Annotated in this window: 42 protein-coding genes (2 of these 42 running past the window's edge); 23 read left to right on the top strand and 19 right to left on the bottom strand. The window is 64.1% G+C overall.

Annotated elements, in window-relative coordinates; all coding sequences use genetic code 11:
• Positions 1 to 1,016, bottom strand: partial view of a TRAP transporter substrate-binding protein gene (locus tag AB7G19_RS37990; RefSeq protein ID WP_063985767.1) — the 5' portion only. It extends 76 nt beyond the left edge of the window; 1,016 of the gene's 1,092 nt are visible here — the first part of the coding sequence; its start codon is at positions 1,014 to 1,016; its stop codon lies off the left edge, out of view.
• A gap of 330 nt (positions 1,017 to 1,346) precedes the next feature.
• Entirely contained in the window at positions 1,347 to 2,438 is a 1,092-nt protein-coding gene (locus tag AB7G19_RS37985; protein WP_063986726.1) for a TRAP transporter substrate-binding protein, read from the bottom strand.
• 292 nt (positions 2,439 to 2,730) lie between these two features.
• On the opposite strand from AB7G19_RS37985, the gene AB7G19_RS37980 reads away from it, so the two are divergent.
• Positions 2,731 to 3,816 (top strand): SDR family oxidoreductase, encoded by a 1,086-nt coding sequence (locus AB7G19_RS37980; protein WP_135214783.1) that lies wholly within the window; start codon positions 2,731 to 2,733, stop codon positions 3,814 to 3,816.
• A 203-nt stretch (positions 3,817 to 4,019) separates the two neighbouring features.
• On the opposite strand, the gene AB7G19_RS37975 is transcribed toward AB7G19_RS37980, so the two are convergent.
• The 7 genes from AB7G19_RS37975 to AB7G19_RS37945 form a co-directional block, all read right to left on the bottom strand.
• On the bottom strand, positions 4,020 to 4,397 hold the full coding sequence (locus AB7G19_RS37975) for a hypothetical protein (RefSeq protein ID WP_085401950.1): 378 nt from the start codon (positions 4,395 to 4,397) through the stop codon (positions 4,020 to 4,022).
• A 75-nt stretch (positions 4,398 to 4,472) separates the two neighbouring features.
• A complete protein-coding gene (locus AB7G19_RS37970) occupies positions 4,473 to 4,748 on the bottom strand; it encodes a hypothetical protein (protein WP_071909357.1) in 276 nt (91 codons plus the stop codon).
• 355 nt (positions 4,749 to 5,103) lie between these two features.
• On the bottom strand, positions 5,104 to 6,411 hold the full coding sequence (locus AB7G19_RS37965; RefSeq protein WP_085401951.1) for an NAD(P)H-dependent oxidoreductase: 1,308 nt from the start codon (positions 6,409 to 6,411) through the stop codon (positions 5,104 to 5,106).
• A 142-nt stretch (positions 6,412 to 6,553) separates the two neighbouring features.
• On the bottom strand, positions 6,554 to 7,354 hold the full coding sequence (locus AB7G19_RS37960; protein ID WP_085401952.1) for a phytanoyl-CoA dioxygenase family protein: 801 nt from the start codon (positions 7,352 to 7,354) through the stop codon (positions 6,554 to 6,556).
• A 143-nt stretch (positions 7,355 to 7,497) separates the two neighbouring features.
• Positions 7,498 to 8,175: a GntR family transcriptional regulator gene (locus AB7G19_RS37955; RefSeq protein ID WP_085401953.1), complete on the bottom strand. Its 678-nt coding sequence runs from the start codon at positions 8,173 to 8,175 to the stop codon at positions 7,498 to 7,500.
• A 183-nt stretch (positions 8,176 to 8,358) separates the two neighbouring features.
• Entirely contained in the window at positions 8,359 to 9,615 is a 1,257-nt protein-coding gene (locus AB7G19_RS37950) for a M20/M25/M40 family metallo-hydrolase (RefSeq protein ID WP_085401954.1), read from the bottom strand.
• An 89-nt stretch (positions 9,616 to 9,704) separates the two neighbouring features.
• Positions 9,705 to 10,574, bottom strand: a complete 870-nt coding sequence (locus tag AB7G19_RS37945) for a sigma-70 family RNA polymerase sigma factor (RefSeq protein ID WP_085401955.1) — start codon at positions 10,572 to 10,574, stop codon at positions 9,705 to 9,707.
• A gap of 99 nt (positions 10,575 to 10,673) precedes the next feature.
• Between AB7G19_RS37945 and AB7G19_RS37940 the strand changes: the two genes are divergently transcribed.
• Entirely contained in the window at positions 10,674 to 11,129 is a 456-nt protein-coding gene (locus tag AB7G19_RS37940) for a carboxymuconolactone decarboxylase family protein (RefSeq protein WP_085401961.1), read from the top strand.
• A gap of 42 nt (positions 11,130 to 11,171) precedes the next feature.
• Here the strand turns inward: AB7G19_RS37940 and AB7G19_RS37935 are convergent, their stop codons facing one another.
• Entirely contained in the window at positions 11,172 to 11,984 is an 813-nt protein-coding gene (locus AB7G19_RS37935; protein WP_135214785.1) for an alpha/beta fold hydrolase, read from the bottom strand.
• 2 nt (positions 11,985 to 11,986) lie between these two features.
• Positions 11,987 to 12,805: an alpha/beta fold hydrolase gene (locus tag AB7G19_RS37930; RefSeq protein WP_085401957.1), complete on the bottom strand. Its 819-nt coding sequence runs from the start codon at positions 12,803 to 12,805 to the stop codon at positions 11,987 to 11,989.
• A 138-nt stretch (positions 12,806 to 12,943) separates the two neighbouring features.
• Between AB7G19_RS37930 and AB7G19_RS37925 the strand changes: the two genes are divergently transcribed.
• On the top strand, positions 12,944 to 13,486 hold the full coding sequence (locus tag AB7G19_RS37925; RefSeq protein WP_063985757.1) for a methylated-DNA--[protein]-cysteine S-methyltransferase: 543 nt from the start codon (positions 12,944 to 12,946) through the stop codon (positions 13,484 to 13,486).
• 173 nt (positions 13,487 to 13,659) lie between these two features.
• On the opposite strand, the gene AB7G19_RS37920 is transcribed toward AB7G19_RS37925, so the two are convergent.
• Together AB7G19_RS37920 and AB7G19_RS37915 are read right to left on the bottom strand one after the other, a co-directional pair.
• The gene (locus tag AB7G19_RS37920; protein WP_085398963.1) at positions 13,660 to 15,204 is read right to left on the bottom strand and encodes an acyl-CoA synthetase; all 1,545 of its coding nucleotides are present in this window, start codon (positions 15,202 to 15,204) and stop codon (positions 13,660 to 13,662) included.
• A 177-nt stretch (positions 15,205 to 15,381) separates the two neighbouring features.
• Complete coding sequence (locus AB7G19_RS37915; RefSeq protein WP_085398964.1) at positions 15,382 to 16,554, bottom strand: acetyl-CoA C-acetyltransferase; 1,173 nt, start codon at positions 16,552 to 16,554, stop codon at positions 15,382 to 15,384.
• Positions 16,555 to 16,767: 213 nt separating this feature from the next.
• Between AB7G19_RS37915 and AB7G19_RS37910 the strand changes: the two genes are divergently transcribed.
• From AB7G19_RS37910 to AB7G19_RS37875, 8 genes are all read left to right on the top strand, one after another.
• Entirely contained in the window at positions 16,768 to 17,370 is a 603-nt protein-coding gene (locus tag AB7G19_RS37910) for a TetR family transcriptional regulator (protein WP_085398965.1), read from the top strand.
• Between the two features lie 55 nt (positions 17,371 to 17,425).
• Entirely contained in the window at positions 17,426 to 18,184 is a 759-nt protein-coding gene (locus AB7G19_RS37905) for an SDR family NAD(P)-dependent oxidoreductase (protein ID WP_085398966.1), read from the top strand.
• Between the two features lie 235 nt (positions 18,185 to 18,419).
• A complete protein-coding gene (locus AB7G19_RS37900; protein ID WP_085398967.1) occupies positions 18,420 to 19,226 on the top strand; it encodes an enoyl-CoA hydratase/isomerase family protein in 807 nt (268 codons plus the stop codon).
• Between the two features lie 44 nt (positions 19,227 to 19,270).
• Positions 19,271 to 21,142, top strand: coding sequence for an AMP-binding protein (locus tag AB7G19_RS37895; RefSeq protein WP_085398968.1), 1,872 nt, complete (start codon positions 19,271 to 19,273; stop codon positions 21,140 to 21,142).
• 158 nt (positions 21,143 to 21,300) lie between these two features.
• The gene (locus tag AB7G19_RS37890) at positions 21,301 to 22,428 is read left to right on the top strand and encodes an acyl-CoA dehydrogenase family protein (RefSeq protein WP_135214786.1); all 1,128 of its coding nucleotides are present in this window, start codon (positions 21,301 to 21,303) and stop codon (positions 22,426 to 22,428) included.
• Positions 22,429 to 22,547: 119 nt separating this feature from the next.
• Entirely contained in the window at positions 22,548 to 23,792 is a 1,245-nt protein-coding gene (locus AB7G19_RS37885) for an acyl-CoA dehydrogenase (RefSeq protein ID WP_085398970.1), read from the top strand.
• A gap of 123 nt (positions 23,793 to 23,915) precedes the next feature.
• Positions 23,916 to 25,160 carry an acyl-CoA dehydrogenase gene (locus AB7G19_RS37880; RefSeq protein ID WP_085398971.1) on the top strand — a complete coding sequence of 415 codons (1,245 nt, stop codon included), beginning with the start codon at positions 23,916 to 23,918 and terminating at the stop codon, positions 25,158 to 25,160.
• 136 nt (positions 25,161 to 25,296) lie between these two features.
• Positions 25,297 to 25,998 carry a nitroreductase gene (locus tag AB7G19_RS37875; protein WP_085398972.1) on the top strand — a complete coding sequence of 234 codons (702 nt, stop codon included), beginning with the start codon at positions 25,297 to 25,299 and terminating at the stop codon, positions 25,996 to 25,998.
• A gap of 97 nt (positions 25,999 to 26,095) precedes the next feature.
• On the opposite strand, the gene AB7G19_RS37870 is transcribed toward AB7G19_RS37875, so the two are convergent.
• Both AB7G19_RS37870 and AB7G19_RS37865 read right to left on the bottom strand, forming a co-directional pair.
• Positions 26,096 to 26,644 carry a sigma-70 family RNA polymerase sigma factor gene (locus tag AB7G19_RS37870; RefSeq protein WP_014491704.1) on the bottom strand — a complete coding sequence of 183 codons (549 nt, stop codon included), beginning with the start codon at positions 26,642 to 26,644 and terminating at the stop codon, positions 26,096 to 26,098.
• A complete protein-coding gene (locus AB7G19_RS37865) occupies positions 26,644 to 26,874 on the bottom strand; it encodes a NepR family anti-sigma factor (protein WP_063986724.1) in 231 nt (76 codons plus the stop codon). The genes AB7G19_RS37870 and AB7G19_RS37865 overlap by 1 nt, the downstream gene beginning before the upstream one ends.
• Before the next feature lie 221 nt (positions 26,875 to 27,095).
• On the opposite strand from AB7G19_RS37865, the gene AB7G19_RS37860 reads away from it, so the two are divergent.
• A complete protein-coding gene (locus AB7G19_RS37860; RefSeq protein ID WP_014491706.1) occupies positions 27,096 to 27,902 on the top strand; it encodes a response regulator in 807 nt (268 codons plus the stop codon).
• 82 nt (positions 27,903 to 27,984) lie between these two features.
• On the opposite strand, the gene AB7G19_RS37855 is transcribed toward AB7G19_RS37860, so the two are convergent.
• Positions 27,985 to 28,854: an energy transducer TonB family protein gene (locus AB7G19_RS37855; RefSeq protein ID WP_135214787.1), complete on the bottom strand. Its 870-nt coding sequence runs from the start codon at positions 28,852 to 28,854 to the stop codon at positions 27,985 to 27,987.
• A 179-nt stretch (positions 28,855 to 29,033) separates the two neighbouring features.
• On the opposite strand from AB7G19_RS37855, the gene AB7G19_RS37850 reads away from it, so the two are divergent.
• From AB7G19_RS37850 to AB7G19_RS37830, 5 genes are all read left to right on the top strand, one after another.
• Positions 29,034 to 29,648, top strand: a complete 615-nt coding sequence (locus AB7G19_RS37850; RefSeq protein WP_085398973.1) for a nuclear transport factor 2 family protein — start codon at positions 29,034 to 29,036, stop codon at positions 29,646 to 29,648.
• A gap of 264 nt (positions 29,649 to 29,912) precedes the next feature.
• On the top strand, positions 29,913 to 30,338 hold the full coding sequence (locus AB7G19_RS37845; protein WP_441268777.1) for a hypothetical protein: 426 nt from the start codon (positions 29,913 to 29,915) through the stop codon (positions 30,336 to 30,338).
• A gap of 136 nt (positions 30,339 to 30,474) precedes the next feature.
• Complete coding sequence (gene htpG, locus AB7G19_RS37840; RefSeq protein ID WP_063985743.1) at positions 30,475 to 32,352, top strand: molecular chaperone HtpG; 1,878 nt, start codon at positions 30,475 to 30,477, stop codon at positions 32,350 to 32,352.
• A gap of 127 nt (positions 32,353 to 32,479) precedes the next feature.
• Positions 32,480 to 32,758: a DUF3551 domain-containing protein gene (locus AB7G19_RS37835; RefSeq protein WP_085398974.1), complete on the top strand. Its 279-nt coding sequence runs from the start codon at positions 32,480 to 32,482 to the stop codon at positions 32,756 to 32,758.
• Positions 32,759 to 32,791: 33 nt separating this feature from the next.
• Positions 32,792 to 33,061 carry a DUF3551 domain-containing protein gene (locus tag AB7G19_RS37830; RefSeq protein ID WP_085398975.1) on the top strand — a complete coding sequence of 90 codons (270 nt, stop codon included), beginning with the start codon at positions 32,792 to 32,794 and terminating at the stop codon, positions 33,059 to 33,061.
• A gap of 44 nt (positions 33,062 to 33,105) precedes the next feature.
• On the opposite strand, the gene AB7G19_RS37825 is transcribed toward AB7G19_RS37830, so the two are convergent.
• Positions 33,106 to 33,810 (bottom strand): SGNH/GDSL hydrolase family protein, encoded by a 705-nt coding sequence (locus tag AB7G19_RS37825; protein WP_085398976.1) that lies wholly within the window; start codon positions 33,808 to 33,810, stop codon positions 33,106 to 33,108.
• A 285-nt stretch (positions 33,811 to 34,095) separates the two neighbouring features.
• On the opposite strand from AB7G19_RS37825, the gene AB7G19_RS37820 reads away from it, so the two are divergent.
• From AB7G19_RS37820 to AB7G19_RS37800, 5 genes are all read left to right on the top strand, one after another.
• Positions 34,096 to 35,910 (top strand): long-chain-acyl-CoA synthetase, encoded by a 1,815-nt coding sequence (locus AB7G19_RS37820; RefSeq protein ID WP_085398977.1) that lies wholly within the window; start codon positions 34,096 to 34,098, stop codon positions 35,908 to 35,910.
• Positions 35,911 to 36,273: 363 nt separating this feature from the next.
• A complete protein-coding gene (locus AB7G19_RS37815; protein WP_014491754.1) occupies positions 36,274 to 36,519 on the top strand; it encodes an acyl carrier protein in 246 nt (81 codons plus the stop codon).
• The gene (locus AB7G19_RS37810) at positions 36,506 to 37,888 is read left to right on the top strand and encodes a class I adenylate-forming enzyme family protein (protein ID WP_085398978.1); all 1,383 of its coding nucleotides are present in this window, start codon (positions 36,506 to 36,508) and stop codon (positions 37,886 to 37,888) included. Before AB7G19_RS37815 ends, AB7G19_RS37810 begins: the two co-directional genes overlap by 14 nt.
• A complete protein-coding gene (locus AB7G19_RS37805; protein WP_071909394.1) occupies positions 37,881 to 38,603 on the top strand; it encodes an SDR family NAD(P)-dependent oxidoreductase in 723 nt (240 codons plus the stop codon). Before AB7G19_RS37810 ends, AB7G19_RS37805 begins: the two co-directional genes overlap by 8 nt.
• 125 nt (positions 38,604 to 38,728) lie before the next feature.
• Complete coding sequence (locus tag AB7G19_RS37800) at positions 38,729 to 38,938, top strand: hypothetical protein (protein ID WP_094183850.1); 210 nt, start codon at positions 38,729 to 38,731, stop codon at positions 38,936 to 38,938.
• Between the two features lie 4 nt (positions 38,939 to 38,942).
• On the opposite strand, the gene AB7G19_RS37795 is transcribed toward AB7G19_RS37800, so the two are convergent.
• Positions 38,943 to 39,320: a hypothetical protein gene (locus AB7G19_RS37795; RefSeq protein WP_085398979.1), complete on the bottom strand. Its 378-nt coding sequence runs from the start codon at positions 39,318 to 39,320 to the stop codon at positions 38,943 to 38,945.
• A 223-nt stretch (positions 39,321 to 39,543) separates the two neighbouring features.
• On the opposite strand from AB7G19_RS37795, the gene AB7G19_RS37790 reads away from it, so the two are divergent.
• Positions 39,544 to 40,698, top strand: coding sequence for a DUF3095 domain-containing protein (locus AB7G19_RS37790; protein ID WP_085398980.1), 1,155 nt, complete (start codon positions 39,544 to 39,546; stop codon positions 40,696 to 40,698).
• Here the strand turns inward: AB7G19_RS37790 and AB7G19_RS37785 are convergent.
• Positions 40,695 to 40,896 carry the 3' portion of a DUF2147 domain-containing protein gene (locus AB7G19_RS37785; RefSeq protein ID WP_085398981.1) on the bottom strand. Its footprint extends 233 nt past the window's final position, so 202 of the gene's 435 nt are visible here — the last part of the coding sequence; its start codon lies beyond the right edge, outside the window; it ends in the stop codon at positions 40,695 to 40,697. The genes AB7G19_RS37790 and AB7G19_RS37785 overlap by 4 nt on opposite strands.

Here is a 40,896-nt window from a genome sequence, read left to right as displayed (position 1 = left end):
TTCCTGAACGCCGACAGGCTCGTGTACATCTTGTTGAAGTGCGGATTGGTCTTGCTGAGATCGGCGTAGATCTCGTTGGCGGCGTTGTAGCAGGCCTCCAGGACTTCCTGCGGGAACGGCTTCAGGACCGCACCGGCCACCAGCAGGCGCTTCAACGCAGACGGGTTGACGTAGTCGTATTTGCCGGTGACCCAGGTGAAGGTATCGCGTGACGCCATCTCGACCACGGCCTGATAGTGCTTCGGCAGCGCGTTCCACTTGTCGCGATTTATGACGTTGTGGCCCTGGCCGGTGCCTTCCCACCAGCCCGGATAATAATAGTATTTCGCGACCTTCACGAAGCCGAGCTTCTCGTCGTCATAGGGCCCGACCCATTCGGCGGCGTCGATCGTGCCCTTCTCCAGCGCCGGATAGATGTCGCCGCCCGCGATCTGCTGCGGCACGCCGCCGACCTTGGCGATGATCGTGCCGGCGAAGCCGCCGACGCGGAATTTCAGTCCCCTGAAATCCTCCATCGACTTGATCTCCTTCCGGAACCAGCCGCCCATCTGGGCGCCGGTCGAGCCGGTGGGAATGCCGACCGTGTTGTATTCCTTCAGCAGGTCGTTGAGCATTTCCGTGCCGCCGCCGAACAGCAGCCAGGAGATATGCGCCCGCGTGTTCAGTCCGAACGGCAGCGAGGTGCCGAACGTGAAGGCGGGGTTCTTGCCCCAGTAATAATACAGCGCCGTGTTGCCCATCTCGACCGTGCCGTTCGAGACGGCATCGAGCACCTGCAGGCCCGGCACGATCTCGCCGGACGCGAACGGCTGGATCTGGAATTTGTTGTCGGTGGCCTCGGCCACGCGCTTGCAGAAATATTCGCAGCCGCCGTAGAGCGTATCGAGCGCCTTGGGCCAGCTCGCGGCGAGCCGCCATCTCACTTCCGGCGAAGATTGCGCGATGGCCGGCGCAGCAACCGCTGTGCTTGCCGCCAGGCCAGCGCCTGTCACTTTCAGAAATTCACGACGTTTCATGCGTATCCCTCCGTTGTGCCGATTGCTCGACTAAGGGAACGATCTTCGTGTCGTCTTTTGCTTCGCCGAGAACCGAACTTGTCTTTGGTGATGGTGTGAGCGTGTCCGACGGCCCTTCAGGGCTCTTTGTGGATCCCGTACGTTGCGGTTCCCGCCATCAGGATGACTGGTCGCTTCGCGATAATCAAGCGGCGTCGGGACGCTCGCAGTTGCGAAGCCGATTGGGACAACCAGGTTTGGTCCGAAACCAGAACCAAAGCACGTAAAACCCCGGAGATGGCAGCATCTCCGGGGCTTCTCCGTCTTTAGTCGTGTGAGCCGCTCAGCGCCTCACGTCTTGGTCCGCATCCGCGCCATGAAGCTGTCGTAGCTCAGCTCGGCCACCTGCGTCCAAGGTAACGAGTCATTTTTGAACGCGGTCATGCTCGCATGCATCTTGCCGAAATGCGGATTGGTCTTGGACAGGTCCGCATAGATCTCGTTGGCGGTGTTGTAGCAGGCCTCGAGCACCTCCTGCGGGAAGCCCCTGAGGATCGCACCGTTCACGATCAGCCGCTTCAGCGCCGGAGCATTCACCGCATCGTACTTGCCGGTGATCCAGGTGAAGGTGTCGCGTGACGCCGCGTCGATCGCCGCCTGGTAGTGCTTGGGCAGCGCGTTCCACTTCTCGATGTTCATGATGTTGTGGCCCTGGCTCGTGCCTTCCCACCAGCCGGGATAGTAGTAGTACTTCGCGACCTTGGCGAAGCCGAGCTTCTCGTCGTCATAGGGACCGACCCATTCGGCCGCGTCGATGGTGCCCTTCTCCAGCGCCGGATAGATGTCGCCGCCGGCGAGCTGCTGCGGCACGCAGCCGAGCTTGGCGAGGATCGTGCCGGCAAAGCCGCCGATACGCATCTTCAGGCCCTTGAGGTCGTCGACCGTCTTGATCTCCTTCCTGAACCAGCCGCCCATCTGCGCGCCGGTCGATCCGGTCGGGATGCCGTAGACGTTGTGCTCCTTCAGGAGGTCGTTGACGAGATCCTGTCCGCCGCCCCACAGCAACCAGGAAATCTGCTGGCGCGTGTTCAATCCGAACGGAAGGGCGGTTGCGAACGTGAATGCGGGGTTCTTGCCCCAATAGTAATAAAGCGCGGTATTGCCGATCTCGACCGTGCCGTTCGACACGGCGTCGAGCACCTGCAGGCCCGGGACGATCTCGCCCGCCGCAAAAGGCTGGATCTGGAATTTGTTGTCGGTAATGTCGGCGACCTGCTTGCAGAAATATTCGCAGCCGCCATAGAGCGTATCGAGGGCTTTCGGCCAGCTCGTGGCGTAGCGCCACCTGACCTCGGGCGACGACTGCGCGATCGCGGGCGCAGCCACTGCTGTGCTCGCGGCCAGGCCGACGCCTGTCACCTTCAGAAAATCACGACGTTTCATGCGCATCCCTTCCATTGCGTCGATGCATCGACCAGGGAACGATCTTGCTGTCGTCTTGTCTTCGTCGAGGATCGACGTTCTCTTGTTAAGATTTGTTTGAGCGTTTCCGAATGGCCCTGATGGGCTCTTGTTGCTGGAAGCCGAGCGTTGCGGTTCCGTCAGCAAGGATGACCGGACGCCCTGCGATAATCAAGCCTGATGCCTTCCTCGCAAGTGCGAACGCGGGCCAGACGCAAGTCGGAACCATCAGCGATCTGCTACGCGATTAGGCAACAACAAGGGAGGCTCGCGCATGACGGGCAAAAAGGTCGTGGTCGCTGGGGCAACCGGTCTCGTCGGCAACGCCGCGTTGCGACACTTCGGCACATCCGAGCCTTCAGAAGTTGTGGCGCTGTCGCGACGCAAGCCGCGCCACCTCTACGGCGCCCGCCACGTCCCGATCGACCTTACTAGCGAAGCCGATTGCCGCCGTGCCGCGGCCGAGCTTCAGGGCGCCACCCATCTGATCTACGCCGCGCTCTACGAGGCGCCACAGCTCGTCGATGGTTGGCGCGATCCGCAGCAGATCAAGACCAATGATCTGATGCTGCGCAATTTGATGGCCGCGCTCGAGCCGGTCGCGCCGGACCTCAAGCATGTCGCTCTGTTGCAGGGCACCAAGGCTTACGGGGTTCACGTTCGCCCCCTGACGGTGCCGGCGCGCGAAGGCCGCTCCGAGATGTACGAGCAGCCCAATTTTTATTGGGCGCAGGAAAATTTCCTGCGCGAGCTCCAGGCCGGGAAAGCCTGGCACTGGAGCATCTTGCGCCCCGTTCTCATCGTCGGCCTCGCCATGGGGGGCGCCATGGATCTGATCCCGCCGCTCGGCGTCTATGCCGCGATGCTGCGCGAGCAGGGCAGGCCGCTCGACTTTCCCGGCGGCGCCGCGCGGGTGGCGCAGGCCGTCGACGTCGATCTCCTCGCGCGCGCGATCGCCTGGTCGGGCGAGGCCAACGCGGCACAGAACGAAGCCTTCAACGTCACCAATGGCGATGTCTTCACCTGGGAAAACATCTGGCCCGCGGTGGCCGACGCGCTGGAGATGAAGCCCGGCAAGCCGATCCCGCTATCGCTCGCCAAGGAGTTTCCCAATTGGGTCTCTTCTTGGGACGCGTTGCGACGCAAGCACGGCCTCGTGTCGCCGGACCTCGCCGACTTCGTCGGCCTGTCGTTCCAATACGCCGATTACAGCATGCGCTACGGCCAGACCGAGTCCGGTCCGCCCTCGATCGTCTCGACCGTGAAGATCAACCGCGCCGGCTTCACCGAGATGATGGACACCGAGGACATGTTCCGGAAGTGGTTCAAGCAAGCCAAAGATAGCCGGCTGCTTCCATAGAGATCGTTACCACGAAGGCCCGCCGCCCGCTCGAAGCACTGGTGACGGTACGCGACCTCGATCCGGAGATCGGGGTCGTTCGTACACCCAGTAGTGCACCCACCGCGCGATCTGGATGCTGATTTCGGCGAGAGCCACAAGCCAGCACAAAACAGGCGGCCCCTTTGGGGCCGCCTGAGCTGTTTAACGTCAGAGCAGATGACCTACTGGCAGAGATGCTGGAGGCCGTCGCTACCCTTGAAATAGGTGCCGGGCCGGCAGACGATGCCGTTGCGGGCAGCATACGTACTCCAGCTGCCGTTCCAGCCCATCTCGCCGTACGACATGCCGGGCGACATGGCGTAGGAATTGCCCCAGCTGCCGACAGTCGCGTCCGCCGCTGCCGGCTGGCGATATGCCGTTCGCCGAGTTGATGGCCGAACCCGATAGTCGGGGGTGGTCCCCGTTCCAAGACCCGTGCAGCTGGCGAATTCAGCTTGGCATGCGTCCGGATTGGAGTTGTACCACTGCGCCTGTACAGCAGAGCTGGACAGGGCAGATGCCACAACAACGACCGCACCAAGAATTTTCAGATTTATCATGGATTGCTCCTTACGGTTGGACCGTGGTGCAAGATGCCACGTGTGTCAGTACCCGTTTTTTTTGCGCGCAAAACATCAAATCGACGTGACACGTTGGGCGAGCACGAACAGAACGAGCATCCCGGTGTCATCCTTCGCGACCATCCTGACACTGCTCGGCCCGGCCATTGGCTTCTCGGGGCTATCAATCGCTGTGACCAGCGCAAGAATTTCGAGGAGGCCGAAGCCAAGGCCATCGTGGTCGAATAGGACGCAACCTGCTGCGATCATGAGTCCGCATACGGTTGGACATGGCGCGGGCTGCGGCCGATGCCGGCTTTTGATCGAGAAGCCGAACTCATGGTTCAACATTCACCGCTTTGGCATAGCTACACTTCATCTATAATTCTCTCCCGTGGATCAGTTACAGGAGGCAAGAATGAAGCGATCAATTGCCTTGTCAGCGTCGCTAATTATTGGCTTCTCAGTTGGAAGCAATGCAGGCGCGAGTGCTGCAACTTACTGCCGACACGTTGGCTATCCCGCCAATTGTGTCGTTCGGACCGGCGTCATAGTCGCGCCAACCCGTGATATTCGCGGAATGCCACCATCAATTGATGCCGGCCCGAGCGGCGTTATAAGGCAGGACTTGTTCGCAAGGAATAATCCGAACAATTTGCGATCGGATTGGCCCAGTCCACCCGCTCAACCGGGGCAGTTCTAGCCGCTATTTCGCGAATGCCGTCTCCATTACCTTTCGCGTCTTGATCGTCTCGTTGTTGGCGTCGAACTCGACGTCGCTCCAGCGCACGATCTCGCCATGGGCGACGTCGTGCTTCAGCTTGAGGCGATGCGCGAGCCCGATCGGCAGCGCGCCGGCCTGCAGGCTCGCGGCCGCCGGCACCAGCTTGCCCCACACGGTGTAGCCGCCTTCGCCGTCCAGCATCTCGCCGGCGCGCAGATTGCGCTTGGCCACGGCGGCAACGTCGCCGCGGAAGCCATAGGGCTGGCCGGTCGGCTCGCCCCGCAGCGCCGCCGACAGGATCGAGATGTTCAGCTCGAGCCCGATCAGATGGTACGGCTTGTACATCGCCGCGAAGCGTCCGCTGCCGTCGGTCTTCAGGCCGTATTGCCTGAAGCAATCGGCGGCATAATCGTTCGGCGCCTCCAGCACGACATAGACGCCCCAGCGCAGATCGCGAAACACCGGCCGGCCGTCGCGTTCGAGCGAGGAGACGACTTCCACCACGCCCGACCGCTCCAGCACGCCGCCCTTGTCGCTGGGACGCATGACGTGTGGCAAATCGTCGACGCCGCAGGGTGGAAACAGCAAACCGTTCGCGGGTACGTCGAGCGCACAGGCATTGGCGATCGCGGCCATCTCGATCGCGGATTTGGTGCCGTCGAGGAAGGAGTTGAACATCTGCGGATTCATGCCGGCCGACTGTGCCTCGCCCGCGGTGAGACCATAGTGCTGCCAGACGCCGTCAGGTGTCACGTCGTGATAGGCCGGCAGATATTTTGTCCCTTTGCCGGCTGCGACCACGCGAAAACCGGTGGCGCGCGCCCAGTCGACCATCTCGGCGGTCAGCGCCGGCTGGTCGCCATAAGCGAGCGAATAGACCACGCCCGCCTTCCGTGCTTCCTCGGCGAGCAGCGGGCCCGCCAGCACGTCGGCCTCGACATTGACCATCACGATATGCTTGCCCGCCGCGATCGCAGCGCGCGCGTGCTTGATGCCGACGGCCGGATTGCCGGTCGCTTCAACGACAACATCCATCGCGCCGCCCGCAATGGCGCGTGCGCCGTCGTCGGTAAACACAGTGGCCGCGATGCGCTCCGCATCCCAGCCCACGGTGCGGCAGGCTTCGCGCGCACGGTCGCGATCGATATCGACGATGATGGGCACCTCCAACCCCGGCGTGTGCGGCACCTGCGCCAGAAACATCGAGCCGAACTTGCCGGCACCGATCAGCGCGACACGGACAGGCTTGCCGGCGGACGCGCGGGCCTGGAGGAGGCGGAAGAGGTTCATGGGGGATGTCCTGAGCGCAACAATCAAAGCTCGTCATTCCGGGGCGACGCGCAGCGTCGAGCCCGGAATCCATAACCACGATCGGGAGTATGGATTCCGGGCTCGCGCCCAAGAAGGCGCGCCCCGGAATGACAGTGAGAACTTACTCCGCCGCCTGTCGCGGCGCACGTGCGAGCCGCACCAGCGCATCGTCGTCCACCGTCTTGATCGGCGCAAAATCGCGATGCGCGATGTACTCAGGCCGCGTCGGGGTACGGATGTAGTTCGAGACCGCGTTCAGCGTCAGGTACACGATCTTGCGCGGGTAGGGCGTGATGTTGCCGGCCGAGCCATGCACGAGATTGCCGTGGAACATCAGCATGCCGCCCGGCTTGCCTGTGGGCGCGACGATGCCGCCCTGCTTGACGAGGCGCGTCACGGTCTCTTCGTCCAGCGTCCACAGCGGATAGGAGGTCGTCGCAAGGTCATGCGAGGCCTGGAGATCGCCGGCATTCTGGCTCTGCGGCACCAGCATCAGGGGGCCGTTGATCGGCATGACTTCGTCGAGGAAGATCGCGATGTTCATCGCGCGCGGCTCCGGCATGCCGTCGTCGCGCTTCCAGGTGCCGTAATCCTGGTGCCATTGCCAGACGTCGCCGGTGAAGGCCGATTTCGCGTTGATCTTGAACTGGTGCATGTAGACCGGCTCGCCGAACAATTGCTCGACCGGGTCGATCATGCGCGGATGCGCGCCCAGGATGCCGAAGGCCTCGTTGTAGAGATGCGCGGCAAAGGCCGTGCGCGGCGCGCCGCTCTTCTCGCGCCAGACCTCGGGCCGATCGGCGTCATAGATGCCGACAGCCTCGCGCGCGAGGAAGTCGACCTCCTCCTGGCTGAACAATTCGGGGAGGAACAGCCAGCCCTCGCGATGGAAGAACTCCAATTGCTCCTGAGACAGTTTCATGGGTCGCTTCCTCCTTGGTTGTTTCATTGTTTTCTCTCGTCATGGCCGGGCTTGACCCGGCCATCCACGTCTTTGCTCCACGTTCGCGAGAAGAACGTGGATGCCCGGGACAAGCCCGGGCATGACGGCGGGCGCGCAAATGGCTACGCCGCCGCCTCGTCCGTCGCCTTCAATCTCTCCTCGGTCATCCGTCCCGCCGTCTGCGCATGCGCCAGCGCGGCGCGCTCGGCGGCTTTCGCATCGCCTGCGAGAATGTGTCCGGCAATCGTCGCGTGCTCGGCCCACGCGCTGCCGCGATAATCGAGCTCGGAGAGCACCGTCGCCATCGAGCGGCGCATATGCGGCCATTGCGGCGCGATCGTCTCCTCGATCACGGGATTGCCCGCGAGCTGATAGATCGCGCGGTGAAAATCGACGTCGAGCACGATCAGCTCGGCGAGCGAAGTCTTGCGGTCGATGCGGCGTCCGGCGGCGAGGGCCGCGTCCAGCCGCGCGCGTCCCGCCGCGTCGCTTGCGGCGCGCTGAGCGGCGAGCCGGGCGGCCAGCGCATCGATGGCGCCGCGCACCTCGTAGAGCTGGCGGATGCGCGAGGGGTCGAGCTGGGTGACTTCAAAGCCGCGACGGCCGCTCTCGGCGACGAGACCCTGCCGGTGCAACAAATGCAGCGCATGCGACACCGGCTGGCGCGACACGCCGAGCTTGTCGGCGAGTTCGTTCTGCCGGATGCGCTGGCCGGGCTGAAGCGTGCGGTCGGAGATCGCCTCCAGGATCCGCGCATAGACCTGGTCGATCAGGTTCGGGAGCGGGTCGAGAGGGATCACGCCGGCAGCTCCGAGACATAAAAGGGAATACGGAATTCCGTATTCGAAGGTATCGCAGGAGGGGGAGGGCGTCAAGGCGGACCTCAAGCCGCCGTTTTGGCCTCGCTAAGCCATTGATATCGCTAGGGCCGTCTACTGTGCATGGGGTTGTTTTCGCCGAAATGGCTTGGCCGGCCCCGGCGCCTACTTCTTCTTGCCCTGCTCGATCAGTATCCGGCTCATCAGATAGAGCCGCGGCACGATCGAGTTGGTGTCGATGAACTCGTCCCGGGCGTGATAGCCGAAGCCGGCGAGGCCAAAGCTCTCGACCACGACCGCCTTGCCGCTGCGGTTGGCATAGCCGGCGTCGGTGGCGCCGCCGGTCATCTCGGCGATGTCGAGCTTGCGGTCGATCTCGGCATAGATCGCCTGCCCCTCCTGCGCGAGCGCGCGGCCGCGATCGCTGGCGACGAAGGGCGGGCGGCCCGCAATGATCGTCACTGTGGTCTCGGTGTCGGGCACGAACTTGTCCTTCACCTTCGCGTCGAGCGCCGCCTGCAATTTGGCGATGCCATCGGGGATGGTCAGGCGGATGTCGGCGCCGGCCTCGGCCTTTTCCGGAATCTGGTTGCGCACCGTGCCCGCCTGCGCCGTGGTCCAGTTGAGCTGCGTGCCCGGGATCGACTTGGCGACGTCCTTCGTCTGCTGCAATTGATGTGCGAGCTCGATCAGCGCGTTGCGGCCCAGATCGGGCGCGGCGCCGGCATGCGAGGCGCGGCCCTTCACCTCCATCTTCGCCGTGGCAGTGCCGCTCGCGCCCAGCAGCAGCCCGTCATTCTTGGCGATCGGCGCGGCCACCGTCGGTTCGCAGGAGAGCACGACGTCGTGCTGGTCGGCGAGCTCGGCAATGATCTCGCCCGACCCGATCGAGCCGACCTCTTCATCCGGATTGAAGGACACGGTGAGCCTGGCGTAGTCCTGCCAGCCGGCGTCCTTCAGGATCTTGAGCGCATGCAGGACCACGGCAATGCCGCCCTTGTCGTCGGCGATGCCGGGGCCGTAGATGCGGTTGCCGTCGATACGGTACGGCTCGCTTGCGAGGATGCCGCGCTGATAGACCGTGTCCATATGCGCGATCAGCATCAGCTTGCGCGACCCGGTGCCCTGGAAGGTGGCGATCACCATGTCGGCGCCCGTACCCGCGGTGGTCTTGCGCCGCTCGATGGTGGCGCCCAGCGCCTTCAGGCGCGCTTCGGTGAATTCGGCCATCTTCTTCAGGCCGTCGGCATCGCTGCTGCCGCTCTCGATCATCACCATGTCGTGCAGGGTCTCGATCAGCGGCGCCTTCTCCTGCTCGGCCGCGGCTTTCAGCTTTTCGTCGGCGGCCGCAAGCGCGGTGGTGCTGCCGGCGGCGAGGCCGAGCAGGGACAAGGCGAGCAGGGGAATGAAGCGGACTGTCATGGAAATCGTCCTTTCGCGTCTTGAGCGCTGGCACCGCGCGCGATTGCGCGGAAAGCCTAGCATCCGGAAAGACGCGATGCCACGTCCCGCTAGCGCTCCAGCACCTCCACCTCCATCGTCGCGATCTGGTCCGCATCGGCTACCGCCTCGATCCCCGCGATCCGGTCGCCGTTGAACGTCACGCGCAGCGCGATGCGCAGACGTTCGCCGAAGATGACGGCGACGCCGATCTCGCCATCGACCAGCGCCGTCCGTGCAGCCTGCGCACGGCCCTTGTAGAGCTGTGCGACCGCATCCGCGCCGCGGATCTCCGGCAGCGTGCCGAGCCGCACCGCAGCCTGGTCGGCACGGAACACGACGTCGGGATCGAGCAGGGCCAGCAGGCCCTCGAAATTGCCCTCGCGCGAAGCCCTGAGGAAAGCATCGACGATCGCGCGCTGGTGCGAGATGTGCGCCTCGGGCACCGGCGCACCCTGGACGCGCCGACGTGCGCGGCTCGCAAGCTGCCGTGAGGCGTCGACCGAGCGTCCGACGATCGGCGCGATCTCCTCGAAGGGGACTGCGAACATATCGTGCAGCACGAAGGCCAGCCGTTCCGCCGGCTGCAATGTCTCGAGCACGACGAGAAGGGCCGCGCCGACGGAATCGGCCATCTCCGCCTCGCGCTCCCGCGTCTCGTCGACCGGCTCGGGCACGTGCGGGCCCATCGGGTCCTCGCGGCGCGATTTGCGCGCGCGCAGCATGTCGAGGCAGATGCGCGCGACCACGGTGGTCAGCCAGCCGCGCAGGTTCGCGACATCGGACGTGTCGTAACGGCTGACCCGCAGCCAGGCCTCCTGCACGGCATCGTCGACCTCGGCACTGGAACCCAGCATCCGGTAGGCGACCGCGCGCAAATGGTCCCTGCTGGCCTCGAACTGGCGGCTGAGAAAATTTTCTTCGAAGTTTTTCTGGGTCATCGGTCACATTCCCTCATCGCAATCCGTCATGCCCATGACGAAGCCAATCCGGCCGATGTGACCGGAACCTTCGAAATTCTCAAACGGAGACGCAAGATGATGCACGCGCGCATGAACCACCCCGTCATGGTCCTGCCTGAAGCCATGAACCACCTTCAATCCCTCGGCAATTTGACCAAGCAGGGGCTGCCGGAAAAGCTCCTGGAACTGGTGCACCTGCGCGCCAGCCAGATCAACGGCTGCAGTGTCTGTGTCGACATGCATCCGAAGATCGCCCGCAGGGCTGGCGAGACCGACGAGCGCTTGTTCGCCGTCTCGGCCTGGCGCGACGCGCCCTATTTCAGCGACGCCGAACGCGCCGCGCTGGCGCTGACCGAAGCCGTCACGCGCCTTGCCGATCGCGAGGACCCGGTGCCGGATGCGATCTGGAACGAGGCCGCCAAGCATTTTGACGAGCGCGAGCTCGCAACCCTGATCCTCTCGATCGCGACCATCAACGTCTGGAACCGGCTGAATGCGACGATCAAGATGCCGGTGGGTGTCTGGAAGGTGTGAGGCTCTTTTTCCTCTCCCCGCACGCGGGGAGAGGCGAAGAAGCTACTCCGCCAGAAACCTGTTTACGACCTCGCCGAACTCAAGCGGCGCCTGCTCGAACATCCAGTGGCCGGCATTCTCGATCACCGCCGTCTTGCTGCCCGCGATGTGCTCGGCCAGCACGCGCCACATTACCGACAGGCTGCCGGTGGTCGCACCGCCGCCGATCAGCAGCGTCGGTGTCCTGATCGCCTGCGCATCCGCGAGCGTGTAGGACCGGCGCTGCTCGTTGATCTGGCCGAGGAAGGTGAGCGTGTTGTCGCGCAGCTGTTGCTTCGCCGCCGCCGGCACGCGCCGCCACGAGCCGTCGCCTTCGATGCCCTCGTAGAAATTCTGCAGCGCGCCGTCGATGTCGCCGGCACGGATCATCTCGACCGAGCGCACCGTCTTCGCGGCGAGCGGCGGATGCGCGGGCGTGCCTTCCGGCACCGGCAGGCTGGCGTCGAGATCGCCGCCCGGCTCGGCCAGCACCAGCTTGCGCAGCAGGTCAGGCCGCGCTTGCGCGACGCGAAACGCGATGTGGCCGCCGCGCGAATGGCCCATCAGGTCGACCGGGCCGGGTCTGACCTGCTCGATGAAGGCGATCGTGTCCGCGACGTGCTGCGCCATCTTGTAATCGTCGCCGACGGCGTCCCAATGCTCGGGAAAGAAGTGCCGCAGGCTGACCGAGATGACGCGATGGGACTTCGACAGCGGGCCGAGCACTGAATACCAGGTGCGGAAATCACCTAACGTGCCATGGACGCAGACCAGCGGCGGGCCGTCGCCGACTTCGAGATAGGCCATGTCGTAACCGTTGACGCGAAAGCTCTGCATGATCAGCTCGCCAGGAAATCCAGAACCAGTTCGGTGTATTTTTGCGGCGCCTGCTCGAACATCGGATGGGTCGCGTTCGGGATGATCGCCGTCTTGGAATAGGGTACGTGCGCGGCCAGCGCATGCAGCACCTTTGGCAGCAGGCCTTTGGTCCGCGCACCCAGGATGAACAGCGTCGGCATCCTGATCGATTCCGCATCCGCCTTCAAGAAGGGCGGACGGTTGTCGCGGACCTGCCCGATCAGGGTATAGGCGTTGTCGCGCAGATTCTGCTTCACCATCGCCGGCAGCCGCGGCCAGGTGCCGGCGCCCTCCAGCGTGTCCACGAAGACGGCAAGGCCGCCGTCGACATCGCCGGCCGCGATCTTCTCGGCCGAGGCCGTGAACCGCGCCAACAGCGGCGAGGGGCCGCCGACGTAATCGGGATCGAGGCTCGCATCGAGCTCGCCGCCGGGTTCGGCCAGGATCAGCCGCCGCAACAGGTCGGGGCGCGCCTGTGCCACGCGGAAGCAGATGTGCCCGCCGCGGGAATGGCCCATCAGATCGACCGGGCCGACGTCGAGCTTCTCGATGAAGGCGATGACGTCCTGGACATGCTGGGCGATCGAATAGGTGTCGCCGACGCCATCCCAGCGGTCCGGGAAGAAGTGCCGCAAGCTGACGGCGATCACCCGATGCCGCTGCGTCAGCGGTCCGAGCACGCAGCCCCAGACGCGGAAGTCATTGAGCGAGCCATGTACACAGACCAGCGGCGGCCGGCTCCTGTCTTCGCCCACGTCGAGATAGGGCATGTCGTATCCGTTGACGTGGAGGCTTTGCATTCGGGGCTCGCGGGAGGGGGCAGGAACTCCTGTGCAAGATTCCCGGAAACCGGGTGGATCGCAACTATTTCCAAGCCTAGATTTAGGCATGGATCACAATGGGGGCATGCGACGAGGGCGCAAGCCAGGAACCAAGTCATGACCGACCAGCATTTTGCCCTGTTCGACACCAGGATCGGCCTCTGTGCCATCGCCTGGGGCCCGCGTGGTATCAACGGCACGCAACTGCCCATGGGCGGCGAGGAGAAGATCCGCACCCGCATCAGCCAGCGCCATGCCGACGCCACCGAGGCAGAGCCGACCGCCGAGGTGCGAGAGGCGATCGACCGCATCACAAAATTGCTCGCGGGCGAGCCGGACGATCTCACCGACATCCCGCTCGATCTCGACGGCGTGCCCGACTTCAACCGCGGCGTCTACGAGATCGCCCGCGCCATCCCGCCCGGCAAGACCATCACCTATGGCGACATCGCCAAGCAGCTCGGCGGCGTCCAGCTGTCGCGCGATGTCGGTCAGGCGCTCGGCCGCAACCCGTGCCCGATCGTCGTGCCCTGCCATCGCGTGCTGGCCGCCGGCAACAAGCCCGGCGGCTTCTCGGCCAATGGCGGCGTGGTGACGAAGCTGAAGATGCTCGAGATCGAAGGCGCGCTGGTGAACCACACGCCGAGTTTGTTTGATTAATCTCCGCTTCACCCTCCCCTGGAGGGGGAGGGTCGATGCGCATGCAGCGAAGCGGAATGCGCAGCGGGGCGGGGTGACAGTCTCTCCGAGTGGAACAGTGCCCGAGTGGAGAGATCACCCCACCCCGTCGCTTCGCGCCGACCCTCCCCCTCCAGGGGAGGGTAAGCAAGTGGCTAAATCTTTGCCGTCGTCTTCGGCCAATACCGGTCGCGCAGATGCCGCTTCACCAGCTTGCCCGTCGGCGTGCGCGGCAGCTCGGCTTCGAAATCGATCGAGCGCGGGCATTTGATCGCCGAGAGACGTGTCTTGCAGTAGGCGATCAGGTCGGCTTCGAGCGCCTTGCCGGCGCGGCTCATGTCGTGTGGCTGCACCACCGCCTTCACCTCTTCGCCCATCTCCTCGTTCGGCACGCCGAACACGGCGACGTCGGCGATATCAGGGTGAGTGATGAGCACGTCCTCGGTCTCCTGCGGGTAGATGTTCACCCCGCCGGAGATGATCATGTAGGACTTGCGGTCGGTGAGGAACAGAAAACCGTCCTTGTCGAGGTAGCCGACGTCGCCAAGCGTCGACCAACCCTTGGCGTTGTAGGCCTTCTTCGTTTTCTCTGGATCGTTGTGATAGGTGAAAACAGGCGCATCGGCGAAATAGACCGTGCCGATCTCGCCCACCGGCTGCTCCTCGTCGTTCTCGTCCAGGATCTTGATCTTGCCGACCACGGCGCGGCCGACGCTGCCGCGATGCTCCAGCCATTGCTGCGAATTGCAGACGGTGACGCCGTTGCCTTCCGAGCCGGCGTAATACTCGATCAGGATCGGTCCCCACCATTCGATCATTTTTGCCTTGACGTCGACAGGGCAGGGGGCAGCGGCGTGGATCGCGCCCTTCAGCGTGGAGACGTTGTACTTGCCGCGAACCTCGTCCGGCAGCTTCAGCATGCGCACGAACATGGTCGGTACAAGCTGTGACTGCGTGACCTTGTACTTCTCGACGAGCTTGAGAAAATCCTCGGCGTCAAAATGCTCCATGATGATGGAGGTGCCGCCCAGCACGATCGCCATCATGTTGAAGCGCAGCGGAGCCGCGTGATAGAGCGGCGCCGGCGAGAGATAGGTGCTCTCCGCATTCATGCCACACATGTCGGCGCAGAGGACGCGCAGGAAGGCGTTCGGCACGTCGATCTTGTTGCCTTCGAAGGCCCTCTTGATGCCCTTCGGTCGGCCGGTGGTGCCGGACGAATACAGCATGTCGTAGCCGGCGACCTCGTCCGCAATCGGCGTTGTCGGCTGTGCCGACGCTTCCTTGTCGTAGGAGCGGAAGCCGGGCTGGGGTTCGTCGACCATGTAGAAGATCGGCTCGCCTGCGGTCCCCTTGATCAGGGCCCTGATCTGGTCGGCGCATTTCGGCGTGGTGATCACGACCTTGGCGCCGCAATCGCCGATGATGTAGTCGATCTCGTCCTGCTTCAGATAGCGGCTGATGGCGGTGTAATAGAGCCCGCTGCGTTGCGCGGCCCAGCAGATCTCCATGAACGCGAGACGGTTTTCCATCAAGAGCGCGATGTGGTCGCCGGCCTTCAGGCCGAGCGAGCGGAACAGGTTTGCGCCCTGGTTCGAGAGCTCGTCGAGCTCGCGATAGGTGATCGCCCTGCCGGTCCCGGCCATCTGGTAGGCGATCTTGTCGGGCGTGGTTTTGGCGTAGACGGACGGATGGGTCATAAGCGTAGGTCCCAAGGCACACGAGATGTCGTCCCGGCGAAAGCCGGGACCCATAACCACAGGGCGTCGTTTGGCAGAGGATTGTCGTTCGGTACTGCGACCAACCACAATCGATAGATTTCGCGGTATGGGTCCCGGCTTTCGCCGGGACGACACCGTTAGTGTGGCAGCAGCAGCTTACAGCCGCTCCACGATCGTTACATTCGCCATGCCGCCGCCTTCGCACATAGTCTGCAGGCCATAGCGCTTGCCGCGCTGGTGCAGGGCGTGGACCAGTGTGGTCATCAACTTGGTGCCGGAGCCGCCGAGCGGATGACCGAGCGCGATGGCGCCGCCATTGACGTTGAGGCGGGCTGGATCGGCGCCGGTGGTCTTGAGCCAGCCGGTCGGCACCGAGGCGAAGGCCTCGTTGACCTCGAACAGGTCGATGTCGTCGATCGTCATGCCGGCCTTCTCCAGCGCGCGCTTGGTGGCGTGCAGCGGAGCATCGAGCATGATGACGGGATCGCCGCCGGTCATGGTCATGTGATGGATGCGCGCCAGCGGTGTGAGTCCGAGCTGCTTGAGGCCGCGCTCGTTCACCACCATGACACCGGAGGCGCCGTCGCAGATCTGGCTGGCGCTCGCCGCCGTCAGCTTGCCGTTCTCGGCAATCAGCTTGACGCCCTTGATGCCGTCGAGCGTGGCGTCGAAGCGGATGCCTTCGTCGATGTGATGGGTGTCCTTGCTGCCGTCGGCGCGGGTGATCTCGAGCGGCACGATCTCCTTCTTGAAGTGGCCGGCTTGCGTCGCTGCGATCGCGCGCTGATGGCTGTTGTAGGAGTATTCGTCGAGATCATTCTTCGACAGGCCGTACTTCTCGGCCATCATCTCCGCGCCGGTGAACTGGCTGAACACGATGTTCGGATATTTGTGCTCGATGCCCGGGCTCTTGTAATTGCCAAAGCCGTTCTTGGCCGGAAGCTGCGAGGACAGGCCCATCGGCACGCGCGTCATCGATTCCACGCCGGCGGCGATCACCACGTCCATCGTGCCGGACATCACGGCTTGCGCGGCGAAGTGCAGCGCCTGCTGCGAGGAGCCGCACTGCCGGTCGATCGAGGTGCCCGGAACGCTCTCCGGCAGCTTCGAGGCCATGATCGCGTTGCGCGCGACGTTGTTGGACTGCTCACCGACCTGCATCACGCAGCCCATGATCACGTCCTCGACCAGGGCGGGATCGATCTTGGTGCGATCGACCAGTTCGTCCAGCACTTTTGCGGCGAGATCGGCCGGATGCCAGCCGGCGAGGCGGCCCCCCTTGCGCCCGCCCGCGGTACGCGCAGCGGCGACGATGTAAGCCTCGGCCATGTCGGTCTCTCCCTGGATTGTTCTCTATCGAGTTGGATTGTCGGCGCGGATTTAATGGGCGTGATATCGTTTAGTCAATCGATCAATTAACTCTTGTGATGAGGCGCTGCTTCGGCTTATCTGCGGCCGCTTCAAGCGGCGAGAACAGGGAACTCCGTGACTACCAGCGTACCGAACAGGCTCCCGAGCGGAAAGAATTCCACGGCAGAGAAATTGCTCGTGGCCGCGAGCGACCTGATGATCGAACGCTCGTCGATCGAGATCTCGCTGTCCGACATCGCCCAGAAGTCGGGCGCCAATGCCGCGCTGGTCAAATATCATTTCGGCAACAAGGACGGCCTCTTGCTGGCGCTGCTCGCGCGCGATGCCGCGACCGAGATGTCCAATCTGGAATATCTGCTGGCGCAACCGATCACATCGACGGCGAAGCTGAAGCTGCATATCGCTGGCATCATCCGCGCCTATTACCGGTTCCCCTACATGAACCGGCTGATTCATTATCTGCTGCATGAGACCAATGCCGGCTCTGCCGACGAAGTCTCAAAATTCTTCGTCGCGCCGCTGCTGGACTTCCACCGGCGCCTGCTCACTGAGGGCGTCAGCCGCGGCGAGTTCCGCGCCACCGATCCGGTGCTGTTCTACACCAGCCTGATCGGCGCCTGCGATCACCTGTTCTTTGGCCGGCACGCGATGTCTCGCGCGATCGGCGTCGGTCCGGTCACCGATGACGTCTGCCGGCAATACATCAAGCACATGGAAACGCTGATCTGCGGTGGCATCCTCACGCAAGCCGAGGAAGCTGCCGCGGCCGGATAATCCGGCCGAGACGTACAAGTCTAGAGAAGAAACGCCCAAGGAAAGGTAGCCTGTCATGGAATTGAAAGACGTAGCCGTTCTCATCACCGGTGGTGGTTCGGGTCTTGGTGAAGCGACCGCGCGCGCCATGGCCGCCAAGGGCGCCAAGATTGGTGTGATCGATCAGAACAAGGACAACGCCGAGAAGGTCGCTGCCGAAGTGAAGGGCGTCGCGCTCCATGCCGACGTCACCAGCGAAGAGCAGATCAAGGCCGCGATCGCGAAGGCGGAAGCCGCGCACGGCGTCGCGCGCGTGCTGATGAACTGCGCCGGCATCGGCGGCTCCCAGCGCATCGTCGGCCGCGACGGCGTCTATCCGCTCGAAAAGTTCGCGCGCATCATCAACGTCAATCTGATCGGCACCTTCAATTGCCTGCGTCTGTTCGCCGAGCGCCTCGTCACGATCGAGCCGGTCGGCGAAGAACGCGGCGTCATCATCAACACGGCTTCGGTGGCCGCCTATGAAGGCCAGATCGGCCAGATCGCCTATTCGGCTTCGAAGGGCGGTGTCGTCGGCCTGACGCTGCCGGCCGCGCGCGACTTCGCCAGCCAGAAGATCCGCGTCAACACCATCGCGCCCGGCCTGTTCTTCACGCCGTTGCTGATGGGCCTGAACGAGGAGGCCCGCAAGAGCCTCGGCGCCCAGGTGCCGCATCCCTCGCGCCTCGGCGATGCCAAGGAATACGGCTCGCTCGCGGTGCACATCGTCGAGAATGCGATGCTCAACGGCGAGACCATCCGTCTCGACGGCGCCATCCGCATGGCGCCGCGGTAGTAGATGCGCTCTTCCTTCTCCCCTTGTGGGAGAAGGTGGCATAGGCGGCCTTTGGCCGCCGTCCTTAAAAGGACGCCGATGCTTCGCATCGGCTATGGCGCCGGATGAGGGGTCTCTATCCGCGGAGACAGACCCCTCACCCAAGCGAGTTCTTGGTCAGCGACGTACATGCCCTCTCCCACAAGGGGAGAGGGCGCAATAACCGCCACTCGAAGAGCGGATGCAGGAGCGCCCCATGTCCCAACCGCTGCTGATCGAGCACAACGACGGCGTCGACACGGTGACGCTCAATCGTCCTGAAAGCCTCAACGCGCTCGATCCTGCGCTGATCGATGCGCTCAACGTTTACTTCCAGGGCCTTCAGCGCAACCGCGACACGCGCGTCGTTGTGCTCAAGGGCGCCGGCAAGAATTTTTGCGCCGGCCTCGACCTCAAGGCGGCGATGGCCCGCCGCGCCGGGCAGCAGGAGCCGCCCGGCGTCACCGAGTCGCTCGACTCGCAGCGCCGCATCGCCGACATCGTGATGCTGATGCGGCGTTGTCCGCAGCCGATCATCGCTCTGGTGCAGGGCGCGGCGGCCGGCGGCGGGTTCGCGCTGGCGCTTGCCTCCGACATCCGCATCGCGACGAAGTCGGCGCGCATGAACTGTGCCTTCATCAAGCTCGGCCTTGGCGGCTGCGATATCGGCACCAGCTACTTTCTGCCGCGGCTCGTCGGCGTCTCAGTCGCATCCGAGTTGATCCTGACCGGACGCTTCATCGGCGCCGAGCGTGCGCTCGCGGTCGGGCTCGTCTCGGAAGTCGTCGACGAAGACAAGCTCGACGAAGCCGCTGAACCTTACGTCGATGCGATGATGACGGCCTCACCCGTGGGGCTGCGCCTGTCAAAAGAATGTCTCAACATGAGCGTCGATGCGGGATCGCTGGAAACCGTTATCGCGATAGAGGACCGCAACCAGGTCCTGTGCAGTCGCTCCGAGGAATTTTCGGAAGGCATCAGGGCCTTCCTTGAGAAGCGAAAGCCTGTCTATATCAGGCGCTGAAACGAGAACGATCCGCAAAGGACGATAATTTCGGGAGACGCAAAATGAGTGGAAGTGCGGCGGCCGTAATGACGAAGCCCGCCTTTCGCAAGGTCGAGTGGCTCGCGCGCGACATCGACGTCGAGCGCCGCGACGACGGCACGGTGGTGCTGAAGTCGCGCATTCCGCTGCAAGCCTACGAGACGCATCTTCCGGCCTCGCTGGCGAAATGGGCCAGGCAAGCGCCTGAGCGCATCTGGCTCGCGCAGCGCGGCGGAGCGAACCGCGAATGGCGCAAGGTCTCCTATGGCGAAGCCAAGCATACCGTGGATGCGCTGACGCAGACGTTGCTCAATCTCAAGCTCGACGGACGCCCGGTCACGATTCTCTCCGGCAATTCGATCGAGCACGCGCTGATGACGCAGGCCGCGATGCAGGCGCGCTCGCCGGCGGCTCCGGTGTCGCCGGCCTACTCCTTGATGAGCCATGATCACGTCAAGCTGAAATATCTGTTCGACCTGATCAAGCCGGCCGTGGTGATGGTTCAGGACGGCCCGACCTTCGAGAAGGCGCTGAACGCACTCGATCTCACCGGCGTCACCGTCGTTCACGTCGTGCGTCCCTGCGACGGCATCACGAGCGTCAGCTTTGCCGAGCTCGCGGCAACGTCCGTGACCGCCGATGTCGAAGCGTCGATCGCGAAGATCACGCCGCAGACCGTCGGCAAGCTGTTGTTCACCTCCGGTTCGACCGGCATGCCCAAGGCGGTCATCAACACGCAGGAGATGATGTGCGCCAATGCGGCGATGATGATGCAGGTGCGGCCGCGCGATCCCGGCGGTCCGATCTCGACCATGCTGGACTGGATGCCATGGAACCACACCATGGGCGGCAATGCGGCGTTTCACCCGGTGCTGGTCGACGGTGGCACGCTCTATATCGATGACGGCCGGCCGATGCCGGGCCAGTTCGAGGAGACGCTGCGGAATCTGCGCGAGATCTCGCCGACCTATTACGCCAACGTGCCGGCCGGCTATGCCGCGCTCGCGGCCGCCATGGAGAAGGACGATGCGCTGTGCCGCTCGTTCTTCAAGAACCTGTCGATCATGGCCTATGGCGGCGCGCGGCTGCCCGACGATCTCTATGAGCGCATGCAGGCGCTCGCGGTGAAGACGACCGGCGAGCGCATCGTGTTCTACACTGGCTGGGGCTCGACCGAGACGGCGCCGACCTCGACCGGCACCTATTGGGACACCGAGCGCGTCGGCCTGATCGGCCTGCCGTTCCCCGGCGTCGAATTGAAGATGGTGCCGTGCGGCCCGAAATACGAATTGCGCCTGCGCGGCGTCAACGTCACGCCCGGCTATTTTGGCCAGCCTGATCTCACCAAAAAGATGTTCGACGAGGAAGGCTTTTACTGTATCGGCGATGCCGGCATCTTCGTCGACGATGCCGATCCGGTGAAGGGCATCATCTTCGCCGGCCGCGTCGTAGAGGACTTCAAGCTCACCACCGGCACCTTCGTCCATGTCGGATCGCTCCGCACTGACGCGATCGCCGCGGCGACGCCCGTTGTGCATGACGCGCTGGTTGCCGGGCAGGATCAATGCTCGATCGGTCTGCTGGCATGGCCGAACCTGCACGCCTGTCGCCAGCTCGTCGGCAATCCCGATTTGAGCTTCGAGGATGCTGTAAAACATCCCGAGGTGATCGCCTGCTTCAGACGTGGCCTCGAAGCACACAACACGGAATGTGGCGGCGCCAGCAGCCGCGCTATCGCGCGCGCAATGCTGATGGCCGAGCCGCCCTCCATCGACGGCAATGAGCTCACCGACAAGGGCTACATCAACCAGCGTGCCGGCCTGGAACGCCGCGCGGCGCTGGTGGAGCGGCTCTATGCGGATAAGCCTGATCAGGATGTGATCGTGCTGCGATGAATGCGCAACTCTCTCAACTCGTCATTCCGGGATGGCCCGAAGGGCCGGGCCCGGAATCCATAACCCCGGCTGGTGGATATGGATTCCGGGCTCGCGCTCCGCGCGCCCCGGAATGACGGCGCAAATAAATGACAACGAATAAATAAGGGTAGCCCGCCATGAACTTCGATTTCTCCGACGACCAGAAACAGCTCCGCGACCAGGCGCGCAAATTCCTCACCGAAGAATGCTCGCCGAAGGCGGTGCGCGTCGTGCTCGACGGCAAGGCGCCCTACGACAAGGACCTCTGGAAAGGCCTCGCCGAGATGGGCTTTCTCGGCGTCGCGATCCCCGAGGAGTTTGGCGGCGCTGGCGCGGGCCATCTCGAGCTTTGCGTGATCGCCGAGGAAATGGGCCGTGCCAACGCGCCGGTGCCGTTCTCCTCGACCGTGTACCTCGCCGCTGAAGCGCTGTTGATCGCCGGCAGCGACGCGCAGAAGAAGAAATGGTTGCCGGCCATCGCTTCGGGGGACGCGATCGGCACGCTGGCGCTGTTCGAGGGCAAGGGCAATCCGTCGCCGAAGAACGTCAAGCTCACCTCTGCGAATGGCGTGCTCAACGGCGTCAAGAAGCCGGTCGCTGATGGTGCGATCGCCGATTTCGCCGTGGTTGCCGCACGCGCGGGATCGAGCGGTCGCGACGGCGACATCTCGCTGTTCCTCGTCGACCTCAAGGCCGGTGGCGTCGAGGTGAAAAGCCTCACCAATCTCGATCCGACCCGCGGGCAGGCCGAGATCACCTTCAAAGACTGCAAGGCCGAGCCGCTGGGAGCTGCCGGCGAAGGCTGGAGCATTTTGACCCAAGTGCTCGACCGCGCCGCGGTGCTGTGCGCCTTCGAGCAGGTCGGTGGCTCCGACCGCGCGCTGGAGATGGGCCGCGACTACGCGCTCGACCGCATCGCCTTTGGCCGCCAGATCGGCTCGTTCCAGGCGGTCAAGCATATGCTCGCGGACATGTATGTGTCTGCGACGCTGGCGCGCTCCAACAGCTATTACGGCGCCTGGGCGCTCTCGACCAACGCGGCTGAGCTGCCGGAAGCCGCAGCCGCCGCGCGCATCAGCGCGACGCAGGCGTTCCAGCATTGCGCCAAGAACAACATCCAGGTTCACGGCGGCATGGGCTTCACCTGGGAGTTCGACTGTCACATGTACTACCGCCGCGCCAACGCCATGGCGCTCGGGCTCGGCAGCCTGTCCTATTGGGAAGACCAGTTGATCGACCGCATGCGCAAGAAGAACGCGGCGTAACGACAGGTGATTTGTAGGATGGGTAGAGCGTAGCGAAACCCATCATGACGCGGGTGGTCTGACAGATGGGTTTCGCTTCGCTCTACCCATCCTACGACGCCGGCGAAGGATGAGAGACCATGAATTTCGACGACACCCCGCAGGAAGCCGAATTCCGCGCCACCGCCCGCGCCTGGATCGGCGCGAACGCGCCCAGGCAGTACGAGGAAGAGCTGCGCAAATCCTCGCTCGGCCGCACCCAGCTCAAGAACGCCAATATTCTCGAGGTCGCCAAGGCCTGGCAGAAGAAGAAGGCCGATGCCGGCTGGGCCTGCCTGCACTGGCCGAAGGAGTATGGCGGGCGCGGCTCGTCGCCGATCGAGCGCGTGATCTGGCAACAGGAAGAGGGGCCGTTCGGCCAGCTGTCCCGCATGTTCATCATCGGCCATGGCATGTGCGGGCCGACCATGATGGCGTTCGCGCGCGAGGAGCATAAGCGCACCTATCTGCCGCCGCTCGCCTCCGGCGAAAAGGTCTGGTGCCAGCTGTTCTCCGAGCCTGCCGGCGGCTCCGACGTCGCGGGCCTGCGCACGCGCGCGGAAAAGGACGGCGACGACTGGGTGATCAACGGCCAGAAGATCTGGACCTCGGGGGCGCATTATTCCGACTACGGCATCCTGCTCACGCGCACCGACCCGACCGTGCCCAAGCACAAGGGTCTCACCATGTTCTTCCTGGACATGAAGAGCCCGGGCGTCGAGGTGCGGCCGATCAAGCAGGCGAGCGGCGCATCCGACTTCAACGAGGTCTATTTCACAAACGTCCGCATTCCCGATCATCAGCGTCTCGGCGAGGTCGGTGACGGCTGGAACGTCTCGCTGACCACGCTGATGAACGAGCGCAGCGCGATCGGCGCGGCCGTCTCGACCGGTTTCCCGGAGCTGTTCGAATATTGCTCCAGCCTGATGCTCGACGATGGCCCGGCGATCGAGGACCGCGCAGTGCGCTCGAAGCTTGCGAACTGGGCGGCGAAGGCGAGCGGGCTGAAGTACACCAGCATGCGCGCGATCTCGGCGCTGTCGAAGGGCGAGCGGCCGGGGCCGGAGAACTCGATCGGCAAGCTGGTCGCAGGCTCGATGATCCAGGACGTCGCGACCTACGCGCTGGACCTGCAGGGTGCGAGCGGCGTGATCAGCGGCGAGGATGCTGAACTCGTCGGCCGTTTCCAGGCGATGCTCTTGCGCGCGCCGGGCACGCGCGTCGAAGGCGGCACCGACGAGATCATGCGCAACATCATCGCCGAGCGGGTGCTGGGCCTGCCCGGCGATATCCGTGTCGACAAGGACGTGCCGTTCAACAAGATCCCGACGAAGGGAAGAGGTTAGAATCGTAGGGTGGGCAAAGGCGCGTAGCGCCGTGCCCACCAATTCTGTCGAGAACGAGGGAAGGTGGTGGGCACGCTTCGCTTTGCCCACCCTACGCACCGAGCAAGAATTGAGAGGTTCGCCATGAATTTCGACGACACCCCGCAGGAAGCCGCTTTCCGCGAGACCGCGCGCAAATGGGTCGAGGCCAATGCGCCCAAGGAATTGCATACCGAGCTGTCAAATTCCTCGCTCGGCCGCATCCGGCTGGCCAATCATGACATCGTCGATGTCGGCAAGGCCTGGCAGAAGAAGAAGTTCGAGGGCAATTGGGCCTGCCTGCACTGGCCAAAGGAATATGGCGGCCGCGACGCCACGCCGATCGAGAAGGTGATCTGGCAGCAGGAGGAGGGCGTCTACGGCAAGCTGACGCAACCGTTCCAGATCGGCGAGGGCATGTGCGGCCCGACCGTGATGGCTTTCGGCAGCGAGGACGCCAAGCGCCGCCATCTGCCGAAGCTCGCCTCCGGCGAGGAGATCTGGTGCCAGCTGTTCTCCGAGCCGTCCGCCGGCTCCGACGTCGCGGGGCTGCGCACCCGCGCGGAGAAGAAGGGCGACAATTGGGTCGTCAACGGCCAGAAGATCTGGACCTCGGGCGCGCATTATTCCGACTTCGGTCTGTTGATCGCGCGGACCGATCCGAATGTGCCCAAGCACAAGGGCCTCACCATGTTCTTCCTGGACATGAAGAGCCCGGGCGTCGAGGTCCGCCCGATCAAGCAGGCCAACGGCATGCAGGAGTTCAACGAGGTCTATTTCACCGATGTGGTGATCCCCGACAGCCAGCGCCTCGGCGCCGTCGGCGAGGGCTGGAGCGTGTCGCTGACGACGCTGATGAACGAGCGGATGTCGATCGGCTCGCGGCTTGCGACCGGCGTCCCTGAAATGTTCGAGTTCTGCTCCAATCTGATGCTGGAGGACGGGCTCGCCATCGACGATCCCGCCGTGCGCTCGAAACTCGCGAGCTGGGCGGTGAAGTCGAGCGGGCTGAAATACACCAGCTACCGCGCGATCTCGGCGCTCTCGAAGGGCGATCGCCCGGGGCCGGAGAATTCGATCGGCAAGCTCGTCTCGGGCATGATGCTCCAGGACATCGCGACCTACGCCATGGATCTTCAGGGCGCGGCTGGTGTTCTCACCGGCGCCGACGAGGAGACGGTGCAGGGCCAGTTCCAGCAGATGCTGCTGTCCTCACCCTCGATGCGCATCGCCGGCGGCACCGACGAGATCTTGCGCAACATCATTGCCGAGCGCGTGCTGGGATTGCCGGGCGACATTCGCGTCGACAAGGACGTGCCGTATAACAAGATCCCGACCAAGGGTCGGTGATCCAGCCTCTCGCTGTATCGCGTAGGGTGGGCAAAGCGAAGCGTGCCCACCATATGCAGATGCGCCGGGGCAAGTCTGTCGGTGGGCACGGCGCTATCGCGCCTTTGCCCACCCTACGAGGAGCGCGAGCTAATTCATGGATGCAAAAGTGAGCCAGACCCAAGACCGCATCGGCGTGCTCGAAGAGCTCCTCAACGAGCGCTACTCCGTCCGCGCCTTCTTGGCCAAGGAGGTCGACCGCGCGACCATCGAGCATGTGCTCGCCACCGCGCAGCGCACCGCGTCCTGGTGCAACAGCCAGCCCTGGCAGGTCATCATCGCCAGTGGCGCGGCCAAGGAGCGCTTCCGCCAGGCGATCTACCAGGAAGCATCAGGCGGATTGGGTGACGATTACGACTTCACGCCACCTCGCGAATATGCGGGCGTCTATCTCGAACGCCGCCGCGAGAGCGGCTTTCAGCTCTACAACACGCTCGGCATCGCCCGCGGCGACAAGATGGCTTATGCAAAACAGGCGCTGGAGAATTACAATTTCTTCGGCGCGCCCCATGTCGCGATCATCCACACCAACGAGCCGCTCGGCATCTACGGTGCGATCGATTGCGGCGCCTATGTCTCGAATTTCATGCTGGCCGCGCAGGCGCTCGGGCTCGGCACCATTCCGCAGGCGGCACTGGCGCGCCACTCCGGCCTGATCCGCCGCCACTTCAATCTGCCCGACGACCGCCGCGTCGTCTGCGGCATCTCGTTCGGCTATGCCGACGACGCCGACAAGGTCAACAGCTACCGCACCTCGCGCGCGAGCGTCGCCGACACCGCCACGTTCGCGGACGAATGATCCCGTCTCACGCGCGCCGTCCGGTTTTCACGCACGCGCAAAGGCGGCCGCAGAAACGGCCGCCTTCACATTCGTCTCGGTCCGGTTGACGCGGCCGTTATCCGCCGCTGCCGCCGATCACGGCGCGCACGGTCTCGTCGGGCCCGAAGTCCTCGGCGCCATCGACATAAAGCAGCGCAGCGAGCTTTGAGCGCGCGCGATTGACGCGGCTCTTGATCGTGCCGACTGCACAGCCGCAGATCGAAGCTGCGTCCTCATAGGAGAAGCCGGAGGCGCCGACGAGGATCAAGGCCTCGCGCTGGTCCTGCGGAAGCTTTTCGAGCGCGCCGCGGAACTCCTCGAACTCGAGATGCGCGTTCTGCGACGGCTGCGTCTTCAGCGTCTTGGCATAGTTGCCCTCGGCATCCTCCACCTCCCGCCGCCGCTTGCGATAGTCGGAGCGGAACAGGTTGCGAAGGATCGTGAACAGCCACGCCGGCAGGTTTGAGCCGGGCTGGAACGAGTCGATGTTGGCGAGCGCACGCAGAAGCGTTTCCTGCACCAGATCGTCGGCGCGGTCGGCATTGCCGCTCAGCGAGATCGCGAACGCGCGCAGACTTGGCACGGCCGCGAGGATGTCGTCACGAAGGGAGTCCGTGAGAGGCATTAATCCCTCCCATTGTTGTCGTTGGAGCCCCTGTCAGGTTCCACTTGGGGTGCGCCTCCGGGCGCATCAAGCTTCTTGATCAGTTCCGCGAACCGGTCCGGAACCCCCTGCCGCACCACGTCGTCGTACATGGCGCGCAGCTGGTGGCCGATCCGGGACTGAATCTCCGGAGTGAGGCCTCCCTTGCCGGGGGTCGTGCTTTTGCTGGCTTGAGACTTGAGATCTTTCATGACCTGTTCCACGTTTCCCCGAGTTAAGTAACTGTAAAATCGAGAAGTTCTCTCAACCGGGAGCCGTTCCCTGAATAGGCACAATTCCAGGTTCGACAAAAAGTTCCCAGATAAGCGGAACTTTTCTTGGCGTGAGGCGTAGACAGCCCAGCAGGGGAACCCGGGCCTCCCCGCTTGTTGCCTGGTTCGTCAAGGTTGGCCCGAAGATGAATGGAGTGGGGATGTCCCGTTCGCAGCTTGTTGCTGAACACTTGCCGTTGTTGCGCCGGTACGCGCGCGCCCTGACGGGCAGCCAGGCCTCCGGTGACGCCTATGTCGCAGCCATGTTGGAAGCGATGCTCGGAGATCCGTCCGTGCTCGACGAGAGCCATGGTCCGCGCGCCGGCCTGTTCCGGCTGTTCACCCAGATATGGAATTCGGTCTCCGTCAACGACGATGCCGAGGTGACGACCTTGCCGATGCCGCCGGAGCGGCGGCTGTCGAACATCACGCCGCTGCCGCGGCAGGCGTTCCTGCTGCTCTCGCTCGAGGGATTCTCGGAAGAGGAAGTCGGCTACATCCTCGGCACCGACGTCGCCGAGACGCGGCGGCTTGCCGATGCCGCGGGACGCGAGATGGCGGCCGAGATCGCGACCGACGTGCTGATCATCGAGGACGAGACCTTCATCGCCATGGACCTCGAGAGTCTGGTGAAGAATCTCGGTCACAATGTCGTTGGTGTCGCGCGCACCCATGCCGATGCGGTGGCGCTGGCCAAGAACAAGCGGCCGGGCCTGATTCTCGCCGACATCCAGCTTGCCGACGGCTCGTCGGGCCTGGACGCCGTCAACGAGCTGCTCCGCACCTTCGAGGTGCCGGTGGTGTTCATCACCGCCTATCCGGAGCGCTTCCTGACCGGCGAGCGCCCCGAGCCGGCGTTCCTGATCTCAAAACCGTTCCAGCCCGCGATGGTGTCGGCGGTGGCGAGCCAGGCGCTGTTCTTCCAGCGGAACTCGCGCAACCGCGCGCCCAAGGCGCCGGCGGCGTAAGCAAGCCTCTATCGGACTAAGGAAACGGCGCGTCGCAAGGCGCGCCGTTTTTGCATGTGGCAGAGAGTTGTTCTGTTCTGCTTCAGCAGCCGCGGCAGATGCTGCGAAGCATGGAATTCAGCTTGGTATCGTCTGGCCCAGGGGACTTCGCATTCAGCCTGGCCTGGTCCTCGATCCAGGATTTGAGCAATTTTTCTCGTTCCGGCGACGGCCCTGGGTTTAGCCGCGTTCCGTCGAAGCTCATGAGGACGGTCACTCTCTGCAGGTCGTCCTTCGCCTCAGCGGGCGGTTTCGGGAATGGCACGGATCGCTCGACCATGGCGAGCGTTGCGGCATCTAGCGGCGCGAAGCCTGTGCTTTCTACCAGCACGTTCGAGATCAATTTGCCTGAACGATCGACCACGAACGTGACGCCGGTATCGCCCCTCTGACCGATCGCCTCCGGAGGAAATGCCCTGTGGCGCCAGACGTGTTGGGTGACCGTCTTGCGCCAGGCGGCCATGGGATCGGCCTCCGTGGAGGCGGGATCCGTGGAGGCGGGATCCGGCCTGCTCAGCACGACCCCTAAGGGCGGCACCTGAAATTGACGGCCGCTGAAGACAATCTGCACCGTGAAAGGGAACGAGTCCTCCTTGAGCTCCGAAGGTGGCGCCGGAAACGGTTCGGCGCGGGCGATGATCGCCAGCGCAGCATCGTCGAGCGACCGCGAGCCGGCGCTTTCAGCCAACGCCCGCGAGATCAACGTGCCCGACCGGTCGATGACGAAAGTGACTCTGGCCTTGCCGGTTTGCCCCCGTGCTCCAACTGGAAAGAACCTGTTGCTTGCAATATGTGCCGACAGCCCCGCCTTCCAGGCTTTGACGGTCTCGCTCTGCGGTTCAGTCTGCGCATGTGCGGGGAACGCCGCCAACAATCCGAGAAGCGCGGCCAACAAGGGGAATTTCATCTGCATCGGTGCGGATACTAATCGCGGTCAGGTTGATTGCAAGGCTCCCTACCCGTATCGCGCTCGCGCGGCTGTGGGCAATTCGAAGGGCTGGGAAGCCCGCTTGACGGCGGCCAAATTGCCTCGTTCATACGTCGGGTCGATGACATCAGTCGCGACCTCGAGCCGCCAGGGGATTTTTCATCATGGACCAGCAACTCCTCGACCGCCTCGCCATCCGCGACCTCGTCGAGAACTGGGCGGTGTGGCGCGACGCCGGTGACTGGGAGCGTTTTGCTACGGTCTGGCATGACGAGGGCTGGATGTCCGCCACCTGGTTTCAGGGACCGGCGCGGGATTTCATGCGGGTCAGTCAGGAGGGGTTTGCCAAGGGCGTGCGCATCCTGCATTTCCTCGGCGGCACCAGCATCGATCTCGCAGGCGAGCGCGCCATCGCGCAGACCAAGATGACGATCTCGCAGCGTGCCCCGGTGCATGACGTGCTCTGCGACGTCGTCTGCACCGGGCGCTTCTACGATTTCCTGGAGAAGCGGCATGACCAATCCGGTATTGGCAAATGGGGCATCGTCCGCCGCCAGCCGATCTACGAGAAGGACCGGATCGATCCGGTCGATCCCGCCGCAACGCTTCAACTCGACCAAAAAGCGCTCGCCGCACTGCCCGAAGGCTACCGCCACCTCGCCTACATGCAGGAGCTGATCGGCTACAAGGTCAAGCGCGACATGCCGGGCCTGATCGGCACTGAAGTCGAGAAGCTCTATGGCGAGGGGCGGAATTGGCTGGCGGGGAAGTCGAAGTGAACCGCAGACAAAAGTAAGGCGCGACTGGCATCACCACAGTCGCGCCCTACGTCGCCGGCTTATGGGGCAGGGGGGAATAGCCGGCTGTTGAGACGACTCTCGGGCCTGAGAGTCGTTCCAGGCGGGTGAAAATTTTTTTGTGCGGCCTTTTTATGCGCCCTGCCGTGAATTTCGCACACGGTTAAGTGATCTTAACGGCTGAGAACTGCCGGTCCTCCCATCGCGTTGTTCCCGCGATCGCCATGGGGCGAGGGATCGACAGCCATGTTGCAGATGCAAAAGGTATTTTTGGGTGTTGTCGCGATTGCCGCGACGCTTGGTGCCGTCCAGGTCGGTGCCGTCCAGCTGGCCTCTGGCCATGATCTGGCCGACCGCTGGCAGGCGGTCGCCGACAGGCCCACGCAAGATGCGGGTCACAACGTCAACCGTTCCGGCAAGGCCGACCGGTTCGCCGACGTCAAGCAGGCCTCGGTTCCCACCCGCACCGTGTCGATGCGGCTGAACGATCTGGCCGAGACGTCGGTGCTGCTGCGGGTCCGCGCGGTCATCGAGACCGGCAACGCCAAGCCGCCGGTGCTGCTCCAGAACCGGAAGCAGGGTCCCAAGAGGCCGACGATTGCCTGCGAGCCGATGGTCAGCTCCCTGACCGAGGTCGCAAAGCTGCTCCAGCCCGGCCGCTGTGTGACCTGATTCGTCTTCGCCGCCCTTGGCCGCCACGGACAAATCGCCTTCCCGCCGGGAGGGCGATAGTTCACGTCCACTTGATCCCCTATCCCCTCGCGTTATATCCCGGGTTTCTTTCCCCTTTGATTGACCGGGTAAACGCATGACGACGTCAGATACGGCCGCGCATACGCAGCCTTTCCAGGCCGAGGTTTCCGAGCTTCTGCACCTCATGGTGCACTCCGTCTATTCCGAGACCGACATCTTCCTGCGCGAGCTCGTCTCCAACGCATCGGACGCCTGCGACAAGCTGCGCTATGAAGCCATCGCCAGCCCGGCGCTGCTGGGCGAGGGCGACGCGCTCAAGATCCGGATCATCCCCAACAAGACGGCCGGAACGCTCACGATCGCCGACAACGGCATCGGCATGGAGCGCCAGGAGCTGATCGACCATCTCGGCACCATTGCCCGTTCCGGCACCAAGGCGTTCGTCTCGAAGCTGAAGGAGGCCAAGGACGGCCTCGGCCTGATCGGCCAGTTCGGCGTCGGCTTCTATTCCGCCTTCATGGTCGCCGAGAAGATCGTCGTCGTCAGCCGGCGTGCCGGCGAGAGCGACGTGTGGAGCTGGACGTCCTCCGGCGGCTCCGGCTTCGAGATCGCGCACGCAAGCGATGAGGAAGTGGCGCGCGTGGCACGCGGCACCGAGATCGTCCTGCACCTGAAGGACGACGCCAAGAAGTATCTCGAGACCTACGAGATCGAGCGCATCGTCAGTGCCTATTCCGACAACATCCTGTTCCCCATCGAGCTGGTGCCGGAAGAGGGTGAGCCGCGCCAGATCAACTCGGCGAGCGCGCTGTGGCAGCGCTCCAAGTCCGAGCTGACGGCCGAGGACTACAAGAAGGCCTATCAGCAGATCGCCTCCGCCTTCGACGATCCCGCGATGACGCTGCACTACCGCGCGGAAGGCCGCTATTCCTACGCCGTGCTGCTGTTCGCGCCGTCGACGAAGCCGTTCGACCTGTTCGAGCCGAACCGCAAGGGCCGGGTGAAGCTTTACGTCCGCCGCGTCTTCATCACCGACGATGCCGATCTGCTGCCCGGCTATCTCCGCTTCATCCGCGGCGTGGTCGACAGCGAAGATCTCCCGCTCAACATCTCGCGCGAGATGCTCCAGAACAATCCGCAGCTCGCGCAGATCCGGAAAGCCGTGGCGACCCGAGTCGTTTCCGAGCTGGAAAGCCTTGCCGACAAGGACCCGGAGAATTTTGCCAGGATCTGGGACGCCTTCGGCGCAGTGCTGAAAGAAGGCATCTACGAGGATTTCGAGCGGCGCGAAAAGCTGCTGTCCTTGTCGCGCTTCGCCACCACCTCGGGCGAGAAGCGTTCGCTGAAGGACGTCATCGCCGGTTTCAAGCCGAACCAGACCGAGATCTACTATCTCGTCGGCGACAGCATCGAGCGGCTGAAGTCCAATCCGCGGCTGGAAGCCGCGACCGCGCGCGGCATCGAGGTGCTGCTGCTGTCGGATCCGGTCGATGCCTTCTGGACCTCGATGCCATCGGAGTTTGACGGCAAGCCGCTGAAATCGCTGAGCCAGGGCGATCTCAATCTCGACCTGATCCCGCGCACCGACGAGGCCGACGAGGCGAAGAAGGACGAGCCGCAAGCCGACGAGGCCGCTACCATCGCGGTGATCAAGGCCGCGCTCGGCGAGCGCGTCAGCGACGTCAAGGTCTCGACGCGCCTCACCAGCTCCGCCTCCTGCCTCGTCGCCGACAGTCAGGGCCCGAGCCGCGAGCTCGAGCGCATCCTGTCGCAGCAGAACCGCGGCATGCGCACCAAGCCGATCCTCGAGATCAATCTGCGCCATCCGCTGGTGACGGCGATCACCGGGGCGCAGGCCGGCTCCAGGGCGGTCGACGATCTCAGTCTGATCCTGCTCGAACAGGCGCAGATCCTGGACGGCGAATTGCCCGAAGACCCTGCCGCGTTTGCGGCAAGGCTCAACCGGCTGGTCCTGCAGGGGCTGGGCGGGTAGCGCGCGCAGCGCACCCTGCTCACCTTGCCGTCATCCGCCGGAGGAACAGTCGCCTCCGGCGTGGTGTTATGCCATAGGAGGACGTCGGCATCAGATCCGACGCCGCCATCGATTCGAGGATGTCTCCATGCGCCTGCCTGTCCTGACCCTCACCGCGATTGCCACGCTGTTCGTGGCGGCAGATGCCGAAGCCCAGACCTATGATCCGCGCTATCCGGTGTGCATGCACGTCTATACTTCGGGCGGCCGGGGCGGTGGCGGCGACTATTACGACTGCTCCTTCACCTCGATCCCGCAGTGCCGGGCCACGGCGTCGGGCCGCGCGGCGAGCTGCGATGTCAATCCCTATTACGCCTACAACGAACCGCCGCCGCCCCCGCGCAAGCGTCACAAGAAGGTGCAGTAGTTGTTCGCGATGCGGCACGCAGCAACATCCCTCATGCGTTTCTCATCCGGCCTGATCATCACCGTCGGCGCGCTGACCGCAGCTGCGCCGTCGCATGCGCAGACCTTTGATCCCAGCTTTCCCGTCTGCATGCACGTCTATTCCGGCGCGAACGGCGGCGGCGGGGAGTGGTACGATTGCTCCTTCACGTCGCTGCCGCAGTGCCGCGCCACGGCGTCGGGCCGCGCCGCGACCTGCGATCTCAATCCGTATTATCCGGTCAACGTTGCGCCGCCGCGCCCACGCTACAGGCGAAGCGGCTAGCGCCCACCACCCGTTCAGCTGCGAATCCGGCGGAGCATGCAGAACTAGGTGCCGTGAGGCGCCTTGTTGGCAGCCGCGAAGATCGCGTCGGTCAATTGCCAGGTCATCTTGTCCGTGGTCCAGTCGCTGGCGTGCAGCCTGGTGTCATCGCCCGGGTCGACCAAATGGTCGAACGAGATCCTTGCGACCTCGTGCCAGCTCTTCATCAGCGCGAAGCGGCGGAAGACGTTGACCTGTTTCTCGTACGCGATCTGGCTGATCGCCTCGACCATGGCGTCCGCTTTCTGGTGCTTGGCCGGTGTCAGCACCGCAGGCACATATTGAAGGTCCATCAGGATCACGTCGATCCGCTTCGCGCCGAGCAGCTGGTCGACACCCTCACGAATGGCCTTCGTGGTGTCCGCAAACGAGGGACCGTCGGCTTGCCACACCGAATTGGTGCCGACCTGCCAGATGACGAGATCGGGATTGAGATCGAAGACGTCGTGCTCGAACCGCTTCAGCTCCAAAGGAGCGTCTTCGCCGCCGACGCCCCGGTTGATCACCTCGATTCCGACATTTGGAAATTTGATCCGAAGATCCGCCAGCAGCCGTTGCGGATAGGGAGCGATGCCTCCTTCGCCCGCCGTGGTCGACGAGCCGATCGCAACCACTCTGGCCTGCCCACCCTTCACGCGGCTGCCGAAATTCTCCAGGCGCTGGTCGAACGGCGCGGCCTGGACCGGAAACTCTGACGGATCGAAAGCCACGGGACGCCTCCCTTTCGTAGCCATGACAACGCAGGGTAGAAAAGCATAGCCCGTTTACCAGGGAGCGCATAGCCTCGGCGAGGCCGGATCGCTACCCCGTCCCGATCCCCGACAACTCGATCACCTTGCACCAGCGATCGGTCCCCGCCGTCAGCACGCCGCCCAACTCGCCCGCGTCGGACGGCCAGAGTTAATCACGTACTAACCTGGCTTTACCTTGTCTCTTAACACCTGGGCAGGGCATGCGAGCTAAGCTTGGAGAAACAGCAGACACGTTCCGAAAGAATGGACGGCATGACCATCGGCGTCATCGAGCAACCGAAAGTCGCGCGCGCACCTTCGGCTTCAAAGATCTGGCTGAAGGCGATCGAGCTCACCGCACGCATCGAGACGCTGCCGGGCCGGCTGTTCGCCGACGTCGTTGACGATTGGGCGCAGCGTCAGCCCGATCGCACCGCGCTGGTCGCAGATGAGACAACGATCGACTACGCAGGCCTCTCGAAGCGCATCAACCGCTATGCGCGCTGGGCGCGCTCGGTCGGCGTGGCCAAGGGGGATACCGTCGCGCTGATCATGCCGAACGGCATCGACTATCTTGCCGCGTGGCTCGGCATCAGCCGGGTCGGCGGCGTGGTCGCGCTGATCAACACCAGGCTCGTCGGCCAGTCGCTCGCGCATTGCGTCGATGTGGCCAGGCCGTCGCATGTCATCGTCGCGCACGAGCTCATGGAAGCCTTGGACGGCGCGTCGCCGCACCTGAAGACAGAAGCAAAAGTCTGGACCCATGGCGATGCCCGCAGCGAGCGCGCGATCGACGTCGCACTTGTCGCGCTCGAGGACGGGCCGCTCTCGCCGGACGAGCATGGCGACGTGACGATCAACGACCGGGCCCTGCTGATCTACACCTCCGGGACCACCGGCCTGCCGAAGGCGGCGAGCATCAGCCACCGACGCATCCTCAACTGGGGCTTCTGGTTCGCCGGCCTCACCGGCGCCAGCCCGCAGGACCGGCTCTATGATTGCCTGCCGCTGTTCCACTCGGTCGGCGGCATCGTCGCGCCGTGCAGCATGCTCGCCGCCGGCGGCTCCGTGGTGATCGCGGAAAAATTCTCGGCCTCGAACTTCTGGCCCGACATCGTGCGGCACGATTGCACGCTGTTCCAGTACATCGGCGAGCTCTGCCGCTACCTTCTGAAGGCGGCGCCGTCCGAATACGAGAACCGTCACCGCCTGCGGCTCGTCTGCGGCAACGGCCTGCGCGGCGACATCTGGGAGGATTTCCAGGGCCGCTTTGCCATTCCGCGCATCCTCGAATTCTATGCAGCGACCGAAGGCAATTTCTCGCTGTTCAACGTCGAGGGCCAGCCGGGTGCGATTGGACGCGTTCCGCCATTGCTCGCGCATCGCTTTCCGGCGGGGCTCGTCAAGCTCGATCCTGATAGCGGTGCACCCTTGCGCAACGAAGAGGGCTTTTGCGTTGCCTGCGCCCGGGGCGAGGCCGGCGAAGCCATCGGCCGCATCGGCACCGCGGACGAGGGCGGTGGCCGTTTCGAGGGCTATACCGACGCGGGCGAAACCGAGAAGAAAATCCTGCGCGATGTCTTTGCCAAGGGCGATGCCTGGTTCCGCACCGGCGATCTGATGCGGCTCGACGACAAGGGTTTCTTCCATTTCGTCGACCGCATCGGCGACACCTTTCGTTGGAAGGGTGAGAACGTCGCGACATCGGAAGTCAACGACGCCGTGCGCGATTTCACCGGCGTGATCGATGCCACCACCTATGGCGTCAGCATCCCCGGCACCGACGGCCGCGCCGGCATGAGCGCCATCGTCGTCAACGAGGGGTTTGACATCGAGGGGCTGCCCGCCCATCTCGCGCAGCGTTTGCCGGCTTACGCCCGCCCCGTCTTCATCCGTATCTCCCGCGAGCTCGATGCGACCGAGACGTTCAAGCAGAAGAAGGGCGAACTGGCCCGGGAGGGCTTTGATCCGGGCCTGATAAGCGAGCCGCTGTTCATGCTCGACCCGAAATCCGGCGCCTACATCGCCTTGGACGCTGAGACATATGCGCGTGTCGTCGTTGGTACGATCAGGCTGTAACTCATGAGCACGTTGCCACGAGGCAGGTGCGCTCCCTCCCCCCTTGCGGGGGAGGGCTGGGGAGAGGGGTAGCCCCGGAAAAGGACTAACCGTCATCTCGGGTGTCGCAACAGAATTTGCCAGCGCCGAGAGAGTGTGCCGTGCGGCACCCCTCTCCCTGCCCCTCCCCCGCAAGGGGGGAGGGAATGCGAGCAGCGTGCTCACCTCACTGCAACACGCAGCAAAATCCGCCAGATAGGTCCAATTTTATCTGAATTGTCCAAGAAGCCATTTACTTCTGTCGGGTAAACAACACGGGCCTTGGGGAGGCGGTCATCAAGAGCCGCTGCAACACGAACCATCAATAACAAGAGTGAGCCAGCCATGTCGGTAAGGTCTAAGGTCATCGAAGCGATCCAGCAGATCGCCAAGGAGCAGCACGTCACGCTTCCTGCGCTCTCGGACGATCTGTCCCTGCACGAGACGGGTTTCGATTCCCTCGCCTTCGCAATTCTGGTGGCGCGCCTCGAGGACGAGACCGGCGTCGATCCCTTCACCATTTCTGAGGACGTAGCGTTCCCCGCCACCGTGGGCGATTTCGTGCGGGCCTACGAAAATGTCCCCGCGTGAGATTTTCGCGCTTCGCGACTATCTAAGCCCGGAGCTCAAGAGCCGCACGATCTCCGACGCCCATCATGTGGTGTCGCTGACGGACGTCCTGGGGCATACGGTCCTGGGCGGCCGCCTGCGTGAGCTGGCGGGCCGATCTGTCCTGCTGAAGCTGTCGGACCAGCTCAAGTCGGGCCTCGCCATGATCGAGCTCGACGGTGTCGCGCGGCGCATGCTGCTGTGCCCGCCCGATCTCAATCCTGACCACCTCGACGCGCTGATCGCGGACGCCGAGATCGATGCCGTTGTCACCGATGAGCCCGCGCAGTGGGCCGCAAAGACAATCGCGCTCGCCGTCACCGCGCAATTGCCGCTTCAGGCCGCCACGCCGGCCAGGACCGAACGCGCCACGGAATGGCTGATGCTGACGTCCGGCACGTCGGGCGTACCAAAGATCGCCGGCCACACGCTGGAAGCACTGACGGGCGCCATCGTCGCCGAAGGTCCTGCGCGCGGACTCGCGCCGGTCTGGGCGACATTTTACGACATTCGCCGCTATGGCGGTCTGCAGATCTTCCTGCGCGCCATCCTCTCGGGCGGCTCGATGGTGCTGTCCGATCCGCACGAAGCGCTCGGCGACCACGTCGCGCGGCTGAACACTCGCGGCGTCTCCCATATCTCCGGCACGCCATCGCACTGGCGCAAGCTCTTGATGAGCGGCTCGGCCGCACAGTTCGCGCCGGGATACGTCCGTCTGTCCGGCGAGATCGCCGACCAGGCGGTGCTCGACGGCCTGAAGGCCGCGTTCCCCAATTCCTCCGTCGGTCATGCCTATGCCTCGACCGAGGCAGGCGTCGGCTTTGCCGTGAATGATGGGCTGGAGGGCTTTCCGGCCGATTATCTCGGCAACCGCAACGGTGTCGAGATGAAGGTCGTGGATGGCTCGCTGCGCATCCGCTCGACGCGCACGGCGCATGCTTACATCGGCCGCAATGTAGCCGCGCTGACTGATGACGACGGGTTCGTCGACAGCGGCGACATCGTCGAGTTGCGCGGCGACCGCTATTATTTCGTCGGCCGCCGCGGCGGCATCATCAATATCGGCGGGCTGAAGGTTCACCCCGAGGAGATCGAGGCGGTCATCAATCGTCATCCTGACGTGCGGATGTCGCGGGCGAAATCGCGCCGCAGCCCGATCACCGGCGGCATCGTCGTCGCCGACGTGATCCTCGCCGACGGCACCGATCAGGCGCGGGCAAAGGAGATCCGCGACCAGATCCTGGATCGGTGCCGCGCGCAGCTCGCTTCTCACAAGGTGCCGGCGGTGATCCGCTTCGTCGAGGCGCTCGACGTCACTCCGGCCGGCAAACTGGCGCGCACCGATGCATAATGTCCTCGTCACCGGCGGCAGCCGCGGCATCGGCCTTGCGATCGGCAAGCGGCTGGCTGATGCCGGCTATAATGTGATTGCGGCGGCACGGCGCGAGAGCGAAGAGCTCAGGGCGGCGATCGGCCTCTCCGAAGGGCGCCTGCATTTCCGCGCCTGCGACCTCGCCGTGATCGACGCGATCCCGGCCTTCGCGAAGCTTATCCGCGACGAGTTCGGCCCGATCTACGGCCTCGTCAACAATGCCGGCCTCGGCACCGAAGGCCTGCTCGCCACCATGCACAATTCCGAAATCGAGGCGCTGGTGCAGCTCAACGTGCTGTCGCCGATCATCCTCTCCAAATATGTCGCGCGCCAGATGATGGCCGACGGCGCCGGCCGCATCATCAATATGTCCTCGATCATCGCGACCACGGGCTACAACGGCCTGTCCGTCTACGGCGCGACCAAGGCCGCCGCCACCGGCTTCACCCGCTCGCTCGCGCGCGAGGTCGGCAAGCTCGGCATCACCGTGAATGCGATTGCGCCGGGCTTCATCGACACCGAGCTGACCCACAATCTCTCCGACGAAGGACGCAAGCGCATCGCCGGCCGCAGCGCGCTGCGTCGCCTGCCGGAGACCGATGATGTCGCGCGCATGGTCGAATATCTCCTCGGCGAGGGCGGTCGCAACGTCACCGGCACCGTGTTCACGATCGATGCGGGGAATACGGCGTAAGCGGAACTCCGCCGCCACAATTGAGTTGATCCGGGCGATGACATCAAGCCGGAATTGGTCGTAAGATGCCCCGCAATCGGTTGGGTTATGTCAATCGATCTGCCCCAATCGACAGGGAGCAGTCCATGGCCACTTCAAACATGACCGCTTCAAATCAAGCCCGGATCGAGGAGCCTCGCGCGAAGCCGGACGATGTCCATTGCCCCCCGATGACGCATCAGAATTCCGGCGGACACGGTCATGAAATGTATCCGCAGCAATTCGTGCGCCTGGTCGGCTGCCACGACCTCTCTCTCGACGCCCTGCGCAAGCGCGAGGCCGAAAAGCTGCACTAGGCGTTCACTTCGGCAGGTCAATCCGCTCGCGTGAAAATTCCGGCGGCCCTTCGGTCAGGCGGCGGATGCGGCGTTCGCGTTCGTCCGTTGGCAATGCGGGGTCGAGCAGCCGCTCGATCTCGTGCACGGCCAGCGCCTCGATCTTGGTGGCGTCGGATGCGACCGGCTGGGCCGACGAGAATGCCGGGGGCGCGACCTTCAGGCCCAGTTCGACCAGCTTGCAGATCGCAGCCGAACGCGACAAGTGATGAGCTTCAGCCCAGGCGTCGACGGCCGCGGTCAGTCCTTCCGGCATCTTCACCGCGCTGAGCGGATCGAGCCCCGTACGCCGGTGCACCGGAGCGGTCGAGTCCTTGTTGTCGAAGTCGGGCACTTCGATCATCCCATCAATCTCTGGAGATGCCCCGACCATAGCCGCTCTTCCGGCCGGCTGTTTGACGCCGATCAATGACGGATCGCGCCATTTGCGCCGGCGCGATCTTGTTGTCCGGGTGCATTTCGGCCAATGATCGGGAATCGAAAGAGGGGCGCCGGCCGGCGAACCCGGATCGATCCTGCCTCGTATCTTTCCTCGGACGCGCTTCCCAACCATCCGGCATCACCCGATGACATCAGGCGAATCCTTCTACGGCGGCATTCCCGTCTTCCGCGGCTTCACGAGCCTGATGGACCCCGCGCTCTATGCGCCGCTGCCGGATGATTGGAACATCGGCGTCGCCGATATCGTCGATTCCACCAAGGCGATTGCGGCGCAGCGCTACAAGGCGGTCAACATGGCCGGTGCGGCCGTGATCGCGGCGGTGACGAACGCATTGGAGGGGCGCGAATTCCCCTTCGTGTTCGGCGGCGACGGCGCGAGCTTTGCGGTCGCGCCTTCTGATGTCGAACGCGCCCGCGAGGCGCTGGCCGCGACCGCGACCTGGGTGCGGGAAGACCTCGATCTGAAGATGCGCGTCGCGCTGGTGCCGGTGAGTGCGATCCGCGCCCAAGGGCTCGACGTGCGCGTCGCGCGCTTCGGTCCGTCGGCCAATCTGTCCTATGCGATGTTTTCCGGCGGCGGGCTCGCCTGGGCCGACGCCGCCATGAAGCGCGGCGAGTTCGCGGTCGCCGAGGCGCCCGCCGGCACGCAGCCCGATCTTTCCGGCTTGTCCTGCCGCTTCGAGGTGATGCCGTCCGCGCGCGGTCTGATCCTGTCGGTGCTGGTGATGCCGGCGCGCGGTGTCGATCCGCATGCTTTCCGCAAGGTGATCGAGGACATCATTCATCTCGTCGAGCGCAGTCCGGATGGCGGCCGCCCGGTGCCGCCGCAGGGGCCGCCGCTGAAATGGCCGCCGCAGGGGCTGGAATTCGAAGCCCGCACCAAACGCGGCGGTCCGCTGGTCGCGCGCCGCGCCCGCGTGCTGGCCTACACGCTGTTCGTCTATCTGATCATGCGTTTCGACCTCAACGTCGGCGGTTTCGTGCCAAACGTCTACAAGCGCCAGGTGGTCGAGAATTCTGACTTCCGCAAATATGACGACGGCCTGCGCATGATCCTCGACTGCACCCCGCAGCTCGAGCGCGCGTTGAGCGACCGTCTCGCGGCTGCGGCGCGCGACGGCGTCGTGCGCTACGGCCTCTACCAGCAGGACGCCGCGATGATGACCTGTTTCACGCCATCAGCCCTGCGCAGCGACCACGTCCATTTCATCGACGGCGCGCGCGGCGGCTACGCGTCGGCGGCAACGGCGTTGAAGGCGATGATGGCAGGCGCGAGCTAGCGTCCCGCGCGCGTCCAGGTCTCGCCGCCGCAGAGCGCGCCGACGCAGCCTTCGACCCGCAGCGAATCCGCACCCGTCACGGAGACGTTGCTCGCATAGGTGCTGCCGTCATCGGCATTGTAGATCTGGCCCGACCATTTGTTCGGCCCTGAGGGCTCCATGCCGCTGAACAGCGGCAGGCCGATCATCGCGCGTTTG

This window comes from Bradyrhizobium sp. 215_C5_N1_1 (assembly GCF_052075935.1).
GTDB classification, from domain to species: Bacteria; Pseudomonadota; Alphaproteobacteria; order Rhizobiales; family Xanthobacteraceae; genus Bradyrhizobium; species Bradyrhizobium barranii.
The sequence above is the reverse complement of the archived record's forward strand: the minus strand, read 5'-3'. Positions and strand labels throughout refer to the sequence as shown.

What these genes read in the sequence shown, in the direction of transcription:
- AB7G19_RS37985 (WP_063986726.1), bottom strand. Translation starts at nt 2,438, where the DNA reads ATGAAACGTCGTGATTTTCTGAAGGTGACAGGCGTCGGCCTGGCCGCG.
- AB7G19_RS37980 (WP_135214783.1), top strand. Translation starts at nt 2,731, where the DNA reads ATGACGGGCAAAAAGGTCGTGGTCGCTGGGGCAACCGGTCTCGTCGGC.
- AB7G19_RS37975 (WP_085401950.1), bottom strand. Translation starts at nt 4,397, where the DNA reads ATGATAAATCTGAAAATTCTTGGTGCGGTCGTTGTTGTGGCATCTGCC.
- AB7G19_RS37970 (WP_071909357.1), bottom strand. Translation starts at nt 4,748, where the DNA reads ATGTTGAACCATGAGTTCGGCTTCTCGATCAAAAGCCGGCATCGGCCG.
- AB7G19_RS37965 (WP_085401951.1), bottom strand. Translation starts at nt 6,411, where the DNA reads ATGAACCTCTTCCGCCTCCTCCAGGCCCGCGCGTCCGCCGGCAAGCCT.
- AB7G19_RS37960 (WP_085401952.1), bottom strand. Translation starts at nt 7,354, where the DNA reads ATGAAACTGTCTCAGGAGCAATTGGAGTTCTTCCATCGCGAGGGCTGG.
- AB7G19_RS37950 (WP_085401954.1), bottom strand. Translation starts at nt 9,615, where the DNA reads ATGACAGTCCGCTTCATTCCCCTGCTCGCCTTGTCCCTGCTCGGCCTC.
- AB7G19_RS37945 (WP_085401955.1), bottom strand. Translation starts at nt 10,574, where the DNA reads ATGACCCAGAAAAACTTCGAAGAAAATTTTCTCAGCCGCCAGTTCGAG.
- AB7G19_RS37940 (WP_085401961.1), top strand. Translation starts at nt 10,674, where the DNA reads ATGCACGCGCGCATGAACCACCCCGTCATGGTCCTGCCTGAAGCCATG.
- AB7G19_RS37935 (WP_135214785.1), bottom strand. Translation starts at nt 11,984, where the DNA reads ATGCAGAGCTTTCGCGTCAACGGTTACGACATGGCCTATCTCGAAGTC.
- AB7G19_RS37930 (WP_085401957.1), bottom strand. Translation starts at nt 12,805, where the DNA reads ATGCAAAGCCTCCACGTCAACGGATACGACATGCCCTATCTCGACGTG.
- AB7G19_RS37925 (WP_063985757.1), top strand. Translation starts at nt 12,944, where the DNA reads ATGACCGACCAGCATTTTGCCCTGTTCGACACCAGGATCGGCCTCTGT.
- AB7G19_RS37920 (WP_085398963.1), bottom strand. Translation starts at nt 15,204, where the DNA reads ATGACCCATCCGTCCGTCTACGCCAAAACCACGCCCGACAAGATCGCC.
- AB7G19_RS37915 (WP_085398964.1), bottom strand. Translation starts at nt 16,554, where the DNA reads ATGGCCGAGGCTTACATCGTCGCCGCTGCGCGTACCGCGGGCGGGCGC.
- AB7G19_RS37905 (WP_085398966.1), top strand. Translation starts at nt 17,426, where the DNA reads ATGGAATTGAAAGACGTAGCCGTTCTCATCACCGGTGGTGGTTCGGGT.
- AB7G19_RS37900 (WP_085398967.1), top strand. Translation starts at nt 18,420, where the DNA reads ATGTCCCAACCGCTGCTGATCGAGCACAACGACGGCGTCGACACGGTG.
- AB7G19_RS37895 (WP_085398968.1), top strand. Translation starts at nt 19,271, where the DNA reads ATGAGTGGAAGTGCGGCGGCCGTAATGACGAAGCCCGCCTTTCGCAAG.
- AB7G19_RS37890 (WP_135214786.1), top strand. Translation starts at nt 21,301, where the DNA reads ATGAACTTCGATTTCTCCGACGACCAGAAACAGCTCCGCGACCAGGCG.
- AB7G19_RS37885 (WP_085398970.1), top strand. Translation starts at nt 22,548, where the DNA reads ATGAATTTCGACGACACCCCGCAGGAAGCCGAATTCCGCGCCACCGCC.
- AB7G19_RS37880 (WP_085398971.1), top strand. Translation starts at nt 23,916, where the DNA reads ATGAATTTCGACGACACCCCGCAGGAAGCCGCTTTCCGCGAGACCGCG.
- AB7G19_RS37875 (WP_085398972.1), top strand. Translation starts at nt 25,297, where the DNA reads ATGGATGCAAAAGTGAGCCAGACCCAAGACCGCATCGGCGTGCTCGAA.
- AB7G19_RS37870 (WP_014491704.1), bottom strand. Translation starts at nt 26,644, where the DNA reads ATGCCTCTCACGGACTCCCTTCGTGACGACATCCTCGCGGCCGTGCCA.
- AB7G19_RS37865 (WP_063986724.1), bottom strand. Translation starts at nt 26,874, where the DNA reads ATGAAAGATCTCAAGTCTCAAGCCAGCAAAAGCACGACCCCCGGCAAG.
- AB7G19_RS37860 (WP_014491706.1), top strand. Translation starts at nt 27,096, where the DNA reads ATGTCCCGTTCGCAGCTTGTTGCTGAACACTTGCCGTTGTTGCGCCGG.
- AB7G19_RS37855 (WP_135214787.1), bottom strand. Translation starts at nt 28,854, where the DNA reads ATGCAGATGAAATTCCCCTTGTTGGCCGCGCTTCTCGGATTGTTGGCG.
- AB7G19_RS37850 (WP_085398973.1), top strand. Translation starts at nt 29,034, where the DNA reads ATGGACCAGCAACTCCTCGACCGCCTCGCCATCCGCGACCTCGTCGAG.
- AB7G19_RS37845 (WP_441268777.1), top strand. Translation starts at nt 29,913, where the DNA reads ATGTTGCAGATGCAAAAGGTATTTTTGGGTGTTGTCGCGATTGCCGCG.
- htpG (WP_063985743.1), top strand. Translation starts at nt 30,475, where the DNA reads ATGACGACGTCAGATACGGCCGCGCATACGCAGCCTTTCCAGGCCGAG.
- AB7G19_RS37835 (WP_085398974.1), top strand. Translation starts at nt 32,480, where the DNA reads ATGCGCCTGCCTGTCCTGACCCTCACCGCGATTGCCACGCTGTTCGTG.
- AB7G19_RS37830 (WP_085398975.1), top strand. Translation starts at nt 32,792, where the DNA reads ATGCGTTTCTCATCCGGCCTGATCATCACCGTCGGCGCGCTGACCGCA.
- AB7G19_RS37820 (WP_085398977.1), top strand. Translation starts at nt 34,096, where the DNA reads ATGGACGGCATGACCATCGGCGTCATCGAGCAACCGAAAGTCGCGCGC.
- AB7G19_RS37815 (WP_014491754.1), top strand. Translation starts at nt 36,274, where the DNA reads ATGTCGGTAAGGTCTAAGGTCATCGAAGCGATCCAGCAGATCGCCAAG.
- AB7G19_RS37810 (WP_085398978.1), top strand. Translation starts at nt 36,506, where the DNA reads ATGTCCCCGCGTGAGATTTTCGCGCTTCGCGACTATCTAAGCCCGGAG.
- AB7G19_RS37805 (WP_071909394.1), top strand. Translation starts at nt 37,881, where the DNA reads ATGCATAATGTCCTCGTCACCGGCGGCAGCCGCGGCATCGGCCTTGCG.
- AB7G19_RS37800 (WP_094183850.1), top strand. Translation starts at nt 38,729, where the DNA reads ATGGCCACTTCAAACATGACCGCTTCAAATCAAGCCCGGATCGAGGAG.
- AB7G19_RS37795 (WP_085398979.1), bottom strand. Translation starts at nt 39,320, where the DNA reads ATGATCGAAGTGCCCGACTTCGACAACAAGGACTCGACCGCTCCGGTG.
- AB7G19_RS37790 (WP_085398980.1), top strand. Translation starts at nt 39,544, where the DNA reads ATGACATCAGGCGAATCCTTCTACGGCGGCATTCCCGTCTTCCGCGGC.